Origin of the sequence: Paraburkholderia edwinii, from assembly GCF_019428685.1 — a bacterium.
Classification (GTDB): Bacteria; Pseudomonadota; Gammaproteobacteria; order Burkholderiales; family Burkholderiaceae; genus Paraburkholderia; species Paraburkholderia edwinii.
In genome coordinates, this window is record NZ_CP080095.1 from 1,611,037 (window position 1) to 1,665,509 (window position 54,473).

General features: G+C 58.1%; 64 protein-coding genes and 3 pseudogenes (1 of these 67 running past the window's edge). 37 read left to right on the plus strand and 30 right to left on the minus strand.

The genetic code is table 11. The annotated features are described in order from the left end of the window. The first annotated feature begins 373 nt into the window (after positions 1-373). Positions 374-1,153: a replication initiation protein gene (locus KZJ38_RS07115; RefSeq protein ID WP_219799400.1), complete on the plus strand. Its 780-nt coding sequence runs from the start codon at positions 374-376 to the stop codon at positions 1,151-1,153. Positions 1,154-1,970: 817 nt separating this feature from the next. Next, the gene (locus KZJ38_RS07120; protein WP_219799401.1) at positions 1,971-2,216 is read left to right on the plus strand and encodes a hypothetical protein; all 246 of its coding nucleotides are present in this window, start codon (positions 1,971-1,973) and stop codon (positions 2,214-2,216) included. A 36-nt stretch (positions 2,217-2,252) separates the two neighbouring features. Here the strand turns inward: KZJ38_RS07120 and KZJ38_RS07125 are convergent, their stop codons facing one another. From KZJ38_RS07125 to KZJ38_RS07135, 3 genes are all read right to left on the minus strand, one after another. Next, positions 2,253-4,445, minus strand: coding sequence for a DotA/TraY family protein (locus tag KZJ38_RS07125; RefSeq protein WP_219799402.1), 2,193 nt, complete (start codon positions 4,443-4,445; stop codon positions 2,253-2,255). Positions 4,446-4,492: 47 nt separating this feature from the next. Next, on the minus strand, positions 4,493-4,807 hold the full coding sequence (locus KZJ38_RS07130; RefSeq protein WP_219799403.1) for a hypothetical protein: 315 nt from the start codon (positions 4,805-4,807) through the stop codon (positions 4,493-4,495). Positions 4,808-4,929: 122 nt separating this feature from the next. Then, positions 4,930-5,262: a hypothetical protein gene (locus KZJ38_RS07135; protein WP_219799404.1), complete on the minus strand. Its 333-nt coding sequence runs from the start codon at positions 5,260-5,262 to the stop codon at positions 4,930-4,932. A 342-nt stretch (positions 5,263-5,604) separates the two neighbouring features. Between KZJ38_RS07135 and KZJ38_RS07140 the strand changes: the two genes are divergently transcribed. Next, positions 5,605-5,970, plus strand: a complete 366-nt coding sequence (locus KZJ38_RS07140; protein WP_219799405.1) for a plasmid mobilization protein — start codon at positions 5,605-5,607, stop codon at positions 5,968-5,970. Beyond that, on the plus strand, positions 5,960-8,554 hold the full coding sequence (gene traI, locus KZJ38_RS07145; RefSeq protein ID WP_219799406.1) for a TraI/MobA(P) family conjugative relaxase: 2,595 nt from the start codon (positions 5,960-5,962) through the stop codon (positions 8,552-8,554). Before KZJ38_RS07140 ends, traI begins: the two co-directional genes overlap by 11 nt. 71 nt (positions 8,555-8,625) lie before the next feature. Here traI and KZJ38_RS07150 read toward each other — a convergent pair whose 3' ends face one another. From KZJ38_RS07150 to KZJ38_RS07175, 6 genes are all read right to left on the minus strand, one after another. Continuing rightward, positions 8,626-10,080: a DUF2971 domain-containing protein gene (locus KZJ38_RS07150; RefSeq protein WP_219799407.1), complete on the minus strand. Its 1,455-nt coding sequence runs from the start codon at positions 10,078-10,080 to the stop codon at positions 8,626-8,628. A 672-nt stretch (positions 10,081-10,752) separates the two neighbouring features. After that, complete coding sequence (locus tag KZJ38_RS07155; protein ID WP_219799408.1) at positions 10,753-11,133, minus strand: hypothetical protein; 381 nt, start codon at positions 11,131-11,133, stop codon at positions 10,753-10,755. After that, positions 11,130-12,089: a hypothetical protein gene (locus KZJ38_RS07160; protein ID WP_219799409.1), complete on the minus strand. Its 960-nt coding sequence runs from the start codon at positions 12,087-12,089 to the stop codon at positions 11,130-11,132. Before KZJ38_RS07160 ends, KZJ38_RS07155 begins: the two co-directional genes overlap by 4 nt. A 620-nt stretch (positions 12,090-12,709) precedes the next feature. Continuing rightward, entirely contained in the window at positions 12,710-13,414 is a 705-nt protein-coding gene (locus KZJ38_RS07165; RefSeq protein WP_219799410.1) for a hypothetical protein, read from the minus strand. A 105-nt stretch (positions 13,415-13,519) separates the two neighbouring features. Continuing rightward, positions 13,520-14,104 (minus strand): DUF6036 family nucleotidyltransferase, encoded by a 585-nt coding sequence (locus KZJ38_RS07170; protein ID WP_219799411.1) that lies wholly within the window; start codon positions 14,102-14,104, stop codon positions 13,520-13,522. Continuing rightward, complete coding sequence (locus KZJ38_RS07175; protein ID WP_219799412.1) at positions 14,077-14,412, minus strand: hypothetical protein; 336 nt, start codon at positions 14,410-14,412, stop codon at positions 14,077-14,079. Before KZJ38_RS07175 ends, KZJ38_RS07170 begins: the two co-directional genes overlap by 28 nt. Positions 14,413-15,898: 1,486 nt before the next feature. On the opposite strand from KZJ38_RS07175, the gene KZJ38_RS07180 reads away from it, so the two are divergent. Beyond that, the gene (locus tag KZJ38_RS07180; RefSeq protein ID WP_219799413.1) at positions 15,899-18,367 is read left to right on the plus strand and encodes a PAS domain S-box protein; all 2,469 of its coding nucleotides are present in this window, start codon (positions 15,899-15,901) and stop codon (positions 18,365-18,367) included. Between the two features lie 253 nt (positions 18,368-18,620). Here the strand turns inward: KZJ38_RS07180 and KZJ38_RS07185 are convergent, their stop codons facing one another. Further along, positions 18,621-18,932 carry a hypothetical protein gene (locus KZJ38_RS07185; protein ID WP_219799414.1) on the minus strand — a complete coding sequence of 104 codons (312 nt, stop codon included), beginning with the start codon at positions 18,930-18,932 and terminating at the stop codon, positions 18,621-18,623. A gap of 226 nt (positions 18,933-19,158) precedes the next feature. Here KZJ38_RS07185 and KZJ38_RS37085 point away from each other — a divergent pair, with 226 nt between their 5' ends. After that, positions 19,159-19,233, plus strand: a complete 75-nt coding sequence (locus tag KZJ38_RS37085) for a hypothetical protein (RefSeq protein ID WP_425518347.1) — start codon at positions 19,159-19,161, stop codon at positions 19,231-19,233. A 54-nt stretch (positions 19,234-19,287) separates the two neighbouring features. Here the strand turns inward: KZJ38_RS37085 and KZJ38_RS07190 are convergent, their stop codons facing one another. Beyond that, positions 19,288-19,533 (minus strand): hypothetical protein, encoded by a 246-nt coding sequence (locus tag KZJ38_RS07190; RefSeq protein WP_219799415.1) that lies wholly within the window; start codon positions 19,531-19,533, stop codon positions 19,288-19,290. Between the two features lie 158 nt (positions 19,534-19,691). After that, positions 19,692-20,810 (minus strand): sensor histidine kinase, encoded by a 1,119-nt coding sequence (locus KZJ38_RS07195; RefSeq protein WP_219799416.1) that lies wholly within the window; start codon positions 20,808-20,810, stop codon positions 19,692-19,694. 91 nt (positions 20,811-20,901) lie between these two features. On the opposite strand from KZJ38_RS07195, the gene KZJ38_RS07200 reads away from it, so the two are divergent. After that, entirely contained in the window at positions 20,902-21,381 is a 480-nt protein-coding gene (locus KZJ38_RS07200) for a response regulator (protein ID WP_219799417.1), read from the plus strand. A gap of 117 nt (positions 21,382-21,498) precedes the next feature. Here the strand turns inward: KZJ38_RS07200 and KZJ38_RS07205 are convergent, their stop codons facing one another. Then, positions 21,499-21,837, minus strand: coding sequence for a hypothetical protein (locus tag KZJ38_RS07205; protein ID WP_219799418.1), 339 nt, complete (start codon positions 21,835-21,837; stop codon positions 21,499-21,501). 654 nt (positions 21,838-22,491) lie between these two features. After that, positions 22,492-23,490 carry a chemotaxis protein CheB gene (locus KZJ38_RS07210; RefSeq protein WP_219799419.1) on the minus strand — a complete coding sequence of 333 codons (999 nt, stop codon included), beginning with the start codon at positions 23,488-23,490 and terminating at the stop codon, positions 22,492-22,494. A gap of 100 nt (positions 23,491-23,590) precedes the next feature. On the opposite strand from KZJ38_RS07210, the gene KZJ38_RS07215 reads away from it, so the two are divergent. The 4 genes and pseudogenes from KZJ38_RS07215 to KZJ38_RS07235 all read left to right on the plus strand — a co-directional run bounded on the left by KZJ38_RS07215 (position 23,591) and on the right by KZJ38_RS07235 (position 25,331). Further along, on the plus strand, positions 23,591-24,022 hold the full coding sequence (locus tag KZJ38_RS07215; protein ID WP_219799420.1) for a low affinity iron permease family protein: 432 nt from the start codon (positions 23,591-23,593) through the stop codon (positions 24,020-24,022). A gap of 88 nt (positions 24,023-24,110) precedes the next feature. Further along, positions 24,111-24,362 (plus strand): DUF6723 family protein, encoded by a 252-nt coding sequence (locus tag KZJ38_RS07220; RefSeq protein WP_246641670.1) that lies wholly within the window; start codon positions 24,111-24,113, stop codon positions 24,360-24,362. A gap of 284 nt (positions 24,363-24,646) precedes the next feature. Beyond that, positions 24,647-25,025, plus strand: a pseudogene (locus KZJ38_RS36425) (MgtC/SapB family protein); the annotation flags it as partial. A gap of 12 nt (positions 25,026-25,037) precedes the next feature. Beyond that, positions 25,038-25,331 carry a hypothetical protein gene (locus KZJ38_RS07235; RefSeq protein ID WP_219799424.1) on the plus strand — a complete coding sequence of 98 codons (294 nt, stop codon included), beginning with the start codon at positions 25,038-25,040 and terminating at the stop codon, positions 25,329-25,331. Positions 25,332-25,788: 457 nt separating this feature from the next. Here KZJ38_RS07235 and KZJ38_RS07240 read toward each other — a convergent pair whose 3' ends face one another. The 4 genes from KZJ38_RS07240 to KZJ38_RS07255 all read right to left on the minus strand — a co-directional run bounded on the left by KZJ38_RS07240 (position 25,789) and on the right by KZJ38_RS07255 (position 29,626). Beyond that, the gene (locus KZJ38_RS07240; RefSeq protein ID WP_219799425.1) at positions 25,789-26,241 is read right to left on the minus strand and encodes a class I SAM-dependent methyltransferase; all 453 of its coding nucleotides are present in this window, start codon (positions 26,239-26,241) and stop codon (positions 25,789-25,791) included. Positions 26,242-26,353: 112 nt separating this feature from the next. Next, positions 26,354-27,556 (minus strand): O-succinylhomoserine sulfhydrylase, encoded by a 1,203-nt coding sequence (locus tag KZJ38_RS07245; RefSeq protein WP_219799426.1) that lies wholly within the window; start codon positions 27,554-27,556, stop codon positions 26,354-26,356. A 629-nt stretch (positions 27,557-28,185) separates the two neighbouring features. Beyond that, the gene (locus tag KZJ38_RS07250; protein WP_219799427.1) at positions 28,186-28,644 is read right to left on the minus strand and encodes a cupin domain-containing protein; all 459 of its coding nucleotides are present in this window, start codon (positions 28,642-28,644) and stop codon (positions 28,186-28,188) included. A 199-nt stretch (positions 28,645-28,843) separates the two neighbouring features. Then, entirely contained in the window at positions 28,844-29,626 is a 783-nt protein-coding gene (locus KZJ38_RS07255; protein WP_219799428.1) for an SDR family NAD(P)-dependent oxidoreductase, read from the minus strand. A 138-nt stretch (positions 29,627-29,764) separates the two neighbouring features. Here KZJ38_RS07255 and KZJ38_RS07260 point away from each other — a divergent pair, with 138 nt between their 5' ends. After that, on the plus strand, positions 29,765-30,691 hold the full coding sequence (locus KZJ38_RS07260) for a LysR family transcriptional regulator (RefSeq protein ID WP_219799429.1): 927 nt from the start codon (positions 29,765-29,767) through the stop codon (positions 30,689-30,691). Positions 30,692-31,414: 723 nt separating this feature from the next. Here the strand turns inward: KZJ38_RS07260 and KZJ38_RS07265 are convergent. Further along, positions 31,415-32,119: a hypothetical protein gene (locus KZJ38_RS07265; RefSeq protein ID WP_219799430.1), complete on the minus strand. Its 705-nt coding sequence runs from the start codon at positions 32,117-32,119 to the stop codon at positions 31,415-31,417. 227 nt (positions 32,120-32,346) lie between these two features. Here KZJ38_RS07265 and KZJ38_RS36430 point away from each other — a divergent pair, with 227 nt between their 5' ends. The 5 genes and pseudogenes from KZJ38_RS36430 (at position 32,347) to ligD (KZJ38_RS07275) (ending at position 35,591) form a co-directional block, all read left to right on the plus strand. Next, on the plus strand, positions 32,347-32,556 hold the full coding sequence (locus tag KZJ38_RS36430; protein WP_246641671.1) for a hypothetical protein: 210 nt from the start codon (positions 32,347-32,349) through the stop codon (positions 32,554-32,556). 3 nt (positions 32,557-32,559) lie between these two features. Continuing rightward, positions 32,560-32,990: pseudogene (locus KZJ38_RS36985) on the plus strand (DNA polymerase ligase N-terminal domain-containing protein); the annotation flags it as partial. 279 nt (positions 32,991-33,269) lie between these two features. Then, positions 33,270-34,073, plus strand: a complete 804-nt coding sequence (ligD, locus tag KZJ38_RS36990) for a non-homologous end-joining DNA ligase (protein ID WP_343223854.1) — start codon at positions 33,270-33,272, stop codon at positions 34,071-34,073. Positions 34,074-34,081: 8 nt separating this feature from the next. Next, complete coding sequence (gene ligD, locus KZJ38_RS36995) at positions 34,082-35,092, plus strand: non-homologous end-joining DNA ligase (RefSeq protein WP_343223855.1); 1,011 nt, start codon at positions 34,082-34,084, stop codon at positions 35,090-35,092. A gap of 4 nt (positions 35,093-35,096) precedes the next feature. Next, positions 35,097-35,591, plus strand: a pseudogene (gene ligD, locus KZJ38_RS07275) (non-homologous end-joining DNA ligase LigD). A 16-nt stretch (positions 35,592-35,607) separates the two neighbouring features. On the opposite strand, the gene KZJ38_RS07280 reads toward ligD (KZJ38_RS07275), so the two are convergent. Both KZJ38_RS07280 and KZJ38_RS07285 read right to left on the minus strand, forming a co-directional pair. After that, entirely contained in the window at positions 35,608-36,051 is a 444-nt protein-coding gene (locus KZJ38_RS07280) for a DUF6884 domain-containing protein (RefSeq protein WP_219799431.1), read from the minus strand. 187 nt (positions 36,052-36,238) lie between these two features. Then, positions 36,239-37,255: an AbiJ-NTD4 domain-containing protein gene (locus KZJ38_RS07285; protein WP_219799432.1), complete on the minus strand. Its 1,017-nt coding sequence runs from the start codon at positions 37,253-37,255 to the stop codon at positions 36,239-36,241. 134 nt (positions 37,256-37,389) lie between these two features. Between KZJ38_RS07285 and KZJ38_RS07290 the strand changes: the two genes are divergently transcribed. The 4 genes from KZJ38_RS07290 to KZJ38_RS07305 all read left to right on the plus strand — a co-directional run bounded on the left by KZJ38_RS07290 (position 37,390) and on the right by KZJ38_RS07305 (position 40,271). Continuing rightward, entirely contained in the window at positions 37,390-37,845 is a 456-nt protein-coding gene (locus KZJ38_RS07290; protein ID WP_219799433.1) for a hypothetical protein, read from the plus strand. A gap of 115 nt (positions 37,846-37,960) precedes the next feature. After that, complete coding sequence (locus KZJ38_RS07295; protein ID WP_246641672.1) at positions 37,961-39,415, plus strand: AlbA family DNA-binding domain-containing protein; 1,455 nt, start codon at positions 37,961-37,963, stop codon at positions 39,413-39,415. Positions 39,416-39,530: 115 nt separating this feature from the next. Next, entirely contained in the window at positions 39,531-39,950 is a 420-nt protein-coding gene (locus tag KZJ38_RS07300) for a DUF29 family protein (protein WP_219799434.1), read from the plus strand. Positions 39,951-40,031: 81 nt separating this feature from the next. Next, on the plus strand, positions 40,032-40,271 hold the full coding sequence (locus tag KZJ38_RS07305) for a hypothetical protein (RefSeq protein WP_219799435.1): 240 nt from the start codon (positions 40,032-40,034) through the stop codon (positions 40,269-40,271). Between the two features lie 278 nt (positions 40,272-40,549). On the opposite strand, the gene KZJ38_RS07310 is transcribed toward KZJ38_RS07305, so the two are convergent. The 9 genes from KZJ38_RS07310 to KZJ38_RS07350 all read right to left on the minus strand — a co-directional run bounded on the left by KZJ38_RS07310 (position 40,550) and on the right by KZJ38_RS07350 (position 47,477). After that, the gene (locus KZJ38_RS07310) at positions 40,550-40,981 is read right to left on the minus strand and encodes a hypothetical protein (RefSeq protein ID WP_219800566.1); all 432 of its coding nucleotides are present in this window, start codon (positions 40,979-40,981) and stop codon (positions 40,550-40,552) included. Next, the gene (locus KZJ38_RS07315) at positions 40,974-41,483 is read right to left on the minus strand and encodes a 3'-5' exonuclease family protein (RefSeq protein WP_246641673.1); all 510 of its coding nucleotides are present in this window, start codon (positions 41,481-41,483) and stop codon (positions 40,974-40,976) included. Before KZJ38_RS07315 ends, KZJ38_RS07310 begins: the two co-directional genes overlap by 8 nt. Before the next feature lie 190 nt (positions 41,484-41,673). After that, positions 41,674-43,068, minus strand: coding sequence for a shufflon system plasmid conjugative transfer pilus tip adhesin PilV (gene pilV, locus KZJ38_RS07320; RefSeq protein WP_219799436.1), 1,395 nt, complete (start codon positions 43,066-43,068; stop codon positions 41,674-41,676). Next, entirely contained in the window at positions 43,061-43,639 is a 579-nt protein-coding gene (locus tag KZJ38_RS07325) for a hypothetical protein (protein ID WP_219799437.1), read from the minus strand. The genes pilV and KZJ38_RS07325 overlap by 8 nt, the downstream gene beginning before the upstream one ends. A 190-nt stretch (positions 43,640-43,829) precedes the next feature. Then, on the minus strand, positions 43,830-44,045 hold the full coding sequence (locus KZJ38_RS07330) for a hypothetical protein (RefSeq protein WP_219799438.1): 216 nt from the start codon (positions 44,043-44,045) through the stop codon (positions 43,830-43,832). A gap of 309 nt (positions 44,046-44,354) precedes the next feature. Beyond that, positions 44,355-44,615 (minus strand): hypothetical protein, encoded by a 261-nt coding sequence (locus KZJ38_RS07335; protein ID WP_219799439.1) that lies wholly within the window; start codon positions 44,613-44,615, stop codon positions 44,355-44,357. 10 nt (positions 44,616-44,625) lie between these two features. After that, complete coding sequence (locus KZJ38_RS07340) at positions 44,626-45,264, minus strand: division plane positioning ATPase MipZ (RefSeq protein ID WP_219799440.1); 639 nt, start codon at positions 45,262-45,264, stop codon at positions 44,626-44,628. Between the two features lie 107 nt (positions 45,265-45,371). Then, on the minus strand, positions 45,372-46,280 hold the full coding sequence (locus tag KZJ38_RS07345; RefSeq protein ID WP_246641674.1) for a site-specific integrase: 909 nt from the start codon (positions 46,278-46,280) through the stop codon (positions 45,372-45,374). A 459-nt stretch (positions 46,281-46,739) separates the two neighbouring features. Next, entirely contained in the window at positions 46,740-47,477 is a 738-nt protein-coding gene (locus KZJ38_RS07350) for a hypothetical protein (protein WP_219799442.1), read from the minus strand. A 1,534-nt stretch (positions 47,478-49,011) separates the two neighbouring features. Between KZJ38_RS07350 and KZJ38_RS07355 the strand changes: the two genes are divergently transcribed. The 16 genes from KZJ38_RS07355 to KZJ38_RS07425 form a co-directional block, all read left to right on the plus strand. Next, on the plus strand, positions 49,012-49,170 hold the full coding sequence (locus KZJ38_RS07355; protein WP_219799443.1) for a hypothetical protein: 159 nt from the start codon (positions 49,012-49,014) through the stop codon (positions 49,168-49,170). Between the two features lie 8 nt (positions 49,171-49,178). Next, entirely contained in the window at positions 49,179-49,616 is a 438-nt protein-coding gene (locus KZJ38_RS07360; protein ID WP_219799444.1) for a DUF7249 family protein, read from the plus strand. Between the two features lie 328 nt (positions 49,617-49,944). Continuing rightward, entirely contained in the window at positions 49,945-50,187 is a 243-nt protein-coding gene (locus KZJ38_RS07365) for a DUF8033 domain-containing protein (protein ID WP_219799445.1), read from the plus strand. A gap of 353 nt (positions 50,188-50,540) precedes the next feature. Beyond that, positions 50,541-50,894: a hypothetical protein gene (locus KZJ38_RS07370; RefSeq protein WP_219799446.1), complete on the plus strand. Its 354-nt coding sequence runs from the start codon at positions 50,541-50,543 to the stop codon at positions 50,892-50,894. 12 nt (positions 50,895-50,906) lie between these two features. After that, entirely contained in the window at positions 50,907-51,305 is a 399-nt protein-coding gene (locus KZJ38_RS07375) for a hypothetical protein (protein WP_219799447.1), read from the plus strand. Positions 51,306-51,386: 81 nt separating this feature from the next. Then, positions 51,387-51,509 carry a hypothetical protein gene (locus tag KZJ38_RS36870; protein WP_281425815.1) on the plus strand — a complete coding sequence of 41 codons (123 nt, stop codon included), beginning with the start codon at positions 51,387-51,389 and terminating at the stop codon, positions 51,507-51,509. Beyond that, positions 51,506-51,766, plus strand: coding sequence for a hypothetical protein (locus KZJ38_RS07380; protein WP_219799448.1), 261 nt, complete (start codon positions 51,506-51,508; stop codon positions 51,764-51,766). Before KZJ38_RS36870 ends, KZJ38_RS07380 begins: the two co-directional genes overlap by 4 nt. Then, a complete protein-coding gene (locus tag KZJ38_RS07385; RefSeq protein WP_219799449.1) occupies positions 51,766-51,939 on the plus strand; it encodes a hypothetical protein in 174 nt (57 codons plus the stop codon). The genes KZJ38_RS07380 and KZJ38_RS07385 overlap by 1 nt, the downstream gene beginning before the upstream one ends. A 100-nt stretch (positions 51,940-52,039) precedes the next feature. Next, complete coding sequence (locus KZJ38_RS07390) at positions 52,040-52,342, plus strand: hypothetical protein (RefSeq protein WP_219799450.1); 303 nt, start codon at positions 52,040-52,042, stop codon at positions 52,340-52,342. Then, a complete protein-coding gene (locus tag KZJ38_RS07395; protein ID WP_219799451.1) occupies positions 52,342-52,539 on the plus strand; it encodes a hypothetical protein in 198 nt (65 codons plus the stop codon). The genes KZJ38_RS07390 and KZJ38_RS07395 overlap by 1 nt, the downstream gene beginning before the upstream one ends. Continuing rightward, positions 52,536-53,072 carry an HD domain-containing protein gene (locus KZJ38_RS07400; RefSeq protein ID WP_219799452.1) on the plus strand — a complete coding sequence of 179 codons (537 nt, stop codon included), beginning with the start codon at positions 52,536-52,538 and terminating at the stop codon, positions 53,070-53,072. The genes KZJ38_RS07395 and KZJ38_RS07400 overlap by 4 nt, the downstream gene beginning before the upstream one ends. Beyond that, positions 53,072-53,404 (plus strand): hypothetical protein, encoded by a 333-nt coding sequence (locus tag KZJ38_RS07405; RefSeq protein ID WP_219799453.1) that lies wholly within the window; start codon positions 53,072-53,074, stop codon positions 53,402-53,404. The genes KZJ38_RS07400 and KZJ38_RS07405 overlap by 1 nt, the downstream gene beginning before the upstream one ends. Beyond that, complete coding sequence (locus KZJ38_RS07410) at positions 53,401-53,739, plus strand: hypothetical protein (RefSeq protein ID WP_219799454.1); 339 nt, start codon at positions 53,401-53,403, stop codon at positions 53,737-53,739. Before KZJ38_RS07405 ends, KZJ38_RS07410 begins: the two co-directional genes overlap by 4 nt. A 9-nt stretch (positions 53,740-53,748) precedes the next feature. After that, positions 53,749-53,922 carry a hypothetical protein gene (locus tag KZJ38_RS07415; RefSeq protein ID WP_219799455.1) on the plus strand — a complete coding sequence of 58 codons (174 nt, stop codon included), beginning with the start codon at positions 53,749-53,751 and terminating at the stop codon, positions 53,920-53,922. Between the two features lie 11 nt (positions 53,923-53,933). Next, complete coding sequence (locus KZJ38_RS07420; protein ID WP_246641675.1) at positions 53,934-54,149, plus strand: hypothetical protein; 216 nt, start codon at positions 53,934-53,936, stop codon at positions 54,147-54,149. A gap of 98 nt (positions 54,150-54,247) precedes the next feature. Then, on the plus strand, positions 54,248-54,473 hold the 5' portion of the coding sequence (locus KZJ38_RS07425; RefSeq protein WP_219799457.1) for a hypothetical protein. The gene runs 41 nt beyond the window's last position; 226 of the gene's 267 nt are visible here — the first part of the coding sequence; the start codon lies at positions 54,248-54,250; its stop codon lies off the right edge, out of view.

Genomic DNA, 54,473 nt, shown 5'->3' on the forward strand with positions numbered 1-54,473 from the left:
CCATGCGCGGTGAGCACACCGTGCCGAATCATACGAATGAGATTACATGATTCATATGGGGTTGCACAAATGGCCGGTGTGGAAAATTACGTTACTGAGGATTTCAGGGTGACGTTTGCGCGGTTGGATCCGAGCGCACTGATTTCGCCCAAGGAATTTGCCTGCTTGTTGGGCATTAAGCAGGGGGCCTTCTACGAGCGAAACTCGAAAGGCAAGCTCCCGCGGCCAGCCATGACCGAGCACCGGTGCGTACGCTGGCGTGCAGGGGATGTGCGGGAGTGGCTGAACAGCCTCAATTCCGTTACACAACGCCGTGGACGGCGTCGTGCTGAAACGCATTAATCGACCATAGCGGGCGTTGCACGAGCACGACATGGCGAGCGAATCGCAGTTCTATTTGAGAAAGACGCTATCCTCCCGGCCGCACAGCCAGACCAGCATAGCGGAGCGCCATGTGACGATGGCGAACGCCATTACCCGGTCTGCGCACGGACTGACTCTTCCCGAAAAGCGCCTAATAGCCGCGGCACTTGCAAAAACAGACAGCGCGGATACACGCGGGTTGATGGATGCGCGCATCCAGACCGTGAAGTTGTCTGCGATGGAGTATGCGGAGACATTCGAGGTAACGCTCGACACAGCCTATGAACAACTGCAGACGGGCGCTGAAGCTTTGCAACAGCCGAAGGTGATCTTAGAAAAACCGGGCCGCCGAGGGACGGTGCGGGAGGTTCGGAGCTGGATCATCACCGGTAAGTACGCGAAAGGTGAAGGCACCGTAGAAATTCGCTGGCATCCTGATCTTGTGCCGTTTTTGTTTGGGTTGCGGAAGGAGTTCACCACGTACAAGCTCAAACACGCAGCAACCTTCCGATCGATTTATTCGTGGCGTTTGTTTGAATGCTTGAAGTCATGGCAAGGCGCGGGTCGATGGACTCCAACCATCGCCGAATTTCACCAGGCGGTGGGCGCTACGCCGACCGCCCGAGCGAACTTTAAGGAGTTGCGGTTGCGTGTGATCGAGCCTGCTGTAAAGGAGTTGCATCATAAGAACGGTTTGCTTGTCGTGTGGAGTGTGGTGAAGTCTGGCCGTAAGGTCATATCCTTAAAGTTCGAGTTCACTGCCGATCCCCAAGGCAGTTTCGCATTCTGATGCGGGCAGTCCAGTCCTGCAGTTGTGACCGGGTAGCTCCACCAATAACCGGGCCGTTACACCAATAGGCTTACTCAGCATGTTGTGGATAGAACCGGGCCGTTACACCATAGACCGGGCTGTTCCACCAGCTAACCGGGCCGTTACACCATTTGACCGGGCGGTTCCACCAATAGCGCTCCGCAAAGCCATGTCCAGTAAGACCCCGACCTCGGCTAAAACGGTGTAAAACGATAAAACGTATATAAAACGAGCTCGGCCCGTGGATTTGTGGACAGCCTCGCTACCGCGAGGTGCCGGCCTGAGCGCGGCGCGCTCCCCCATTGACAAGGTGGGACAACCGTTCAGGTTGCCCCGCCTTGCCAACAGGTCGGCTGCTGCCCACAAGCTCCACCGGCTGCCACTACAAATGAGATATAAAACCTTACCCCGCCTCCCAAGTATCCAGAGACCTATCTGACGCGTTTATGGATTCATGACGGGACCAAGGCGTTGGCAATAGACGGGGGGCGTATATCAAAGCGGCAAGCCGCCCATAGGGCGCGTCCGGCAGAAGGCGAGGCCGGGAAACTGTGGGGGTCGCGGAGTGTGTAGCAGCCGTCCACGCCTGTGTGCGGGCGACTTGTCCACTGTGGGGGCGGAAGATGCCGCAGACTTCTGACGCTTGACTAATTAATTCATGTATATAGTCGGTGAGCCTAAAGCGGCGATCTCCCTTCGCCTACCGGTACAAGTCCGGAGCACTGGAAAGCCACCGGGCCGGCGTGGCAAACTCCCATAGTTGAATTGCTGGCTCGCGGGAAATAAGGAGCTGATTATGGTCGATGGATACACCTTGGGGCTTGCCAAGCGCAACGGCGATGCGGCCGACAGCTGGATGAAATATGCGCGTGAACTGGAGCAAAAGCTCGTCAGTGCGCAGGCTGGCGTGGAAGCGATGCGCGCGGTGAAAGATGGGGCGATAGCCGAGCTTGGAAAGCTTGACCCAAAAAATCCGATGCTTGACAAAGCGAACCAGCAGAAGGTCTTCGATAAGGCCTATTACGGCTATAGAAAGCCATGAGCAATGCCCGCTTAGCGGGCATTGCTCGTTTCGGCATCAGAGCTTCGGTTTATCCTGTTCGCCGGGGACGATTGCGTTGCCGCTCGCAGTTGGATTCCCGTTCGGCTTGCCACCGCCGATGACTCGCTGAACGTGCTGGCTGCTTGTGTTGCTTGCCCCAGCTAGCACTGTGTGGCCTTTATCGTGCATCTCGTGACCGAACTGGTTATGCATCGATGTGCCGAGCCACGAACCCATTACGTTGGGAATGTGATGGACCAGGCCGAACATGGTTTGGCAGAGCGTCTGGCACATGCCGACGTACAGCACGATATACGCGATGATGCTCACCACGCCAGTCACACTGTTGAACTGAGCATTGGCCATCGCTTGAGCAAACATTGTGTTGAGCAATTGACCGAAGGCGACAACCCCAACGCTCGCGAGCAGAAACCCGATAACCATAAACGCTGGCCGCAGCATCAGGTTTACCAAGAAGATGTAGCCGTAGCTCGTACGAGGACCCATGCCCTCACCTTCTCCATCGAGGTGTGAAAGGGCCCATAAAGGCGCGGCCACGACACCCTCGCATACGCAGGCGAACCAGCTCAGCACGCCTCCGAACCAGATCATGAACGGCAGCATCGGGAGATACACAGACAGAACCGCACCGAAGAAAAACAGGCTGACGATCATCATGATGATGATCGGCGAGAGATTCGACGCCACTCGGCTAAGTCCGCTGATTGCGCCGCCAGAGAACATGTCGCCCACGGCACTCACGACCCTGCCTGGCACCGAGTCTGCCGCACCTTGACCGTATGAAACGATGGAATACGCAGCTAAAGCCCCGTCGCCGGCGTCGAGGATGTAATCCCCCATGGTTTTCATGCCCATGAGAGGGTTCGTTCCCGTCCCGCTCGAGCTGTTTGATGTGATCAGCGTCGTCACCATGGAAACCAGCCGTTGGCCGGGGAAAATGCTACCGATCACGTGGGCCGGGTCGGGCGAGTTCGAGTACAGACCGATGACCGGCGTCGTGCTCGAACTAATGGACGCGCTACTCGCTGTCGTAGAGGCATCCTGTTCGATCTGTTGGTTATACGACGCCATCACCTCGTTGTAGAGATCCGGGTACGGCAGGTTACTTATGTCCGTCGACGGAATCGCCGTCGCTGCGGCCGCCGCAGCGGCCGTAAGCTGAGAGTTTGCCATCGCGAATGCCTGATACCAGGCTCCGAGCATGACCCACCCGCTCGTCGAAAGGCTAGATTGGATCGTGCTTGAAATGCTGCTGATCGAACTCGACGCGCTGCTGATCGCACCCTGGATCGTCGATTGGTAGGCGGTTGCAGCACTGTTGATCGTCGTCTGCGGGTCGGTCGGTTGCTTACCTGCGTTCACTGCCGACACATACGTGATCGCCGCACTCTGAAGCGTCGATTGCATCGTCGTGAGCGCCGATTGTTGCTTCGCGCTGATCGTCGACGTGATTTGGCTGGTGTTCGGTACGATCGACGACAGGCCGGTCGTCGATGTGGCCGTTGTGATCGAGCTCGCGGCCGAGTTTGATGCAACCGATGCGCCGCCGCACGACAACCCGTTGCCGTTCATAAGGACGATTTGCCCCGTCGTCGGCTTCGCGCTGAACTGCTCGCCGCCATCTGTCGACACGCCCCCGGTATCGGTGGACACGTTCGTGGCCGCCGTGTTCGCTGCCTGGGCGCACAGGTTCGCCTCGAACAGTGCTTTCGCGAGCGTGACAACCTGCGGTGGAGGCGGCGTCGAAACGAGCGTTCCCCCGTTCGCCAGCACACTTGTTGCAGCGGACATACCGAGGTTCGCAATACCGATACCCATCGTAGTGACCCAGAGCATGATGAGCTGCGCACCGGAGTAACCACCAGTGAAGGGCACGAGAAGCGTAAAGCCAACTCCATTGCGAATGGTGAACCAGATCGACGAGCGCTTCTGGCCGAGGAATTCACCTTCGGCTCCGGTCGCGATCATCGCTGCAAAAAAGAGATAGCAGGCCCACAATGCTCCAATGACGAGCACGCACGCGTTGATCGTGCCGAGTATGGACGCGATCGTCGATCCTGAGCCACTGCTTCCGGTGAGTGGACTTGACATGACGCTGCCGAATACCTGCGTCAGCGCCGCCATCGACTGGTCGGTGCCCGTATTGGCCGCGCTCGCAATCGAGCTGATCGATTCGGTTTGAGCGTTGGCAAACGCGGCGGGCAGCATTAGGGCTACGGCCGGTGCGGCGGTCGTGCAAGAGCGGGAGCTCACAGTCATTTGGGGTCCCTGATTGCAGCGATACGATCCGCGTCGCTGAAAATGTCACGCAAAATCGACGCGATTCCGGCGACGATCAGAACCAAAGATCCGCCCAACCCTATGACCACCGGCAGGAGATTAGTGAGGACCGTCCGGGGTCTCCAATCGAGCATGTGCCCTTTCCACAGCACCCACGCGAAGGCGGCAACGACAACCAGACTGACCATTACGCCCTCGTTGACGATGCTCTTTTCGGTCTCTGACCGGTGCTTTACGTACTGCTGGGTAGCTCGGCGCAGATAGCGCAGACGACGGTTAATTTTCGGCATTGCTATTACTCCCACATTGTTGTCGCGACACTGTTCCGAAAATCTGGGCCGCGACGCGGGCAATTATTTTGCTTGGACAGCGCACGCAGATAGACGATTAGCAGCAAGTCGGGCTTTCCTGGTTATTGAGCATCCTGAGCGGGCGGGTTTTCGCGGCGCGTGCTCCCGTCAACGCGAGGGCGCTCAACGGTCGCTTTCTTCCTCGGTGTTTGTCGAGACTGCTGAAGGTAGCTTTTTAGTGTGCTCCCGCTGATTGCCAAACCAGATGCAGTAAGTCTCTCCGCGATCTCAGCCAAGCTGTAGCCGTTGCGTTGTGCCGCCCTGATGGAGTTTGCGAGAGCACGAATAGATTCGACTTTCGTCAGATCCCTTGGCTTTGCCTCGACTTTCGGTAATAGCCGCAACTGTCCTTCGAGCTGTGAGATCAGGGTGAGACTGAAAGTGTGTTTTGCCATTGAATTTCTCCAGAGAGAATTCATCCTGAACTTGTGATCTTCTTGTCGTCAACGACTTATGAGGGTTACAAAGCATGTAGATTTCGAAGGCGTATGAGGGTCCAAAATACAGGATGGGGTTTGTCTTACACATGGCTTCGCTCATGTTGCAGACAAACCACGCCAGCCCGTTCGGCGCTTCGCTTCTCACATGCCGGCTCATCATCCTGGAAGCATTCAAATGAAGGTGATCGGGTGTTCTGACGTGGGTGTACCAACTCGAAACCCATGTATATGCGCCATGGCGTGAGTCCCTCACGTCGTTAGTAATGGAGGGATCGGAACCTGATTGGAGTTGCAGTCATGCCGTTTGAGCAGAGGGGAGGAGAACCACTGGATGCGAGCATCACCATCAGGCTGAGTAGCAGTGAACGGGACCGCCTCAAAGAGGACGCAGATCTCGCTGGCCTGACTGTCAGCGAACTGGTGCGACGTCGCTACTTCAACCGCCCGATAGCAGCGAACGTCGATCGAGCCTATTTCAGGGGGTTGCTGCGCATCCGGTCTGAGCTTGGTCGAGTCGGCGGGCTGCTGAAGCACGTACACGTTGAGAGCGGCGGCAGCTACAGTGTCCAAACAGCCGAGGCATTGCGAACCGTCAAGGCAACGGTCGAATCTGTACGCTCCTACATGGAAGCAGTCCATAGGGAGACTGCTGGTGATCGGTAAGAAAATCTCAAATCCGCGTCGGTCAGCGAGCAAAGCTGAGCGCATCAGCGCGCTTGCGGAGTATGTCCGTTCGCCGGAAGGGGCCGACATCAAGGAAAAGTGCGTCTATTCAGGTACTCGAGGTTTCATTTCGGATCTCCCAGATGTGCAGGCACTGGAAATGATTGCGTTGGCAGAGGAAGCAACCCGTAGCCGTGATCCAGTTCAGCACTATGTGTTGAGTTGGCGTGAAGGCGAGCAGCCGGCGGCAGCTCAGGTCGAGGATGCCGTTACGATACTGCTTCATGAGCTTGGATTGGAAGAACATCAGGTTATCTATGGGCTTCATGCCGACAGTCACAACCAACATGTGCATGTGTTGGTAAATCGCGTTCACCCCGAAACCTTGAAGTGCATCGAGATCAACCGAGGATTCGATATCGAAGTGATCCATCGTGCGGTCGCCCGGATCGAGCACACGCAAGGTTGGCAACGCGAACGGAATGGCCGCTATGTCGTCTTAGCTGACGGACAACTGGCACGTTCTGCCTCGGAACAGAAGCAGTCTAGTGAGCCAAATCAGCAACGTCGGGATATGGAAAATCGCACTGGTGAAAAATCCGTCGTGCGCGTCGCGAAAGAGAATGCGGGAGATGTTTTCCGTACGGCCACAAGCTGGGATGAGCTTCACTCCCGGCTTGCGACCGGCAACATGCGATATGAGCGCACTGGTAGCGGTGCGGTCATCTTTGTTGGTGACGTAGCGGTGAAAGCATCGTCCGTTGATCGCGCTGCCAGCCTAGCGAAGTTAGAAAAAAAATTTGGAGCATTCCAACCTTCTAACGAAGCGACGCAACGCGCTTCATTAGGCAATGCGAAACGCGTGACACAGCAGCCGGTTGTAGGGGGCTTGCCCGGTTGGGACAAGTACACAGCTGAGAGGCAAGCCCATATCGAGGAGCGTTTCGCCGCGCGTCTAGAATTGCGCTGCCGACATGACGCAGAGCGGAAGGCAATGCAGAAGCGGAACCGGGAAGCTCGGCAAGAACTTTTCGCGTCGCGCGACTGGGCCGGACGTGGCATAGGTCTGAATGCATTACGTAGTGTTCTGGCGGCAGAGCAAGCCGCCGAACGAGCTTCATTGATTGATAGGCAGTCCGCAGAGCGGAAGCAACTTACCGCTCGGTTGCCCGCTTTCCCAAGTCTGGAAGAATGGCTACGTCAGCGTCAAATGTCGGCCGTCGCCGCATTGTGGCGTTATCGCGCAGATATTCCGCAGGAGATCGCCGGGGACAAACCGGCGGAAGACGCTTCTGCAGTTCCAGCCGATGATATCCGGGCATTCCGGCCACGCGTCAGCGGGAAGCAAGTCGAGTACATCCGGCGCGATGCTCTGGACGACCTGCTGTTCAGTCACCGGGCATCGTTTGTGGATTGTGGGAGCACTATCCAAGTTTACGATTGGAGGGACGAGCGAAGCGCGCTGGCGGCTCTTCAACTCGCGGCGCAAAAGTGGGGCTCCTTCTCGCTGCGAGGAAGTTCCGATTACAAGGCTTTATGTGTTCGTCTCGCGGCAGAGCACGGATTACGAATCAAGAATCCGGAGCTTCAGGATGCCATTGAGCGGGAACGGGAACGGGTCGCATGCGAGCGTGAGTACGCTCGGAAATCAGACCGGCAGCGTCAGTTTGAACGGTACGCCGCCGCGGTCCAGGCGGATAGATATCGAATCACGTACGTGCGCACCTGGCCGGATGGAGGCCGGCAGCCGGTAGTCATGGGCGGTCGGGTTGATGGCTATACGGTCCAAGAAGTTGCCCGACGAGCACGACACATCGACGGACTTCGCGAGCTCGAGTACACGCCGATATCCGATGGGTGTCACCATGTCGTGATCCGCGCCATGACGCGTGAGCAGGCCCGGAAATTTCTCGTCGACGGCTACAAGCCTGCGGTACTTGTTGAAAGCGGTACGGACTCGTTCGAGGCTGTTGTCAACATCGGGGAGCACTCTGGGAATTCCACCGTTACGAAGATCGGCCGGATATTGAATGAGCGGTATGGCAATGCGACTCCAGCCGACGGGATTCTGTCACATCGAGCGCCAGAGATTTCCGGCAGCTCGCCGAGCGATTGGCCCGGAATTCGACTGCGGTATGCCGAACATCACATCTGCTCCAGGAGCGGCGAGCTTATGCAAGAACTTCGAGCGCGATCGGCTCCGGTTCGTGAGGAAGATCCGCAAATCCAGTTTCTGCGCACGGTGGGGACGGCGGCCGACGCGTATCGAGTACATCGTGCGGACCTGATGGTGAGGCAGATCCGCGATGCACTCGATGTCTCAAGTATCGACGCCGCAGTTGCCGTGCGCCTGCGCGTCACCGGGCACAGCCGTGCAGAGGTTGAGCACGCGCTGAAATCGGCACGGGTAGGTGAGGAGGTGCGTGATTGGGACGCTTACGTTCGGCGAGCTGCCGATTTTGCGTTTGGAGAGGTGGGTAACCGGGAAGCGGTACGCCTTGCTCGTTACCGGGAAAGATGGCTCGAGCTTGAGGGCCGATTCAGTGAACCGGTGTCGAGGCCAACCATTCCCATACAGAAATGACAAACATGGAATACAAAGTGACGCCACATGACGCCTGCAGCGTCACAACAGATTCAGCCCATTCCGATCGCCTAAGCATGGCGAATCTTTATTAGATCAAGCGAGCACAATTGAAATTTTGATTCAGTGTGAAGATAGCGAATCTCGTAAAACCGAAAATTTTCGCGCTTCGTTATTGCACATTTCTCATCAATGATTCGCATAATTTCAAGCTTGTCTTTCATCTCGGTTCGCGCTCCGAATACAATTCCGGTTAGGTCTTCAAATCGATATTTCAATCTTCTTGAACCACTTTCCTTCAAGTCGAAGCCCGAATGAACTATCAATCGATATTCTTCTTCGTGAGCCCATTCCGGTGTCTTGTAGAGAGCGCTTTCATTGAAAGTTTGCCAGTACCCGTTGCGCCATGATTCGGCATCAGCATACACCGCGTCCTTGCATTTACTGAACGAACCATCATCGCCCTTATACCAAAAATCGTTCATATGTTGCTGTGATATTGAACCAAGTGAGCGAAAGAAGTCGATGGCAGGATAATTCCCCGTATACTGAACCGCTTGAAATTCGTGCAGCACATTTCCTTTCGAATAGCCGGTCGGACCGTTTTTCGAACCGTGCGCGCCTACGATACGTTCAAGCGTGAGCGCTTGGTGTCCATTCGAATTGATCTCGGCCTTAAACATCAGGCACACGCCGCGATGCCCATCGGCATACGTACTCCACATTGAGTGATTTTTTGCAGTTTTTGTAAAGCAAGCGACATACCAATCTCGATGAACCAACCTATCAAGCGCGGCAACGTACGCGGCCGGAAACTTACTGGCCCAAAACATGAACGGCGCTTTCTTTTCACGATCAGGGGTATTGTATTCATTTATAAGCGCAGCTTGTGCGAGAGTTGCTTCGCTTATAGAGAATATCGTTTCGGCGACATTTTCGGACGGATGTTTTGAATTTCCAACGTCGGAAACACCTTTCATCATCTTTAAAAAATTACGAGTTAGTGAATCATTTTTCCATGATTTTTTGATATTCGACTGAAACGGAAATAAGCCACGAATACGAAATTCTTTTATCGCAATCTCAACCGCAAAACCATGCAAAGATCGCAGATAACTGGTTAGCTCGTTACGTCGAATCGGCGCATCTTTATTCGAGACAAATGAAAGGAATTTTTTTGTTATCGGTTCTCCGAGAAACTTATTTGACACATTTTTATATATATCGCGTATCGGCGCATCCGGAAGCGTGTTCGGAACCCAAAATACTATATTGTTAATGGCGCCGGGATCGAATTTATCGCCAGCGACGAAGCAATACGTAGCCGACTGCAGGAGGCATAAAATATAGTGACGTAGCAGATTTTTCCATACGATTATATCGCCAACCCAAAATAGATCCTTGAATCCCTCCATGGGATCATTAAGTTTTTCTGTTTCACTGAAAAATATCTCTTGATTTTCGAGTTCACGAAAGTCAGATAAAATCGCCTTCGTCGATCGATATCGATAAAAATGTTCGGTCATGACGCTATAGTATGATAGTTAGCTAACTCGCCATGCGATGTCTCAAATGCGCTGGTGAAGTTTCCAAGGGTTCCACGACGAGCAGGCGCAAGTCGTCGTGATACGGAAGCACTTGTGTCTCTATCGCCAAATTGACTTGCCAACCGGTAGCACCGGCAATATCGAATTGGTAATATGCCCACACGCCACCGCCGACGAGGGCTAAACACGATAACGCCTTCAAAACGAGATCCGCTATGTCGATGGCTCTTTTCACGGCAGCGGTCCAATCCGGAGTTTCGCTATGATAGCCGACAAAACACGGAAGGCCGCCTTACCAGCTATACCTATCCGCCGAGCTGACACGTGTGTGGTGGTGTAGACGCGAGCTACGTCTGCAAATCCGCTATCGAATACGTAATCGAGACGGGCCGCTTACACAGCTCGCCGGCGAGCGTCGACGTTTTCATTGCTTCATGCATAGAATACTGACGCTGGCATGCATGGACCGCCCAAAGCCGCAGAGGGGTGGAGAGCGGCCGGTCGAGGACCTATTCCAAACGGTATGGGAATGATGCGAAATGATGCACACTCGAAAGAGTGTTGCCGGGCCGATGCGGTTAATCCGGTACCTAAAAGTGGATTCTCGATATCTAACCATAGCGATACCGTCATAAGCGAGGGTTTTGGAAATTATGGTTGCCGTTTTAGTTTTTTAAATAAGGCTGCAATTGCGTCAGGCACATCAGCGTCAGCGTTACTTTGACAAAATTGAGTCGTCCAATCAGAGATTGTTTCAAGATCCAATCCGACCAAAAGGTCACGACTATTTGTCGTTATCTGATTTATTCCGGTCAAATACCCTGCCATCCAGCTCTGATCGGATAACCAGGCAATACCCAAATTATCCTTACCCGAACCTTTTTCACTTCCGGCCTTCAACCAACTGGTGCACGTACGAGTACCGATAGCGGTGAACGTTCGCTTTGCTGCCAGCGCCTCGGTGGATATTATAGAAATAAGAACCATAAAAATTAATTGCCGTAAGAATCTCTTGTTCATTTCATATTTCACGCTGTGAAGTCCTTTCCCCATAGAAGCCACCACTCTTGGACCACAAGCATAGTAACTTGCGCGACCAAAATGATGCCCAGTATTAGCGCAACGATACCCACCCAAATACTTGGATTATTCTTGACAAACAAAAGACCGACAACCGAATATGCGAGGGTAGACAGCATAGGGGTGGTAAATATTAAAATCAATAACGTTCGAAGTAAGCTATAAAATGTTCTGTTGAATGCACGGCTACGATTTTTCCTCTTAATATTTACCAACCGCAATTCCGCAACATAATTAAGGCTTATAGGGATAACTGGCAATATATTAAGTATGTGCGGAAAAGCTGCTTTGTAGTCGGCTAATTTTCGAATAAGAAAGAGTTCACGCTGGCGAGTGAAGTAAAGTGACCCGAGCCACCCAATACAAAGTGGAATCAACGCAATGAAAAGCAGATTCGCAACCACCCAATTCGGCACCTGATATTGAGCGGCGCCATATTGAAACGGCAAAGTTACAGGAGCCTCTATACCCCACACTACGACCGGACGCTTCTCGAGCTCCCTTTGACGATATCGCAAAGCTTGAATTAGGTCCAAAGGGGGTTTCTTGTTATCCACACTTGCAGATAGAACGGTCGACCGCATCCCGGTCTGTAATGCGGTTTCCGAAACTAACCGACTCAGAGCAGAGGAATATGTTTCGTTCGGAACAGGTTCGGCGGCGTGGATCTCTGGAGGAAGCCCGAGGTGCTTACGGGTCACTTCGACTTCTGAACTTTGGATAGTTAACGCAGGTCGTCGGGGCGCTGTGGCAGCGTCGAACATTTCTTGCAGTTTTTCTTGACTACGCTCAATTTTGTCTGAAAGAACAGAAAATCCCGCTGGATTGTCAGTTCCTATGTAATCGACGGTAGCTACCATATAGATTTGCAGTGCACAGGCAACCAAAAGTAAGGCACCAAAATACATTAGTCGCTCAATGCGACGCCCAAGATCTGAAAGCATAAAGCCTATACGCAGTTTAGATAAATCGGAACGGACTCCATCGATCCCGGCAGCAACCTATCGGAACGCATTTCTCCGGAGGGTTCTTCTTCGTGCACCCGAGCAGTCTGTACAATTGTCGACGATCTATCCCTTTTTGTCGATTGATAGAAACTGGCCTACCTCTTTCTCAGGCACACCTGTCGGATGTCGGGCTAGATTCCGATTGTGAATGTGGCGTCTCGCAAGATCTTGAAACGGGCATGTCAGCTAATGCTAGGTAGCTTGGCACGACGCGCCTGTATTATCAGCCGGCCTTGAGCCGACGACCACGACACTCGCTATGCGCTAGTTAGTGAGGCAGGAATGCGAGAGTTGCGCACCGGCCTGCAAGCCGTACACAAGACGCGGTCGTCATCTCCGTCATTCCACTTTCATCCTGATCCGGTCGGAAGACAGACCAAAGGACGGAAAGTCTCGAAAAATAATTGCCTGATAATAAACATTATCAGGCAATCAACGTAACCCAAAAGCGGGCGAGGGCGGGCCTGCGCTCACGCAAGACGGTGCCATCCAGCGCATCCGGGCGCACCGGCCGCCAATGCTCAGCCTGCGGCCCGTTTCACGCTGGCCAGCGCAATCTCCTGCTGCCGGGCGAAGTACTCGAGGCAGGCGCGGGGGAGCGTCCCAGGTGAGAACGTCTCGAACAGGAACAGCGTGGCGGCTTCCTTGGATTCATCGACAGCCCGCCCGAACCGCACGCAGGCCTCGCCCAGCCCGCGCTGGTCGACACGCGCCTGTGCGGTGTCAGCCAGGAGATCGTCTCCAAGGACCCGATGAACGAATGTCCACACCACGAGGACACCGTCATCGGAGAGCCGGGGATCCCCGAGCAGGGCGTGGAGCCGTCCTGCCCAGTAGCGTCGCGCACCACGGTAGCGCGCGAGCTCGTGCGGCACGATGAACAGGTGCTCGATCTGGTTGTCCAGACGTTCAAACAGCTGGGGGAGCCGCGCGTCGGCGTCGCTTTCGAATTCGTGTGCGTCGTCGCAGTAGACCAGCTTCGGTATGTCATCGACAAAATACCGCTTCAGGTGCAGCAGCTCGTGATAGACCGACGCGCTGTCGCGCGGCGGCCCGCCGTCAGGCACCTGGATCACTGCGCGGTGACGGCCGAAATCGCACGCCATCCTTTCCCCGTGCGGCGTCGCGTCGATGGACAGGCCGGCGCGGTCCTCGATCGCGCCAACCAGCCTGCGCAAGGGGCGCGGCAGTCCTGGAAGCAGCTGTTCGAAGACGGCGGTTGGCATGGCCTGCGACCCGGTTGGCCGGACGACACAAATTCAGTGGGATTCGCGCGGTGCCTGTCAGCTCTGGATGACTTCGCCGGCCGGTAGGCGCATCGGCTGCACGGTTTACGGCTTGAAGCGCTCGGGCGCGGCGGCAGCCTGCGGCGGTGCCGCCTCGGCCACCGTCTTTTCGTCGCGGTCGATCGCCGACAGGATCAGTGTCTTGCGCTCGTCCCCGACCGGCAGCAGATCCACCCGCTTCCTGAGCTTCACGGGATCCACCATGCCGTGGCGGATCAGTTCCCGGTTGAACGCGCGGTCCTTGGGTCGGTCGGCCACATATTTGGACAGCGCGAGATCGTGCACGTCGATGCAGTAACCGACGCCGCCACCCGTGGCAGGCGTCGCCACCTGGGTGAGCCGACCTTCCCAGCCTACGGGCAGCACCGCGGTGCGGGGATCAACGCCCTGTGCGTAGTAGCCGTAGGTCTGGTTGAAAGGCGACCCCTCGCCGATCGAGCCGTCGATCAGGTCCGACAGCCTTTCCCAGTTCACGCGCGGGTAGATGTCGAGTTCATTGGACTGCAGCAGTGACTCCGGCGCATCCGGAAATGCGCCGAGAATCGACTGGCTGCCGACGATCACGAATTCGGTTTCCTGCGTGATGGCCGACGCGGCGCGGATCACGTGTTCGAGTTGGTCGCGTTCCATTGCCTGAGAAAACTCCAGCGTTCCCGGGGGGAGAGTACGCCCGCGAACGGGGTGGACTGGCGCAACTCCCTGGCCCGCTCGCTGTCCTCGGTCGCCACAGCGAGAGCGGCCGGGATGCCCTGTTCCAACAGTCTCGACCAGGCCGCGAGCAGCGCGGCGTTACGTCCGGGCATATGCGACCAGCGCTCAATGTTCTGAGACGCGATCTCGAACAGCTTCGGCTCGGCGCGAATCTTGTCGGCGATCAGGCGATGCATCGCCAGACTGCGCCGGTCAAGCCGTTCATGCGAACTCGACACGACTTCCATCTGAAATCTCCCGGATTGCACAGTCCTCGTATTGATCGTAAGGCATCTTGCCGACCCTGTCACGACCGGTTGCTGCACCCGCACGCGCTGGCGCGGTCGGTTTCAGGCAGATCGGCAGCAGCCTTGATTTCCTGCCGCAACGATGCCCAGTTCGTTCTGGATGTTCGACCCGTCACCGACGATGCTGGCGTTGGTCGATTGTCCGTCGCGTGAAGATTGCCGCGTGCGTTGGGGCCGCTCAGGTTGTAGCGGTTGCCTTTGCATGGCGGTCCGCCGGCAGGAACAAAATTCTGCAAACCAACGGGTCCAGGCGGCCTCGAAACGGTCGTTCCCGTTTTTGCTGGACGCCAGCGCTTCGGCTTGCACACAAACCTGCCGACAACATGGAGAACTGCCCCGACGTCGGGCAGCCCGACGTTCATGAAAGGAACAGCTCAATGAAGAAAGCGAACCTGTCGGCGGCCGTCACCGCCGCGGCGATCGCCCTGTCCGCGTTGCCGGCGCATGCTGTGGTCTCGTGCGCTGTCGCCGGACAATACGACGGCAAGTACGACGGCGCAGACGATCACGGCCTTGTCCGTGTGGTCGTCGCGCCGGACGGCGCCCTGACCGGCGAGGCCCAGTCTCAGGTCAACGGGGCGACGCTTGCCGTGGGCGGTGTTCGCCGGCGATGGCACCCTGTCCACGGATGGCGCCGTGCAGTCCGGTGCGCGATTCGACGGCCGATTCTCCGGCAATCAGGCGGGAGGCATGTGGGGAAAGGCGGTGATGATCGAGGGTACACAGTACATCCCGGCCGGCACGTGGGGCGTCCAAAAAACGGCCCCGGCTGCCGGCTGCCAATAGGTGCCATTTGCGTCGCGTAGAGCGCAATAAAACTGTCACCACCCCTGCATCGCAACGGCGCGGCTGAGCACGAGCGAGTTGACACTTTTATATCCCGTTGAATCGTAGTAAAAACGTCAACTCGCGTATGTCCGTAATAAGTTTGTCAATTCGCATCGCGAAGGTCTGATCGCGCGCCATGCTGCTGATCGGGCAGGAAAAATCGCTGGCTGGCGGTCGAGCCGTCAGCAAAGCTCAAGCGCGAAATTGCGGGAAGCCGGTTACGGCTGAAAACGCCTCTGTTGCGATAAGAAGAGTTATCTTGCCAGCCTTGTTTCTGTGCAACGTCTGTGGCAGCTCGCGACTCTGAATGGCCGGTGTCGAGCGCCTCGAAAGGCCCAGTACGACCACCCTTCCCAGACGTTCCAAACAAACACATCGATGTTCCGTGCGGGTTACTCGCATGAGGGCCAGGCGGTCGACAGGCGATAGTGAGTAGTAAGCGCGCCCAGATGTGCGCGGCGCTTCGCGATCGATCCATTGGACGGGCGCTCAGGCAATTCTGTTCGTGAGACCAACGACAATCGTCAGGCACGAGTATTGCCCGCACAACGGAATTATCACCCGCATCCGTGCGGGCAGCATTCGCAAACCACAAAAAATGAACGACGACACTGCATCGGCCGCCGGATTCAGTTCCACCTGGCTTCGGCTCTGGGCCGAGTCGACCGACGAATACTCCATCTTCGCGCTTTCGCCCGACGGCACTGTGATGACCTGGAACCCCGGCGGCGAACGCATTCAGGGTCACAAGGCGGATGAAATTATAGGACAGCGATTCTCCGTGTTTTACACGGAGACAGAACGGGCCTCGGGCGGGCCCGACGCCGCCCTAAGGGCCGCCGCCAGCTCCGGGCGCCATGTCACTGAAGGGTGGCGCCTTAAAAAGGATGGCACCATGTTCTGGGCCCATGTCGTCATGACGGCACTTCGTGACAGCAATAGCCAGCTTCTCGGCTTTGGCAAGGTCATTCAGGACGTCAGCGACAAAAAGGCGGCTCATGACGCGGTGCTCGAGAGCGAGCGCAGCTTCCGCCTCCTGGTTCAGGGAGTTATCGACTACGCCATCTTCATGCTCTCGCCCGAAGGGCGCGTGACGAGCTGGAACCCGGGCGCGCGGCGGATCAAGGGATACAGTGAAAGCGAGATCGTCGGCTCGCATTTCTCCAGGTTTTACACCCCCGAGGACGTCGAGGCCGGCGTGCCGTTCCGCGCGCTCGAGACGGCGAGGCGCGAGGGCCGTTTCGAGGCGGAGGGCTGGCGGGTGCGGCAGGACGGAAGCCGCTTCTGGGCGCACGTCGTCATTGACGCGATCCGCGAGAATGGTGAGATCGTCGGATTTGCGAAGGTCACCCGGGACATTACCGAGCGCCGGGGTGCAGCCGAAATGCTGGAGCAGACGCAGCGGGCTCTTTTCCAGGCGCAGAAAATGGAGGCGTTGGGAAAGCTGACCGGGGGGGTAGCGCACGATTTCAACAACGTACTGCAGGTGCTGCGGGGAAACCTGGAACTGCTGGAAAGCAGACACGGTCGTGACACCTGGAGCGCCGAGCGCCTGGGCAATGCGATCGATGCCGTGGATCGTGGCGCGAAACTCGCCTCGCAGCTGCTCGCCTTCGGCCGTCAGCAACCCCTTATGCCGGTCGTCGTTAATCCCGCACGCCAGCTTCGCGCGCTGGACGACCTGTTGCGCCGGGCACTGGGCGAAACGATTCAAATCGAGTCCATTGTCGCGGGCGGTCTCTGGAACGTCCTCGTCGACCCGCACCAGTTGGAAAACGTAATCCTGAATCTGGCCATCAATGCACGCGACGCCATGCCGGATGGCGGGAAGCTCACGCTCGAACTGGCCAACGCCACGCTGGACGACGACTATGTGTCGTCTGTGCCTGATGTCAGTGCCGGACAGTACGTCATGCTGGCCGTGACGGACACGGGAACCGGCATGACCCCGGAAGTGATGGAGCGTGCCTTTGATCCCTTCTTCAGCACCAAACCGGAGGGCCGCGGCACCGGCCTCGGGCTGAGCATGGCGTATGGGTTTGTCAAACAGAGTGGTGGGCACATCAAGCTCTACAGCGAGGTTGGCGAGGGAACCACTGTGAGGATCTATCTGCCCCGCTCCACCGGTACGGCAGTCGAAGCCGAACCGCGCACCGCGCGCAGCCTGAAGCATGGCGAAGAAACAATCCTCGTCGTGGAAGATGATCTGCAGGTCCAGTCGACGGTTGTCGAACTCCTGACCGGTCTCGGCTACGCGGTGCTAAAAGCAAATGACGCGGAGCAGGCACTGGCTGTCGTCGCGAGCGGCGTGCATATCGATCTGCTGTTCACGGACGTCGTGATGCCGGGAGCGCTGCGCAGCCCCGACATGGCGCGGCAAGCCGTCCAGATGTTGCCGGGACTGAGAGTCCTTTTTACTTCCGGCTACACCCAGAACGCGATCGTGCATGGTGGACGGCTCGACCCGGGGGTGGAACTGCTAAGCAAACCGTACAGCCGCCAGCAGCTGTCCGTGAAGGTGCGGCGCGTGCTCGGTGACAATGAGAGCGAGAACAAGGCGATAGAATGGAGGGCAGCCGAATCCGGCGACGACGCTGATGGCCGGGTCTGGCGACCCGAAGAATTGCGCATTCTCGCGGTAGACGACGACAGCGCATCGCTCGATGCGCTATGTGAGCTTCTTCTGCTGCTGGGAATCAGTGCACAGCGTGCTCGAGACGCAGCGGCGGCCCTCCAGGCGCTGCAGGAAAGCGACTTTGACATTCTTCTCACAGACCTCGTGATGCCCGACATGTCGGGGCTGGAACTCGCGCGCCGCGCAACATCGATCCATCCACAGCTCCAGGTCATCTTTGCTTCCGGAAACGACCTGCCGGATCAGGAGCCCCTGACATCCGGGTGGTCGGCGCTGCGAAAGCCGTACACGCTTGCGCAGTTACAGGGTGCCCTGCAATCCGCCAGCAATCGTCAGGCGAAGCGGCAAGCCGGCAGCGGCGAGTCGGACAGAGGCCGCGAGGCACGCGACAAACCGGACTCCGCTAATGCAACATCGTCAGGCGAACAATAACCGCGAGTCCAGTTGCGAAACACGTGCATGCCATGCAGTACGACCGCAGCGATTCGTCCTGATCGTCGGCGCGGCACTTTTTCGCAGCCTGCTTTCAGGGTAGCTGGCCATGCGCGGCATCCAGCCTTGCAAGATCTTGCCCCTGCAATTCCGCCTCGAATGCTGCGAGGAGTCAGGAAGGCGCGAACCGGACAACCCGCAAAGTATCCACGGGTCGAACGCGGCTCCACTAACGGACGCTGCGTCTTGCTGATCAAGCGTGCTGATGCGTTTTCCGGGCGTGCGGTTCATCGCCCTGCTGCATACCATCGATGTGCGCCGGCGCGTGCGAGAGACTGCCCGTGTATGCGTTGAATAACGTCGCCGCTGTGCTGCGCCGGGCCGCGCGAAACTTGTCCAGCTTGATGGCCAGTGCGGATGCCCAGTCGGCACCGTACGGTCTGCGGTCTTCCGGCAACTTCATCAGCCACTGCATGACTTCCATCAGTTCCTGGTGACAATCTGCAATCTCCGCGTCGAGATTCAGCAACGTGACCAGGAGATCTAAATGGTGTCTTTCTTTCACGCCTCGCCTCATGTCGGATGCGCTTTGACCATCGACGCCGCATTTCCTGTTCCCGCTCGGATCAGCGACAGATGGGCTCGGCCTCACGTGCAACGTGTCCGCGTTGCGGGCAGTCCGCGATTAATCATCTATAAGCGAGCCCGTCCATCGGGCGACGGCCGCCGCAATTGCGCAAAACGCCCGGCTAACAGGTCGTGCCGTAAGCATTGGACCGTTCCAGTCGGTTATCCAAGCCCGGGCCGCGGCGACGACGCATGCCGAAAAGCTCATCGATGCGGACATCGTCAGCCCGGAGCCGTGAGCCGGCGTGTCGCCGCGATCATGTAGCTGCGCTCAGACGCTGGTCAGCCCGGACCTAGTCGGCGCACGACGGATCGGGCCGCCTCCTGGCCATTCGTGCGCCCCACGCGAGGCGCAGCGCACGCCACCGATCGGCTTCGCGCTCGAGCATGTCCGCATTGGTGCCGTCGATGAACTGCTGTACATCATCGACCGAACGCAGTCGCTGGATGAGCCGGTGCCACGTCACTTGAGCGTTCAGCGAGGCGATATGTCTATCCGCCTCGCACGCGCGCCTCGCTGCCTCTTCGTCCGGATCCATGAAGCTTTCTCCTCGCCACGGTTACATGGTCCAGGTAATGTAGCGCATTCCCGGTTTTCACTGGTTGCGCAGGTGTAAACACAGGCGCAGTCGATAGCCCGCGGACAAACGCCTTGCGGACCATTCGCATTCTTTTGAATACCGTCGGTATAGACCGGTCATTCCGGCCCGTTCAGGCCACGAGAGGCCCAGACCCGCGGTAGTCGCACCGTAAAGCTGGTGGCGGTGGCATCCGAGGCGACGGAAATGTTTCCGCCATGCGACAGGACGATCTGGCGCGCGATGAACAGGCCCAGCCCCAGCCCTGCGCCGGCGCGGCGCGGCCCGGTCTGCCTGCTGCGGCGTGTCAGCGGATCGAACAGCCGGTCCAGTTCGCTGTCCGGAATCGGTTCTCCCTCGTTGCTGACGACGATGTACACATCGTCACCGTCTGCGCGGGTGGACAATCCGATCGCCGCGCCACGTCGCCCGTGTTCGATGGCATTTTCGAGCAGGTTCGTGATCAGCTGGGCAAGACGTGCGGCGTCCCACTCGCCTGCCAGATCGCCGTCAGAGGTCCAGCGGATTTCCTCGTCCATGTGAAGCGCAGACAGCTCCGCGAGCGCCTGCTGGCAGATGTTGCCGAGATTGACCGGTTCCGGATTCACCGGAAGTGCTCCGCCGATGCGGGTACGGGTGAAATCGAGCAGATCATCGAGCATCCGCTGGATGCGCGAGCAGCTGCGCTGCACCATCGCAATGGAGCGCAATGAGGAGGCTGGTTGCTCTTCGAGCCGCATCAGGTATTCGGCCGACATCGAGATGGCGCCGAGTGGCGTTCTCAGGTCATGCGCCAGTATCCCGATGAACTGGTCTCGCGTGCGGACCATGCCCGACCAGTAGCGTGCGACTGCCTCTGTCAGTGCCTCGTCGACCGCGTGGTTGAAGCGCACGAGTTCACGCAGCGCCGCCGGGTCCATCTGCGCATCAGCGGGCAGCCAGCGTTGTACGACACTGGCACGCAGCACCCGGTAATCCTCCGTCAGATCGTTCAGCGAATAGCCGTTCGCCGACGACGTCACCGGTTCCACCTGGAAACCGGACTCGCTAGCCGCTGCCACGTCGTGTCCAGCCTGTGGACGACGCATGCGCTCGACGATGTAGAGCAGGGTGCGGCGCGTGGTTTGCTGAATTTGTGACTGGGCATTGCCGCCGACGGCTCCAGTCGCGCGCGCAGCCGAGAGCCGGTCCTCGATCAGGGCCTCGAGATTTTCGCTAATGAACTCGCAGAGATCCACAGACCCTCCAGAGGGGGCGACTGACTGGCAGACGCGGAACTGTAGGGCGGCAATTGCACGAGAAACACGCCTACAGTCAGGGAGAGAACAGATGTCAACAGCGATGTGCCTGCGTCTTTCGCAGCGGCGCGCAACAATTTCAGATGGAGCAGCCAGGATAATGGTTATTGACGATGATACGCGCAGCGGCCCGGCGCTCGAGGCGCTGCTCAGCGCAAACGGCTGGGACGCGCGTCATGTCAACGGCGCCCAACAGGCGCTCGCACAGCTTCGATCCTGGACGCCGCATCTGTTCATCGTTGATGTGACCATGCCGGAAAAAGATGGTTTCGCGGTCGCGCAGCTTCTACGCTCCATGCACGCGTCCAGGAACGCACCGCTGATCGCCTACACATCGCTTTCGACCGACGACCTGCGCGAAAGAGCGTCGCTTGAGGACTTCGATGGCTATTGCCAGAAAGGGTCGCCGCCCGATGGGTTACTTGAACTGATCGCGGGGTTTTTCCTGGAGTCGGGAGAAGCCGGGAACGGCGTCGCTGGAAACCAGGCTGCTCCGGCAGGCGAGAAATGAATGCCGCAAAACGTAGCGCCGTGCCTTGTCGTGCACCGGCCACCCGTGTATTGACGGCTGCCCCTGTCGGCACGCGGCGTTCGCGTTGCAGCGCGACGCCTGATGCGTTTGGCCCTCTCAGCCGCGTCCCGGGGTCCGTCGGGTAATTGACGGGCCGGGCTCGATGCCTTTCATACGGAAGCCGTCTGATCCGGTCAGTTGCGCCCAGTGTCCCTCGTCCGTTTCGAATCTGACGGCTTCGAGATTTCCGCGACGCTCGTACGCCACATAGGTGACGACGAACATTGCGCGCATGACGGCAGCTTCACGCTCGAAGTCTTCGCCAGTTAACCCGTCAGCATCCAGATCGTTGGCGATCGCCTCTTCGGTAAGAGGCTCGGTCACTTCCTCGATGAAAATTTTTTCACCGGCGCGGTTTTCCCAAACTGAATAAAGCGGCGGGCGATCAGTAGCCATGTCTCAATCCCTTTTACCGAATTCAGTGTCCCCGTGCATGCCACGGCGTGCGGCGGTGGCGCTGCGACTTCCCATGCTCTGTGGCGGCGAAAGAAAATTATAGAGCGGGTGCCGAAGGCGGGAGTGCGCGATGAAAGCATTATTACATTAGTAAAGGAGGCCACCTCATGCTGAGTGCATCGCAGACGTCGCAGAGCATGACAGCGGTCTCGGCCTGGGCCCGAAAACGGTCATTTGCTCGCAACAAGTCAATGACCGCTCATGGCCGCCTGCTGCCCGATGCGGTCTGCATGCGCCGCAATGAGGCTCACGTTCAGGAGCGTAGTGACGATTTTATTTCGCTTGCGTCAGGCCCATGCTGAGTCTGGAATGTGACGCTACCGACGGGACACGAGTCTCGAGTTGACAGTAATGGGATGGTCCCTCCGCCCTCGCCGAGTGCGTTACGCTTGCGGCGTCAATTCCGGATTGGAGACTGTCATGCAAGACGTCATGACCGTCACGCTGTAGCGCCCGGGCAAACCGCTCCTGCCACTCGATTCTCTCGTCAGCGAGCCGGAGATGTCGTTCTGCCATCGACTGCGATCCGATTTCCTTCTCGAGGTCCACGGCATCTCCGTGCTGCGAAGCAGCCTTCGGCGACATCGATCGGCTTCACGCGGAACTCGACGCGAGCCCCTTTAGTACCTGTGCGATTCTGACGCCCTCGTCGATGCGCGCCTGCTCTATGGCAGCCTGCTGCTGCCCGTCGCCTGTTTGTGTGGCCCAGTCCCTCCGTTCGCGCGCCAGTATCACGCGTTCGTTCACGGCGCGTACTGCCGCCCAGATGGCGTTCTCGGCAGCTCTGTCCCCGCCATCCTCGAGCGACAAGGCACTGAACGCATGTCCGGTGTGACACCGGAAGCGCAATGGGGCACCGGATCGCATGCGCCACATCGCGCCGCCGCACTCCGGGCAGGTGAGCGGCGAGCGCTGCCCGATCCTGTCGAGGTCTTCCGGCTGCACAAGCCCCTGTTGCGACAGGCGCGCTTCAAGGTCGAAATCATCTGCAACCATGGTTTCGCTCTCCACCAATTTTTCACGCGATGCCCCGTTCACGGCCGCAACGATATCCTGCACCAGGCTTTGCGAGTTCGTGATGTGGTTGGCGCCGGCGGAGCCGAGCGCCGCCCGGGGCATCGACGGCGCTTCGCTGTCGGCCGGATCCTGGATGATGCAATAGCCGCCGTGCGCCCGTACGACCGCCAGGCCTGCAGCGCCGTCATCCAGATCACCGCTCAGCACGGCGGCCACGACGCGCGCTCCGTAGGCGAGCGCCGCGGACCGGAAGAGCGGGTCGATAGCAGGGCGTGCAAAGTTTTCGGGTGCGCCCTCATCGAGCCGCACCCGCTGATCAACAAGCCGCATGTGATGTCCCGGCGGCGCGACATAAATCCTTCCGCTGGAAACGGGCTCGCCATCGACCGGATGGCATGCAGGGAGTTTGCCCCATTTTGACAGCAGCTCCGGCAGCACGCTGTCGTGCCTGCCAACGTGCAGAACGATGAAGGCCGCGGCCGGCAAACCGGCCGGCAACGCTTCGGCAAGATTGCGCAGCACACTGAACGCGCCACGCGAGCCGCCGATCACAACAATGTCGCGCTTATCGTTCACACATCCTCCGTTGGGAAGCAGGGCCAGCGACGAGCCCCGGCACGCAGGTGAAGGCACAAACCTTGCTGGGGCTGACTATACGCCTGAAAAGGAAGCAACGATGAAGCGCCGTACGCCCTGGTTCGCCCGTTTTTCAAACAGGCTCTCGCAAGTCGCGGGCCGTGCGTCGACCTTTGCGATCGCGGCCTTCCTGGTGGTGGTATGGGGGGTTTCCGGGCCGCTCTTTCACTTCAGCGACACCTGGCAACTCGTAATCAACACGTCCACGACGATCGTTACGTTCCTGATGGTGTTCCTGATCCAGAATACGCAGAACCGGGACACCGCGGCGATGCAGATCAAGCTCGACGAACTCATACGGGCGATCGACGGGACACATCGCGCGCTGCTCGATCTCGAGGAACTCGACGAAAAGCACCTGGAAAAATTCCGTGCGGAGTACGAGCGACTGGCGCGGGAAGCCCGGGATGCGGCTTCCCCGGATTTCGATGACGTGCACCTTCCGGCCACGGAGAACGAGGGGGCGCACTGAGGCTGACTGATGCTGGAAAGTCGGGCCTTCCCGTGACGGGGCGCCGTGAAGGACGAGGGAGAAGCAGACCGTGGTCCGAAGGAAGACCTTGACCCGTCCCAACGGAAAACTGAAACCGGATACGCCCGAGGACTATTCCGTATATGTGACCACCACGCGCGCATCCATTGGCGGATATGTCGCAAGACTCCTCGTTGTTCGCAAGACCGACTGCAAGAAGATCTTTCCGTTCGATGGGGCACCGGAAATCGGACCGCTTCCCACTGTGGAGGAAGCGCGGCAGAGCGCGTTCGCGCTTGGCGGCACAATAGTCGAAGCAGACCTGAAGAATCCGGAGTAGCGTAATGATGTATCACGCGACCAGGGTCGGCCGCAGTTCCCGTTGATTTACAGCTGGACGGCCGGGTGCGACAAGCACGTATCCGGTGAATTTTGTGATTTTGCTTCTGAGAAGCTGCCTGCGCCTGTCGCAACGGCTGGCGCAGCCCGCGGGTGAGACCGGAAGGATAATGATCGTCGACGACGATACGCGCAACGGGCTGGCAGTCGAAGCATTGTTAACCGCCAACGGATGGCACGCGCGCCACGTGAACGGCGGAATCGGCGCCATCTCCCAGCTGCCGGGCTGCCAGCCTGTGGTCGGTAGCCGGGATCGGACTGGCTGTCGGCGGGGGATGTACACGGCGTCCGTTGGAGCCACCGTCATTATCCTGGTGATTCTCGTCGGGATAAAGCCAATTGAACGCCGGTTCATCGCGGTCAGACAACAGCGCAACGTACAGCTGCTCGTTGAGCGGGATGCGTATCGCTGGAGACATTGCACCTTGTGCTGGGAAGCGGCAGTGTGCGCGTGAAGCAGTTTGTGGTGCAGCAATCGGACGATGATCCGGAGCTTGACGATGTACAGATCGTATTGTCCCCCATCAGCAATACCGAATTCGCCACTGTCTGCCAGAAGCTCGAACGCATGTCAGGGGTTCGGGAATGCCGCTACCGCAAGTGATGGGGACGACAGATGCGCCGCGAATACGATTACCGTCAGTTCATCATAGAAGTGGATGTCGAAGCACAGTCCCGGCTACCAGCGGACGAGCGGATGGCCTCGCTGCCCGGCTTTGTGGCAATCGTGCAGGTGCTGTCGAAAGGCAGCTGCGTACCGCTCATGGCACCGATGAAGCTGGGCGATGTGACCGGAAGTGCCTTCCCGACGCAGGCCGACGCACTCATGAGTGGATGCGCCGCAGGACAGCGGCTTGTTGACGATCTGCTAGCAGGCGATGGTGCGATATCTGGACAGGAGAAGCGATGAAGAAAACGGGTGGTTTCCGTCGTACACGAAGCCGCTAAGGGTTGGCTGATACGGGAGCCATTGGTTGATTGGCGCATGGTCAAAACTGCGCTTTTGGGACGAAGAAAAGTGGCTGCTCGGTGGCAAGCCGTGCGATCGGCAGGATTATGCCTGGCGCGGCCTCACCGAACCTGCGACCTGGACGTCCGGCCCAGCGGATAGAAGGTTTTCAAGACAAGGATTCGCACGACTGCATACGCGAAGCAGCGTCCCTTGCATTACCGCGTCCGGTCGACGTGAGACTTCCTGATCGAGCCGTGTTTCCGGACCCTATGGCAATGCGCCCGTGTCGGCCGCGTGAGTAACCTCCTGCGCTGACATGCCCTCTGTATGCGAGGCGCAGAATGTCCGAACGCATTCGTCAGACCCCGAATCGCAAGTGTCAACGACCCCAAGCCAGACGTCGATGAGCGCCGGATCAGCGGGCAGCGCAACCCCGCCAGTCCCCGTGGAACAGCACGAGTTTTTGACCCGGCCGCAGCGTGCGCCGCGCCTCTGCCAGCACAAGTGCTGGATCGACATCATTGCTCAGCAGCGTGTGAACCACGACGACGTCGAACGTCCCTGATGGATGCCCCAGCCGATGCAGCTGCGCGGCGGAAAAATTGATAAGTCCGTCAACCCCCTCTTTATACGCCAGTTGACGCGCCATTCTGATCAGTTCGACGCTGTTGTCGATCGCGGTGATCGATCCTTTGAATCCCGGCCGCATGGCGAGTGCCCGCGCAAAGCCGCCGGTGCCGCACGCGAGGTCCAGGACAGTCTCTGTTCCACTGAGTGCCAGGGCATCGATGTACTGACTGACGAACCTCCTGTACTTTTCACGCCCTTCGCGAGCGACTGCTCTGTTCAGAATCGCAGCAAATTCCATTGTCCCACGTCGTATAGTCCACGCCGTCACCATCGGGCGCTTTGCAGTGTTTGGTCAATCATGCTTGTCCGGGCGCAGGATTGAAAATCGCTCGGCCCCTGATATTGCTTAGTTACGCGCTCAAGCCCCTGTTCAGGTCTTCGCAGATATCCCGTGCGTCCTCGAGCCCCACGGCGATGCGAAGTAGCGCTTCAGTAACGCCTGCCTGTGCGCGCGCTTCGGGCGTCATTCGCCCGTGTGTTGTGGTTGCGGGATGGGTAATGGTCGTGCGGGTGTCTCCCACGTTTGCGGTAATCGAGCACAGCTTCGTGGCATCAATAACTCGCCAGGCGTTTTCACGCTGCTGATCGGGTGTATTGCCAAAGACTTCGAATGCCAGTACAGAACCGCCAGAATGTTGCTGACGGCGTGCAAGCTCGTATTGCGGGTGCGACTCAAGTCCCGGATAGAAGACGCGTTTAACCGCGGCATTTCCCTCAAGCCATCGCGCAACCTGCAATGCGTTCTGTGAATGACGTTCCGCTCGCAAGGCCAGCGTTTCCAGTCCTTTCAGGAAGATCCAGGCGTTAAACGCAGACAGCGAGGGGCCCGCCGTACGTACAAACGGGAAGACCTTCTCCATGATGAATTCCCGTTTGCCAACAAGTGCGCCGCCGAGGACACGTCCCTGCCCGTCGACCAGCTTCGTGGCGGAATGCATCACGACGTCGGCGCCTAGCTTCAGCGGTTGCTGGACGGCCGGGCTGCAAAAAGTGTTGTCGACGACGTACAGGGCGCCCGCCGCTTTGGCAATTGCCGCAATGGTTTCGATATCGCAAAGCTCTGTCAGCGGATTCGATGGAGTTTCGACAAAAAACATCTTTGTCTCCGGACGCACGGCCTGTCTCCAGGCGTCAGGATTGACCGGGTCGACAAACGTTGTAGCAATCCCGAAACGCGAAAAAATCTGCGTGAACATGCCAACCGTCGACCCGAATATCGCGCGCGAGCTGATGATGTGGTCGCCCGCCTGCATGCTCGCCATGACGACGGAAAGTATGGCACTCATGCCGGAAGCAGTCGCGATGCATGCTTCCCCGCCCTCGAGTGCGGCAAGTCGATCCTGGAACATCGAGACCGTCGGGTTGGTGAAGCGGGAGTAGGTATAGTGGCGCTCAGCATTGCTGAAACGTTCGGCCATTTCTGCCGCACTTGCGAAGCAGAAACTTGACGTGAGGAATAGCGCCTCCGAATGTTCATTGAACTGCGACCGGCCTGTTCCTGCGCGCACAGCGGTCGTATCAAAACCGTATTCCAGCTTGAGAGTATTGTCCATGTGTTCAGGTATTGAGAACATCAGTTGATCTGCAAGACGAAGGATTTTTACGCAAAATTGACACGCCGAACGCGCTTGAACCGCCGGCGTCGCAAACCGCGGTCCCCGTCAGATGCGGTCGGGTCCACCTGAGCAGACCACGGCTCAATGGCGAACCTTGAACCATATTTGACATTCAAGTCAAACATCATTTGATCAGTTCGAGATCGAATCATTTGGAGAGCATCGGAAAGTGGGTATTTGAAAGCGAAGTCAGTACCGTTCCCGTTTGACACCGCCTGGCCCCGCTCCCGCAAACGCAGCTGCCCGCTTTGTCGGCCCCTAGTCAGCACAAGGGAGGCTGGCTGCTGGCTCGCGACATCAATGTCGGATGTGCGATGAGATGGTCGCAGCGCCGCGCAGGCGTCGCTACCTGGCAAGCGAGCACCTAGCTGTCGGCGACACAGGCTCTGTATGCGGCGCCGGACATAAAAGCTTTTGGCGAGAGTCGGACGCTGGCTGAGGAGGCGCCGCGGAACCGCAATAAATTACGCGGCCAGGTGCACGCCGCGTGTTTTCCTGAGCGCAGCCGACCCGGTCGACGTGCTTTCAGCATTAAGGAAGGCCCGCAGGGTGGGCGCCGGTGTGGCTTATTTCCTGGCATCGTCCGGGTTATACGTGACATACATCTTCGTATAACCCTTTGTGTCGAATGTGCCGGTCCAGCCGCGTGGCATCGTGACCGCTTCGCCTGCATTGACATGCATGATCGATCCATCCGACGAGGTCAGCGTGACGCCGCCTGAAACAAGATACATGAACTCATTATATGGATAGCCGCCTGGCATGTTGACGACCGCATGGAGCGGCCCTGATTTGTACATCCCTGTCTGAAATGCATTGTCTTTTGACGTGAGCGTGACCACATCGGTAGTCGCGTTGCCATCCTTTTGGTCATGCACCGCCTCTCTGCGCTGAAAGATCGTTCCGGCGATCTCAGGACGTGTTTCCTTGATTGGCTTGATCACTTCTGCGCAAGCAACGCTGGACAATGCGCTGAAAGCGACCACGATGGATATTGCGTAACGGTATAAACGTTTATTCTTCATGTTTCTCCGATCCTTCCGTTGAGGGAGACTGGTTAGCTACGCTCGCCGTTGTCCTGTGCAGACACGGAAGCCGTTAAAGTGGCGCATGCCCGCGGGGGTGCAAGTCGGGTTCGGCCGCGCCATTGGAAGGCTAAAACCGCAAGCATCTGAAGTCTGAGGACATATCTAACGTCGGCGGGACGTGCGCGGCCAGGCTGGATCAGAGACGGTATCCGCCGCTCGCGTCGATAACCTGGCCCGTGGTCCACTGTGATTCGGCGCTCACCAAAAAACCGACTACTCGCGCGATGTCCTCCGGCGTGCCGACGCGGCGAAGCGGACTTGCCGCAATCATCGTCGCGTGCCCCTTGTCGGTTCGCAGCCACCCTGCATTCATGTCTGTATCCACCGGGCCCGGCGCAACCGCATTCACGATGATGCCCCGCGGCCCCAGCTCGACCGCCCATTGGCGCGTGAGCGCATCAATGGCCGCCTTCGACGCGGCGTAGGCGGAAAGCGCGTTGAATTTGCCGTCAAGCTCCAGGGCGCGACTTGACAGTACGCTCGACAGGTTGACAATGCGTCCGCCGGTCGACATGCGCTTGATGGCGCATTGCGTTGAGAAGAACACCGCTTTTACATTCAGGGCAAATTGCCTTTCGAACAGCGCAGGCGAAGTCTCTTCGAGCGTGCCGCCCTCCGCGATGCCGGCGTTGTTGACGAGCACATCGAGGCTTACCGGCTGACGACGCTGGCTTAAGGTACGATCGAATTCCCCGAAGAGCTTTTCTATGCCATCTTGCACAAAAAGGTCTGCTTGTAGCGTGAAGCCATCGGAGCCGCGCTCGCGCACGCCAGCGAGAGTCTGCTCGGCCGCTGTGGCGTCCGCCCGGTAGTGGACGGCGACTACATAGCCGAGCCGGGCGAGTTCGTATGATGTGGCCCGACCGATGCCACGCGAGCCCCCCGTTACGAGTGCGACCTTCGATACTTGCGCGTTCATTGTATGCTCCTGAAAACCCAGCACCGCCTGTCAAATCGTGCGACGCTGGCGACGCTCTAGAATGATCAACATCGTAGTTGCGGCTGAACTGTTGATAAACGACAGTGCGTACATCATGCTTGTGCAGATTTTTCATCAATGAAACACGACCATCTTCGTATCCTTCTGGAGGTCGCCCGCCACGGTACGTTCTCCACGGTAGCCAGGCAACGCAACGTCGACCCTTCATCAATCTCGCGAGTTGTGCAAAGTGCTGAACGCGAACTGGGCGTCAGACTATTCCAACGATCCACACGCCAGGTTGTCCTGACGGAAGCGGGCGACGCATATCTGTCGCACGTATCGCGATTACTTGAAGAGCTGGACGCTGCGAGCAATTCTGTCCGGGAGTTCGCACAGCGCCCCAAGGGGACACTGCGGGTGACCGCGTCAGTTGCGTTCGGTCAGGCGTGCGTGGTGCCACTGCTGCCTGAGTTTCTCGCGCGATATCCGGAAATACGGATCGAACTGATACTGGCCGACGGCAATCTGGACATGCTCACGGAACGCATTGACCTCGCCGTGAGGCTAAGTCCCCACATGGGAAACGATGTCGTGCGGGTCAAGTGGTTTGACGCGAGTTACCGGATTTGCGCCAGTCCCGATTATTTGCGCCGGCACGGAGCGATCCAATGCCCTGAAGACCTGCGCTCGCATAAGTGCGTACTGTTCGGGCTGCCGAACCATCAGTCCGAATGGTGGATAACCGGGCAGTCGAGCCGAGCTCAGCATATTGAAGTGGTCGGCGCCGCAATAGTGTCGAACGGTCTTGCACAGCGCGCGTTGACGCTCGCCGGAGTCGGTCCTGCGTTGATGCCAATCTGGCTGATTAACGACGATCTTGCCGCTGGCCGTCTGGTGGACGTATTACCCGATTGCGCAGCGGTGCCCGCGGATTTCGACGGAGGGGCGTGGTTGCTTTATCCAGGCCGCACATTTCTGCCGGCAAAAACTCGAACCATCGTCGACTTCCTCCTGAGCAAAGCGAAGCAGCAGGGGAGTCCGCAGGAAGGCAAAGGCGCGTGAATACCTTAAGCTGCGTTGCCATATGGACGCAGGTTTTTTAGCTATGCAACGAGTGCTCGGAGTTCATCCGGCTGGCACCCCAGTCATCGCGGCGCTCGAGCTTACGCATCCGCTTTGATTCACCGATGTGAGGTTGCGGCGCCCCTCCGTGCACAAACTGTGGCAGCACTTTTTTGTGGCACGGACACTGATAGTGTCGCCAGCGCTATTTCTTGTCGGCACGCACCCGAACTCCTCGCGCGCTGTAGTACTGCCTCAAGCACGGCGTCGTAGGCTTCCGTCTTTAATCTTTGGCGCGACTTGGCCGCAACCATGCTACGGGCGATGATTGCCCTTCGGCGTCGTATCCTTGGTGTTGGACGCAGTAGGCGCTGAGCCCCGGGTAGTCGACGACGCGGTCGGAACGACGCTTTTCTTTAGCTGTGCGTTCGCCTGTTGGATTTTCTCTCGGATTATGTCGGGACGCAGATTCTTTATGCCTTCCATGCTATCGCCGACCGGTACCATACTTGGCGTTTTATTAGACTTCTTGCTGTGGTCTGTCATGTCATTTTCCCTTCGAAGCCTGGTTGTTCAGTGGCGTCCCCGCTGACGTCAAAGCCGATGTTTTCGACGCGGCTGGCCCTAGCCGTGATACCGCTGCGATTCCGTTTTCACTTGGGCTCAGCACCGCGGAGCCCAGTGAGGATTTGAAGATCTACATCCGGTTTATTTTTAGCGATTTCACTTTTCCTTCGATGTCGGCCCGCTGCCCGGGGCCGCGGGTGCGGCGCCGGATGCCTGCGGCGTCGACGCAGCAGGTCTGCCAGCAACCGGCGTAGAAGCACCGGTACTCGATGGAGGACGAAGCTTACCGGCGTCGACGAAAGATTTCTGCAGCACGTCCGGGCGCAGATTCTTGATGCCCTGTACGCTATCTTGGCGAACAATGGGAGCGCCGGGCTTTTTCGCGTCTGTCATAGTCTTGACCTTCGTAGTGTAAGAGTCCATCGCGGCAAGCCCGCCCACAACCGCAGCGCACAGGATTCCCACGCCGAAAACAAACATGGAGATGGTTTCTATAATTCTGAGTTGTCGAGTGCTGAGCTCATCGTCTCCTGCAACTACCGCAATGATATGCGCTTTGTTTAGCCGGAAAACGCATAGCAACAGGACCAGCGTAACGGTAAAAGACGCGATTCCCATGAGGTACGCGGCCAACTCAAGTCGTGAGTTTAGACCGACAGTTGTCAGCAGGGTCACCAACAGACCAAGGCCACCCGCGGCAAGGGTGAAGATCCCCTTGTCGTACTCAAGCGCCGTTGTGTAAAACGCATCGAGCGCGGACGCATAAAACGCTACCTCTCGTTCGTTCTGAAGATCTTCGGCTTTCCGTTGACGCTGTTCTGCTCGATCCTGCCGCCGCGTGTTTGGTGTCGCTGTCCGCAAACTGGCCTCGCGTTCTGAAGCGTTTTCCGATGGTTACCCGGCTGTTGCCGCGCGCGCTGCAAGCTCGGCCAGATGCTGGATCACCTTCGCGTGTGACCGACCTACGAAGATCACGTCTTGCGGGGACACACGCTGACCGGAAAAATCGGCAAAGAGCCGTATCGCCCACCCCTAGTATGCATTTTGCGCTTGGAATTGTAATCTACGCGAGGCAATAGGAGGACGGAATGGCAGAACTGCATGCTCCCGGGGAGATCGTGAAGACCTCCGGAATTTACCGGGTGGTCCGCGAAGGCGGTAACGGAAACAACTTTGAAGTTACATGCGTAGAGGGCGAGCACTTCCCTCCGACGCGAAGTGGCAAGGGAGCCCAGTACGAGCTCTTGCACGCTGCAACCCATTCACACAAGCACAGCGAGCTTGGTTCGGGTGACTGAGCCATGGCAGCCGAACGGCGTCGACGACGGACGCAGCCGGCGTCGTGCAGAGCTGTCGAAACGTCGGCAGGCCGACTAGCGCTGTATCAGCGCAAGCGAAACTGCGGGGCGACGCCAGAGCCACCGATCGATGCTGATTCACGCTCGCGCAGGGCGGGCAGGTTGTCGTTTGTTATCCAGAAGCATCGGGCGAGGCGACTTCACTATGATTTCCGGCTAGAGCTGGACGGCGTGCTTGTGTCCTGGGCCGTACCGAAGGGCCCTGCTACGACCCAACGGTGAAGCGATCGGCCGTCCATGTCGAAGACCATCCAGTCGATTACGCCGCGTTCGAGGGCGCGATACCTGCCGGCAATTACGGTGCGGGCGACGTACTTGTGTGGGACAAAGGGACGTGGGAGCCGGTTGACGATGCGCGAAAGGGGCTCGAAAAAGGGAAACTTGTCTTCCGGCTGCACGGGCAGAAGCTTGCCGGGCTTTGGGAGCTGATCCGCATCACGCGTCCCGACTCGCGTCAGGACGACTGGCTTCTGTTCAAGAAGCGCGACGAGTGGGCGAAACCGCTGGCCGAGTTTGACGTTGTCAGAGCGTTTCCAGACAGCGTGGTCGAGAAACCGTTAGGTCTACTGGAAGACGGTACCCTCGAAACTGCCGCAAACGGCGACCTCGTTCCGGACCTGTCCAAGGCGCAGCGCGCGCCCTTGCCTTCGCATATGGAGCCGCAGCTGGCGACGCTCGCGACCACGTTGCCAATCGGCAGCAAATGGCTGATCGAAAACAAGTACGACGGGTACAGACTGCTAACCCGGATCGACCGTGGAAGAGTCACGCTTTTCACGCGCGGCGGGCAGGACTGGACGACGAAGTTCGCCGAGATAGCGGCCGAATCTTCCTCGCTATCCGTCGATACCGCATGGCTCGATGGTGAGATCGTTGTTCTCGTCAACGACAAGCCGGACTTCGGCGCCTTGCAGGAGGCAATCAGCCAGAGACGCAGCGCCCGGATTGTCTACTTTGTTTTTGATCTGCTCTACCTGGATGGCCTCGACCTGCGGAAAATCCCTCTGTGGACCAGGCGCATGCGCCTGCGAGACGTCATCGGGGACGGCGACGATCACGTGCGATTCAGCGAGGACTTCGACGCGCCCGCTGTACAACTCCTGAAGGCCGCATGTGAAATCGGGCTTGAGGGCATTCTCATAAAAGACCGCAACGCCCCATACGAGTCCGGACGTACGCAGTCGTGGCTAAAAGGCAAGTGCCGCTTGCGGCAGGAATTCGTTGTCTGCGGTTTCACGACGCCACCAGCGTCGCACGAGTTGAGCGGGCTGATCCTCGGCTATTACTCGGGCACCGCGCTTCGTCATGCCGGACATGTCGGCACCGGATGGGACGTCAAGATGGCCGATGACCTGCATAAGCGTCTGGCGAAGATTGAAGTCCCGGCAAGCCCTTTCGATGGCCCTATGGTGAAGGAGCGTCGCTGGGGGGAGGACCGCGAGAGGAGCACTGGGTAAAGCCGCAACTGGTTGCAGAGGTTGCATTCGCTGAATGGACGGCCGGGGGAATCATCCGCCACTCGTCATTCCAGGGACTGCGGTCCGACAAACCTGCGAAATACGTCACGCGTGAAGCAGGTGTCACAGCGATCCCGGAACGGCCTGCATCGGCGATCAGTCATGCGGACAGGGTTGTGGACGCCTCCACGGGGCTCACGAAGCTCGATCTCGTGCGCTATTACGAAAGCATCGCCGATCGGCTGCTGCCGCATCTGAAGGACCGTCCGGTCTCGCTGGTGCGCGCCCCGGAGGGCGTGGATGGCCAGCTCTTTTTCCAGAAGCACGCCGAGAAAGCCGCGATGCCCGGGCTAACCAGACACGATCGCAAGCTGTGGCCCGGCCACGATTCACTGCTCACGATCGATACGGCGGATGCGCTCTTTACAGCGGCGCAGATGAATGCCGTCGAGCTACACACATGGAACTCGACGGTACAGGCGCTGATGGAGCCGGACAGAGTGATCTTCGACCTCGACCCCGGTGAGGGGCTTCCATGGCAACGAATGAAGGAAGCCGCTGTGCTGGTGCAGACGCTGCTGACCGAGCTTGGGCTGAAGGCATGGCTGAAAACCAGCGGCGGGAAAGGCCTTCACGTGGTTGTACCATTGATACTCGAGATCGGTTACTCCGACGTCAAGTCGTTTTCGCGGGCGTTCGTGTATCACATGGCGTCAACCTTGCCAGAGCGGTTTTCATCGAAGTCCGGACCGTCAAATCGCGTGGGTAAGGTCTTTGTTGACTATTTGCGCAATGGCATGGCCCAGACGACGGCGAGCGTCTTCTCGGCACGAGCGCGGCATGGCCTCGGCGTTTCGATGCCGATCTCGTGGGACCAGCTCGCTGACCTGAAAAGCGCCGCCCAATGGTCTATTGCCACGGCGCGGGAGTACCTGAGCTTTGTGTCCGAAGATCCGTGGAAAGACTTCACCACGACAAGGCAGTCACTACGCACGGCCTCCGAACGTCTACGGAACTGATCAAATGGGCCGTCATTCGCCGCTGCACTGTTGGCCATTGTGCGTATTTCTAGACGAACTCGGATTGCAGTCGTTTCCGAAGACAAGCGGCGGCGGCAAGGGCTTTCACGTCGTTGTGCCGCTCGATCGCCGGCACTCATGGGACGAAGCGAAGGGCTTTGCACAGGCCGTGGCGTAACATATGGCGCGCATCGTTCCCGAGCGGTTCTCGGCCGTCCTCGGGCCAAAGAACCGCGTGCGCAAGATCTTCATCGACTATCTGCGAAACGGTCGTGGTGCAAGCACGGTCGCACCGTTCTCGGTCCGCGCACGTCCGGGCATGGCGGTGTTCATGCCAGTGTCATGGGTCGAACTCGCCGATGTCAAACGCGGCGACCAATGGTCGATGGCGGCAGCGATCTACCACCAACGATCGTCTCATGGTGACGCATGGGAGGGTTATTGGCGCACCCGGCAGCGAATCACCGCCGCGATGCGCCGGGCCGTGGGGATGCGTTAGCGCGCCTCCGAGCCCTTCAGTTCGCCGTGCCTGCGGGCGTGAGTCGTGGTCCGAGCCACTGCAACTGTTTGCCGATCGCAAGGCCCTGCATTGGCACGCTCGTCTCGAATCTGGACATCAAATACGGCATCAAGAATTCGCGGTAGCGCGCGCCGGCCAGCATCAGGCACCGCGACGCCGCCGGCAACATCGTTTCCATCTGGGCCTGCGTGCTCTTGGCCCACTTGCGCCGCGAGTGCACATCCATCGTATTCAGCGTCTGCTCGTATGGATCGACGATCATGTCGGGTGCGAGCAGGCCGTGTTGAGCCGACAGGATGAACCACGGCTTGCCGGCCCGCTCGACATAGGAGCGGGCGCGCTGAAACCACTCGGACAGGTACAGGTCTTTGGCCGGAACAGCGTGCGACCGCTTCCCGGCAACACAAGACACCAGATAAAACTCTGCCGCTGTGTTCAATGAGTGGTCTCCGATCAAGCGTTGTTGCCGTATGTGTCGCGCGTGTTGAGTGCTTCGCATGCCTGCGCAACCTCCTCAGCACACGCGAAGGACTTCTGATGTTCGTACCTGGTCAAGCCGCAACGGTCGTACCAAGCGCAACCAGAAGGCGTGGATATCCCGCGAACGCGGCATCGAACTCGTTCGCCTACAGTCGCTTAATCAAGCTCTTGACCCACGACATGCAGAATTCGATGGTTTGATCTATCTGCTGCGAAGTGAGATTTGGCATGTCCTTGGGGCCGGGGCCATGCCCCAAGTCGTTTCGAACGTCGCTGTAAAACCGCTGCATTGATTGCCGTTCCCAGCTCTCGATGAATGCGCCGTTAGCCTTGCTCTCAAGATGATTCAGGAAGTCGGACACACTTTTTTCATTGCCGCTAGACCAGTTCTTGAGTTCGCAAATAATCTTGATTGTGCTTTCAAGTGCTTTGGCGGCATAGAACGATGGATCGCGGCCGCCGGTGTCTCGACGATCGATCGCCTCGGCCATGTCAATGCTGACGTTCTTCCATGGAGCGTCTTTTACCAGCAGCCAGAATGGTTGCTCGACTTGTTCTTGAAGCTGCTCGTCCTGTGTAATCTGCAAGTACCCGTTATGGTAGTGCAGTGGCATACCGGCTTGCTTCAGGCGCTCGTTCAACTCCTGCACGTTCGATGCGAACGTGCTATTCAGGCCTTCGTTAATGGCTCGTATGCTGTCGGCATAGTTGCCGGGGAGAGTCATCGGTCTCTGGGATATTCTGTTTCGCATTTCGGCCGCGGCCAACTGCGCTGGCAACTCAGCGTTCGCCTTAGCTACTTGCTCCTCTCGCGTGCGGAAGGCCAACTCGACGAAGCTAAGGCGACGCTTGACGAACATGTCGGGGTCAAGGGTGTCAGTGAATTTGAAGTTCAACCAGTTCTCGACCACGATGTTCATGTCGTACCAACCCGAGTTCATTTGAGGCTTTCCCATCCACTCGGTCTGGTAGGAGTAGAATTTCGGTGAAAGCTCCTTGATCCCGATCTCCATTGTCAGGCGGTCATGGATACCAGTCCAGATCGTCTTAACGCTCTCATTGACCTTATCGTCGTGCCCGTAGTATTTCCAAATCTGCTCGTTGACGATTCTATATGCCTGAACAAAAAGTGCAGATTCCTTCTGTCCGACGCTTTCGAACATTTGGCGATTCTCGTATCTGCGAAAGAAGACATCAGTAAGCATGGTCAAATTCTCTCATTCCACCAGTTGTTGGTGACTTTCGGCCAAGCGGGGTTGCCTTCAGTCTATCCGAAGCGGTTATTCGCAAGTCGCGGATGACCGATTTAGTTCATGCGTTCAGCATGAGCCGACCTTTTGACCATGCACTAAAATCACCCGCGATAAATGCAAACGAGGGAAGCCGCGAGGAGGTGATCAGCCGCTTCGTGGCCTTGAAATGTGAAGCGCTGATGTTCGCGAAGCCGTCCGAATACATCGACAAGCTCGCGAAAGTGCTTGCCAAACCGCTCGACGTGGGCCTAGTGTCGGCCTTCATTGAGATCAAGGCGTCACGCGACATCATCATTCACAACAACGGGCGGATCAACAAACTGTTTGTCGAAAAGGCCGGCGACAAGGCGAGGGGCAAGATCGGGGATGAACTGAAGGTTGAAGCACGCAATCGTTCAAGGCATTCGTACCGTCGAAGATCGCTGGCACCGCTCCTTCACAGATTTTGTGACCGAATGGAATCGGCTGCTATCAGTCTTGCAGCCTTACGCTCATGCTAACAATGTCTTCGAGAACGGTAGTAGCCATCTCTCGTCCGGGCATTACTCCATATGCAATCCGTCGGATCGTTACGTGCAAATTTTGCTCAAAGCACGTTAGACGGGCGCACCGAACGTGATTTGTGACGGCGCAACCGCATTCAGCGCCGAGCCTTTCGAAAAGGAGATTATGGTGGCGGAAATGGGCAACCCCCGGATCAAGGCACTCGTCGAGCGCCCGACTGAAAGTCTCGCGGTCGAAATCAAGACATGGATTGAGCCTGACTCGGTCGAAGGGAAGGTGAAGCTTGTCCGTGCCATGCTGGCATTGCGCAACGCGAACGGCGGCTACCTGTTGATCGGCTTTGATGATAAGACATTGGCGCCGGACTTGGACCGCCTTCCCGCAGATGTGAAAAGTGCGTTCCATCCTGACAAGATTTATGCATTGGTCGCACGGTTTGCATCGGAGATCTTCGACGTCACGGTCGAGTTTGCCGAGAGAGACGCCGTGTTATTTCCGGTGATCGTGATACCGGCAGGTGTCCGGACGCCGGTTGTGGCGAAGTCTGACCTAATGATGCCGGACGGGAGCAAGGCGGTGACAGAGGGCGACATCTATGTCCGGACGTTGAATGCGAATCGACGGCCTAGCAGCGCTAGAGCGCACTGGAAAGATTGGCCAGCGCTTATGGACATCTGCTTTGATAATCGCGAAGCTGACATTGGCCGCTTTGTACGGCGCCACTTGAGCGGTCTCACCAAAGATGGCGTAAAGCTGTTCTTGGGCGCGATGGGCGAAGACAATGCTGGAACGCCGGCCCAGCAGGGTCGCTTGCAGGAGCTGCTAGACGACGGAAAGTCGAGATTTTTGAAGAACGTTGCAGAACGGTCTCTAAGTCTGCCGAAGACTGGGTACTGGGAGGTCGCCCTGTACCTAGACGGCTCGGTGCCGGACCAAAAAATCGGTATCTTTCTGGATCTGTTGAGATCAAGCAATCCCGAGTACAACGGCTGGCCGGTTTGGCTCGTGAGCAATGATTTCGGCAACGAGGCCGATCGCCCGCGTATAACTGATGAGGCTTGGGAAGCACTGATCGCACTTCCGAACGGTCGTCACACAGACTTCGAGCGGTTCGACCCGAAGGGCAATTTCTACCATTTGCGTGCGTTGTTCGATGACCTGCAACTGACGGACTACAGCCCGACGCCGGGCGTTGCCTTCGATTACGCGTTACCTATCTACGACTGCGCGGAAGCCATCGCCGTGGGGCTAGCCTTCGCCAAGGCGATGGGATGTCAAGAGGACGACTGCACGCTCGAATTCGCCTTTCGTTGGTCCGGCCTTCGCGGTCGTGAGTTGATCTCCTGGTACAGCCGCAGTGGAATTATCTCACCGGGCAGAACGGCTCATCAGGATACCATCACGCTTTATCAGTCTGTGCCCTTGAGTACGCCGCTCTCGGCAATTGGTGGGCTACTGGCTAAAACTTTACCGCCCCTGTATGCGCTCTTCAAAGGTTTCGAACTGAGCTCGAAGGTCATCGAAGACAAGTCGACTCAACTTGTGGAGCGCAAAGCGAACTTTTGATCCGACTTCTTTTGTCGGGTCGACTGTGCGATGCGACAAATCGCCCCAACTGCTCGGCGCACCTGCGTGCGGATACAGAGCTCGACTTTCTCCATATGGCACCGAGGGCTATATTATGACCAGTTACGATGACGACGTGATCGCATGGGCAGATGAACAGGCCGGGCTGCTTCGCGCCGGCAAGTTCGCCGACATTGATATGGAACGTATCATCCGGCTCATTGAAGGCGAAGGCACTAAAGCAGTAGGTAGCTTTTACGGAGACCTATTGCTCGTGCTGCGGCACCTCCTGAAATGGAAATATTGTCCGGAAGAGCGTACCCGGAAGCTGCGGTCGTTGATCGTCACACGCCGCAGGGAGGCTCTTGAAGCACTAACTCGCACCCCGAGCCTCTCGAAATGGCTGACCGACGAATCGTTTTGGCATGAGATATGGGAAGGCGAGCATCTGCGGCACAAGGACCGTATCACCGCGAGCCGCGCGCCCACATGGTCTCCCAAAGCCATACTAGACGAAGCTTTCTTCCCAGACTAATGGTTTGTTGTGCCTCGGACGGCACAGGTGTTTGGCAGACGTGAAGCTCTTGTTAGTGCTATTCATTTTCTCAGGTAATTCATGAGCACCAAGGCGTCCATACGACATCAGGAAAAGGACGGCGAGTTGCCAGCATGGCACCTCTACACAGAGGCCTTCGAGAAGGCCGATGTCGTCTATCTTGAACTCGAAGGCGTCAAGGCCGACCTCACGATGATTGACAGCAGCTGGGGCGCCGCGCCGGGCACGGTACTATTGCGTCTGCCAACAGCCACGGCTAAACAACTGGGCTTGGTGCCGGCGGGCTGGGAAAAAGACTGATCGTGCTCATGTTCCGGAAGAAAGCGATCCGCGAGGTTGCGGTGTGTCTGCGATTGCTGCGGCGGCCTCCCGGAATCGACGGACGTTGGTTTGCGCGACCATTTCACCCACTTGCTGCCCTATGGAAATAAGCCAGTCGGGTAGAACACCGCAGCACGAGACTTTTCCACGGCCCTCGCGTGTGTGAAACCTGCCTGCGGCTCTGCCGCACGCAAGAGGCAGGTTTTGCACACGTCGCGCGCAGCGCGAGGCGGTGGGAAAGTCGGATCAGCACTCGCCTAGTTGCCTTTGCGCTCACGCACGATATAAGCGGGCTTGATCCCCTTGGCCTCGAGCCTGGCGATCGCCCTCTGGACAGCCGCGTTGGCCCACTCCAAAAATTCCGGGCTCGCGATGTACTTCTCCAAACTGGCTGATTTTTCGGAGCGTGGCCGCTTGCTGCGCGCCTCGGCGCGCGACCTGATTTCGGCGTCGTGGATCAAGCGCAGCATGTAGTTGATGTTCATCCGGTCGCCGGCGGACTCGATCAGTTCCCGAGGCATCAAGACATGGCCCGGCTCGACCCCGGATACGGCCAGCCAGGCGGCGATCTCGTCGCTGTCGGCGGCCTCGTAGGTTGCGCCGGTTGCGAGTACCGTCGCAATGAACACGTTGCGCGGTTCGTCGCGGATCACGCGCGCTTGGGTCTCCAGCTCAAGCTCATCATCCATTTGCTTCCCCTCTGAATGCAAAGGCGTTGGCCCGCGCGTCGTACAGCGCATGGTGTCGGCCGCCGTACTCGCGAAAGTACGCTTCTTGCCGCTCGTAGTCGAGCCGTGCGCGGATGTTCTCGTGCGCCCAGCCATCCAGCAGCGGTCCATCGATCAGATCACACAGTAGCGCGAAATCGTCGGCATAGTCGTAGCAAAGGATCGGGCCGGACTCGACCGGAATTCGAGATAACCAGGTCACGACTTCGCGGCTGAGTTGCGCGAAGGCCATTGCCCGCCCTGGGAATTGCCCGAGCTGGGGGAGTACAGCTGCGCGCACGAACTCCGAACATGCAGCGCGATTGTAGTCGCTCAGTTCGCCGTAAAAATCGGATCCGTCTTCGCCCACGATTCCGATACTGATGAGCTGAAGGTCGATGAAGTGGGTGAACTCGGTGTCCAGGAAGAATCGCACCGTCATATCTCCATGCCTTAGTTTTGTTGCCTCGACCAATTCACCCATAGCACGACCAAGCTCCTGGAATGGATGCCCTTCACGGCCGCGTGATCTCAGTTCGCACGGCGACAAACGCCTGAATCTACGCCGCTGTTTCACATTCGATGTGCTGTTTCGAAATTCTTCAAGCACGTTGCGCGTGGCCGACTTGGGTGAAATCAGATCGAGGAACAGCGCCGCGAACGATGTGATAACGTCATTGATAGACGAAGGCAGTAAAACTTCCAGGGGGTGCGTCCCAAGGAGCCGACGTGACTTGCCAACTTGCTCCAGGGGGAACCGGGAAAGAGATGAAACACGCCTTTGCAAGACTGGTGTTGTTGTCCGAGTGATTTGCGACCCCGCCGACCCCACTAACATTCCCTGACAACTGGCAGGAGTTGTTGCCTCCGTCGCCCCCGGAGGCCATAACCCATTGCGTTTTGCCGGAACCATTCGGTATGAAACCGCTGTCGCCGACGAAGCCAAAAGCGTTCACATATGCTCCGCCTCCGTTGACTGCCGTCCACACACCGGATTGGCAAAATAGCGGACCCGCACCGGAATTGCCGATAAGTCCATTGGGAGCGCAACCGGCACCTTGTACAGCAAAGCCATTAACCTGAACGAAACCGCCGGCGGTAATCTGTCCCCCGGCAGAGAAATTCTGTGTAACTGTGGCGTTTCCAGCCGTGAAGGTGTTGCCGCTGACATCGACGTCAGCTCCGGCGACAACCGTTCCGTTCACGGTCGTGTTACCGGTCACGGCAGCGTTTCCTTCTACTGTCGTCGCGCCAGCAACCAGCGGCGCGGCCGCGGTACCAAGCAAATTCTGGATAAAAAGTGTCCCGTTTGTCCGAACGGCGGCGTTATTCGGATCGCCGTAATACACCGCCGAGCCAACTTGAAGCGACTGCGCATTGCTTCCGCCCGCAGTGATGACCCCGTTCGCGTTACTAATAGCGTTGCCGCCCATGTTGAGGGCCGTGTTCATTTCGTTTAACTGAGGCTGACCGGGAACGGCGTTGCGGTACAGGTAGTTGCTCGACAGTGCCCCGTTCGTAAAGACCAGCAGCGATGCGGGTGCGCCGCCGGAGCCTACCGAGTAACCGGCCGTCGCGATCTTCCACGAGCCGAACGTGCCATACGCGGTCGCCGGCCCGCCTGAATACGCGCCTGAGTTGTTCGTCGGGATGAAACCACCCGAACCACCGGCCGCACGCGCGATCTGTCCGAGTTCCTGATCTTTGATCACGTTCCCGCCGCTACTGAATGCCAGTACCTGCAGCGTGCCGGCCGTCGGCTGCAGCACCTGCGCCGTCCACGTCTGGCTGAACGGATTCGTGACCGAAAAGTTCGTTGGCAGACCCGCGTTTGCGGCTTGCAGTGTCGCAACCGACAGCGTTACGGGCGTTGCGGCCGTCGCGCTCGCCTCGAGGGCCGTCATGTTCTGGCTCACGTAGTTCCCGACGGCCGACGCCCACTGCTGCTGCTGCTGAGCCGTAGTGACGTCGGTCTGCGTCTGACGGGCGTTCGCAATGCCGTGCATGATCGTCGGCAGATACATCATGGTGACGAGCATTGCGAAGAGTGCCCCGAGGATCTCATCCACGCGTCGCTCCCGCTGCGTTGTTCTCTATGAACTGCAGAAGGCTGGTGCGTCGCTGTGCAGCGTTCTTTCTTGCTACCCTACTCCTGCGCAGCAGGTAGGCACAGGAAGCAATGGCACTTCCCCACGCACAGGCCACGTAGGCGTACGCCGTCGCCTCCGGACTGACCGACATCGTTGCGGCCACATATGCGATCCACGGGAAAATCGCATCGGAAAATTTGCCTATTCCCAGGACAGCGAGCGGGGCTAGCCAGAAAACGCGGGGCTTCGCGCCGGGCAGGCAGGCTGATCGCGACACGTCATGCACCTTGTGTGCCGAGTCGTCGGAAAACGCAACCAGTTGCCAGTTGTTCATTCCGCGAAGGCTCGCGTAATACGCCGTGACCTTATGGCCGACACGCAGCGGCACGCTGCCGGCCGGCGTCACGGATACCTGTTGCATCCGCTCGCCTGCTCGAATGGACGCGGTGTCCCGACGTGTCTCGCGCGCATGGCTGGCAAGCTCGCCGGTGATCGCACTGATATCGAGCTCGTAATTGCCAAAAGTAACTGTTCCAATGTTTGTATGCATGGTCTCTAGCGTTCTTAAATTCGAGTTAGTAACCCATATTGACGTTTTCTGTGTCGGGGCCGACCTGCAGTGCCTCGTAATAGCTGCTTCGGCTCATCGGTGTTCGCTCGATGTGAGCTCCGTCATTCACGACGCTCCATCCCAAGGCGCGACCAATTCACCCACGGCGGGTACGTGAAGCAAACGCTTGCTAGAACGGGATGCCCGTCACGGCCGCGATCTCGGTTCGCGCGTCGATAAACGCCTGCACATATGCCGCAGTTTCATCGTTCGGCGCGCTGTCTCGGAATTCCTCAAGCACATTGCGCGTGGCCGATAGAGGTGAAATCAGGTCGAGGAATTCGATATGCCAATCGGTTCCGATAGCGGTATTAAGCGGATGGGCGGCTAGAATCAGGTCAGCCATCAATTTCACCTCGTCATAGGTGGGTGGTGGTCAGGTCTCCCGACTGGCAGCAACCGGCCGGGAGACCGCTTTAAATCGAACAGCGCCCTTGCTTGTCCGATGGTGTGCTGCCAAGTCCCTGCTGCTCGGCTTGTGCGGCGACATCCAGCAATGCATAAGCGAGTACCCTGAGCGCGTCGCGTGTGATTTTCTGTCCGTTTCCGGCGGGTATCGAGCGTGCGGCGCGTTGCGTCTCCTATGCGGCGATCCAATCTCAACGTACAGGTACGTACCGCTACTTAACGTTACGTACCTGTACGTTGATTTCCGTTACTTGAGTATTCGGTCCTGAAGGTCCTTCAGGATCAGTGCTCGTATGTATTGCGAGCCAGTTAATCGCAGCTCGGCTGAACGCCGCTTCATGCGCTCATAGACGTCCGGCGTCAGATCAGTGCTCAGGCGCACGGGTTTGGGTGCGCGCTCTGACAGTTGCGATCGGACTAGGCTGGCACCGTTGACGAATTCGTCAGCACTGGCCGGTTGTGGCTCGGTCGTCGAGGAGGGTCGAGAAATCTGGAACTTGCTGGTCATGAGAGTCCTATTAGCTGAGATCGAAAAATTCGCCGGCCAATAGCTGGATCTCCGCTCGTGCCTGACCGTTGTCGAGTTCGGTCACACCCTTGCCGGCGAGCAGCGCATCGCGGTAGACCTTCCGGTCGCGGATCACTGTGTCTGCTAGTGAGAGTTGGTCGAATTGGGCGAGCAGCTCCTTGGCGTTCTCGACCTCCCGGATGACCGGGTTGGACGGTGCCATTGAGAGGACCGCGACGGCCTTCAGCTCCGGATTCAGGCCCCGTGCAAGGCCGATGAGCTCATTGACCTTGGGCAGGGTTTCGAGGTCCGCTTGGCTGGCCCGGGTGGGTACGAGCAGCAGGTTTGCCACTGACATTGCTGACCGCATTTCGCGCGAGTCGCGGCCGCCGGCATCCACGATGACAACCTGATAGCGTCGCACAAGGTCGCGCAGCGTGGAGCTGACCTCGCCTATGCGCTGGACGCAGGGAATCGTGGGTGTCATGCCGGCTTCATCGCGCCGCTCGATGAATCGAGCAGCGGTAGCTTGGCCGTCGGTGTCAAGCAGAACAACGTCAGCGCCACAATGGACTAGATGCACACCGAGATTGGTGGCAATCGTCGATTTGCCGACTCCGCCTTTTTCTGCTGCGACCAGCAGGATCATCGCTGCCTCCTTAATGTGCGTACCGTTAAGTACATGTACGTTGATCAGATCCTATGGGGTGGGGAAGGGCCCGTACATGGCGCATAAGACAGGGGTTTCTCGGCTTGCTAGCCGAGCTTCCGTGCGAGGTCGGTCGCGCGTGGGTGGTAGTAGCGCTTCAGCATCTGGACAGTTTTGTGTCCGGTCACGGCGGATAGCTCGAGAATGTTGCCGAGCCGAGTTGCGAGGCGCGAGGTGGCCTCATGACGCAGATCATGAAAATGTAAATTTTCAAGGTTGGCTCGTTCGCAGGCCCGCGTGAATGCCTTTTTGAGTGCTTCGCCGGTGATTGGGAACACTCGGCCGTCCAGGGCACGCGATAGCGTAGATAGCGTGGCCGCTGCCGTGGTCGATAGCGGTACGTCGCGCGGTTCCCCGTTCTTGCTGTCGTGCAGACGGACGTATCGGTCGTCAAGGAATACGTCGTCCCAGCGCAGAGCAAGGATTTCGCTACGGCGCATGGCTGTCTCAATCGCAATGATGACGACCGGTAGAACCCACTGGTTACGGCAGCCGCCAGGCTCGAAGCGTCCGCTTCCGTCGCGGGGGCTAGGGGCCAGCTCCGTCAGCAACCGCTTTTCTTCGTCCACGGAGAGGCGGCGGGAGCGGGCACGGTTTTCCTTTGGGCGGCGCATCTTCGAGACGGGATTTACCTCAACGGGTATGCCCCAGTCCTTGAGGGCAACGGTGAGCACGTGGCCGATCAGCGTAAGCTCTCGGTTGACTGTGGAACCTGTAACGGGCTTGCTCTTGGGGTCTCCAGCGAGCCGGCGATCGCGGTAGTCGGACATGACCTTGCTGGTCAGCTCCGATACCTTGTATGCGGCGAGCTTGTCTTTGCGTAGTTTGCGGATGCGGAGGATTTCGCCGTCACCGCCTTTCTTCTTGGGCGAGATTTCTTCGGCATATCGCTTGAGCAGATCGTCGAAGCTGGTCATCTCCGCGTCTTTGCGATCGACGAAGCCACCGCGATCCATTTCAGACTCGATACGGCGTGCCCATGCCTCGGCTTCGGCCCTAGTGTCGAAGGTGCACGTTTGCAGGGGATGAGGCTTGCGCCGCACCTCCGCTCGCCAATATTTTCCCCGTTTCCAGATTCCTGCCATTGTTGTCCCAGACGATTGAGGGTTATCGCGTTGGGACTATTTTCAACTCCGCCACTTGTCCGCCAAATGGCGCATAGACGGAGGTTTCGACGGCGGCCGAAAAAGCAAAAGGCCCTCGGCTTACGCCTGAGGGCCTTTATTCTTCGGGCTTCCAACGTACCCATAAATCTGGTGGGTAGTACTGGGATCGAACCAGTGACCCCTGCCGTGTGAAGGCACGGCAGGGCGTCGCAGGCCCTTCGGACCCGCTCCTGCACTGGTTCGCCGCTTCAACCGCACCCGATCCGCTGTGAGGAAATGTCCCGCAGATGTCCCGTGCTGGTGGGACAGTTACTTCGAACCGAGGAACAGGATGCCCTGCTTGCTCGGCGTCTGCACGAATGCGTGGATGACGCTGCCGCTCAACACACCAACACCCGTCGCGGTGGTGTTCGGGAACAGACACGAGCCTGCACCGAACGTCAGCGACACGTCGTACACGTTGCCCGATGCGTGCGGCTTGATCGAGCCGGTGAACGCACAGTTCGTCCCTTGGCCCGTGATGTTCCCGTTCGCGTCAGCCGTGATCGTCGCGACATCGCTCAGGAAGCCCGGCGACGCGCTGCTGCCAATGAACGTACCCGTCACAGCGGCCTGCGTCGGCGTCGTGTTGTAGGTCTGGTCGAACGAACCGTTGAGCGTGGACTGCACGGTCGGCGAGTAGGTCGTCGTGGCGTTGAGCGATTGCTTCGCCACGTACGTGCCCGAGACCGTCACCGGCTGCACACCTTGACCTTCGAGGTTGTAGTCCGATCCTGCGCCGTTAGAGAGTTTCCCATCGCTCGACGCGACTGTCCCGGCGACAACACCCGCTATGACGCCCGGCTGTCCCGCGACGCTGTACTGCGTGTAGAACCGCCCATCGTCCAACACGAGCGCTGTGGTCTGCCTGTTGTTCACTGTCCCGATGTACTGTCCCGCAGCGGACGGCGTAGGCGCTGCCGGTGCCGGTGCGGATGATCCACCGTCTCCTCCTCCACATGCTGCCAGCAGTATCGCCGCTGCCACGGCTGTAATTCTTTCTTTCATGGTCTCTCCGTTATGGGTCTGTTAGTTGGCCCGGTGCAGAGTGTAAGGTGTTCATGGGACGTTTACAACAGGGAACCGGACCGAAATTTGATCTGCTATTCCGTGCGCATAGTGCCGCCGCGCTCGCGCTGGCTTTCCCCATAGCCGCCCTCCGGGCGCGTGCCTGCCGAAAGGATGGGCATGCCATGCCGGGTGCATTGGGTGCGTGGCAGCGCTGGGCAGCAGGCAGGGACAGCACCGCCTAGGCTAGGCAGGCGACACAGGGCAGTAGTGTTCAATGAAATCAAGCACTTAACTGTTACACGGTGGAACAGATGATGCACGGCGGGACAGGTGCGGGACACTCGACGCGATTAGAGGGCCTACAACGGGCTGACGCTGGCTACCCTAGTGACACCATTCACCACGGGACAGTAGCGGTTCCTGAGCCTTTCTGACGCGTTACAGGGGCATTGCCGGGTATTGACCGTATGTCATCGGCCAAGTCTTCTGGCAAGGGCTACGGAATCGATGCACGTGCGTGGGCTATCTGTATGCACTTATTCGCCGTGAGATTGCCGTCAGACCGCAGCAGGACTGGCAGCAGCATTTACGGTTCCTTCACGACACACAGCACCGGTATCTGTGACGAGTCGAAGACTCAGGTACAGCCATGCAAGCATGGAACAGCAGCAGACATACAGCACGATAAGCAGCCAGTGAGCAGCAGGACAGCAGCGCACTAGGCAGCAGATAGCAGCATGAGCACAGCAGGCTGTCGAGCAGTAGACCGAGCAGACATACAGACGTAGCAACCCAGCTACACAAGCATCGTCGCATCCGCTCCGATGTACAGACACAGCAGATAGCAATGAGTACCCACGGACTCGCCACCGTATCTATTGCGTTGATCGAACACTGTCCCGTGAAGATAGTTGACACAATGCCAGAAGTTTGCTCTAATTCAATCCAACGCAGCGCCGAACAGACGAAAGGCTAGCTCTAGGGCACCAAGTAGACAAAGAGGTGTTGCGGGACATAAAGGGCAGTTGACACATAGCAGTATCTGTGATGTAATGCAGTCCATGCAGTAAGCGACTAGGCCGCTATAAGCTGGGTGCAGTCAAATACGGCTGGGTATGAAACAGGCCACGTTGTAACGCACTAGTCCGTTAGTCATGTGGGCGGATTTCTCGGGTTGACATCCGACTAGTGCACTAGCTGTACCTTCCGGCATGGCGTCCGGGTAAAGGGTCGATCTTTAACAACTAGGTGCGGAAAGCGCGAGCCACTAATGCGTGGCATTGCATCGCGTGAGTACCGTTGTGTTGTCCTGACACACGCGATAGAGGAATTGCAACCTCACAGGACTGTTGCCTTGTTTCGACAGGGCAGCATGTAAGGCGCACTGGTAGTAACGCGGGATACGCGGATGGTTACAGCCCGTGCTGGCGATACCTTTCGCGACTAGTGCGCCTCACTTGCTAACGTTTCTTCCCGAGCTACCGGCCATCACAGGCGGGAGCCTTAACAACCAGCCCTTATAGGTGGATGTATGACCAAGAAACACTTCGAAGCACTCGCTCGCGAGATAGCCAAGATTCATGACGCGAACGCTCGCCGTGAGGCAGCTATCGCGGTAGCTCGTGTCTGCCACGAGTTCAACCCTACGTTCAACATCGCCCGGTTCTACGCGGCGTGCCAATCTTTCTGAGGCTCGCCATGTACAACGGACACAAGGACTGGAACCACTGGAATGTATCCCTGTGGATCAACAACGACGAAGGGCTGTATGACATGGCCCGTCGCGCCGTGCGCCGTCACAACACGAAGATCGGTGCAGCTGTGGCGCTTCTGGAGGAACTAGAATTTCTCGGTATCACTCACACGCCGGATGGTGCGCCGTACAGCACCACGTCCATCCGCGCTGCGCTCGTCGATATGTGCGGTGATGACATGATCGACGTTCCGAACATAGACGTTATGGAGCAGGCAGAGCTTGCCGAGTTCCACCGCACTTTGAAAGCGCTTACGCGGTACGTAGAGGCGCGGTATAAGGCCAATAAGTACAGGTTGGAACGCCGTATAGAGGACGCGCTGCGTATGGATAGGCTCTGCGAGTCTTTCTATCGCGACCTGCCTTCGTGCGCGAGGTGGTGAATGAGTGACCGCGTTGTAGCCGTGCTTATGGCAAGCGGTGTGCTGTTGATCGGCGCATCGCTTGTCGTGCTGATCTATGTTTGGCACTGATCGGGTAGGAAGTACCGACCCGAGTCCACAGCAGATAATTAATTCTGGCCTGCGAACAGCGGGCCATCATACGGGTGTGTTCGGCACGTTGACAGTAGAGCACACCTGTATGATTCAGGCTTACCCGATAGCAGTCGTGCGCTTGCGCGACCTCAGTGCAGGTCGGGAACCTTTAACGCTATAAGAACAAGCTAGAGGCTTTGCTATGCGTCTCCGAACCATTGGAACGAATCAGGCCGTGCTCGAATTCAAGAGTGGCACGCGTATCCTGTTTTCGTATGAGTCGCCGGTTGCGGTGTTCGTACCGAACGAAGGGTATGAGCAGACCAACCAATTTATCAGCCGTACCACCCTCAAACACATACAGAAGTGGGTCGGTAAGGAACCCTGCCGGATCGTATCGCAAGAGGCTATCGCCCGGCGATTCAACGATCAAATCGGCAAACACACGCCGGAGGAGGACGATGATTCTGGCCGATGAAAAGGCGCGGTTATATCAGGTCGCGCTCGCTGTTTTACTAGTTACACTGATCGCCGGATTAACGGGCGTTTACTGATTCACTTCGCCCGTTCGGTTTTTCAGCAGCCTTTTAGAATCCTTTCCAAGCAGTTGCAGAGAGTCAGCTATAAGCCCGCATGGCGAGCTTATCACGGGTTCTCTGAGCCAAGTGGCGCAGTACAGGCCGCGCATGCAGTAGACAAGCGTTGGTTGTAAGGGCAACCAACATCGAGACTTGTTTGCTTTCGCCATAACTACAGCGACCTCACCTTAAGGTTCGCCGGTCTTGCGACGAGGCCAGTGTAGTGAATGGTGGAGCACTTTACTCCATTGCTATGAAAACCATTCTCAACATTGGTCTCGCTCGCAACGACGGCGAACCCGACAACGGCATCCTGCATGTTGTCGCAAAGATCAACCAGTACGGTTTCATCATTCGGGCAGGCGAGATTCACGAAGTCACGCATGCTCACGGCACCGAACGCACGCTTATCGCCGAAGTGAAGTACACGCGGAACGAAGCGTATCTGCCCACTGCGGTCTATCACCTGTCACAAGACTTGGCGCAAGACTGCATCGCTATCGCGAACCAGTCGGACAACGGCGTTATTTCCGGCGCGATCTACGGCCCGAAAGCTGCGGAGTGGGGCGAATTCGATCCGCGCTTCTTTGTCGGTTTGTCTTCGTGAGGAGTACTTCAAATGGAAGTGTTCCGCATCGAAGACGCTTCGGGTAAAGGTGCATACCAGTCCGACAAGATGCCGTATCACCCCGACGACGGCAATCAACCTGCGCCGTGGCTTGACCGCGTGCTTGGCCCTCACTGGCTGGCATTGATGGAAGACGGACTAGAGCAAGGCTACCAGTTCGGATTTGAATCTATGGACGCGCTGCGTGCATGGTTCCACGACCCCGATTGGATCAGGAGGGCCGTGCGTCGCGGCTTCAAGTTAGTGAGGTACGAAGTGCCCGACGGGTCGTTCTTCGACGAAGCCTTGGATCGCCCGGTCTCTGCTGTCCACAAGGGGCAGACGCAGCTTATCTTCTGGAAGTCTGCTGCGACCCGCGTACACGTCGATTCTCTTTCGACCATTCAATAAGGAGTGCGATATGAGATTGCACTACTGGCTCGCCGTGTACGTCGTCGTACTCGTGCTGATCTTTGTCCTGTGAGGGCGACCATGCAACCCAAGATTACCTACACCTACGGGCCTGATGGTCGCGTGGTGTCCGCTCATGTTTCCGGCCTCGTTGGTAAGGCCGACGTTCGTAACAACACCGCAACCAAGGAGAAGACCAAGTGACTCCCGCAGAACTGAAAGAAGTCGTGCAGGCAGTTCAACAGGCTAGTGCTGAAGCAGCGGTACGCGCCGAACGCAATGGCGACAAACACTGCAACGTGCGTTGGCGGCGTCGCGTGATCATTATGGCGTCCGTGTTCGGCGCGCTGTACCTGATCAAGCTGCTCACGCATCACGAGGTGGCGACTGACGCATTGCACCTTGGTGTCGAAGGTGCTGTCGCCGTGACCATCGACAAACTCACGTTCGGGGTGGCCTGATGAAAGCGTTCCACGTGGATGTGTACGAAGAAGGCGACAACGACGGACAGTTCTTCGAGGACGGCGACTTCGACACGAAGGCTGAAGCCGTGAAGTTCGCAGAGTTCGAAGCGTGCCGAGGGCTGGCCGCTGTTGTGAAGTGTCCCGATGGACACTGCGAGGAGTACACCTAACCCGCTGCGCCTGACAGCGTTACGTTCAGGCCCGCAAGTTATTGCGGCAGGTGCATTCAATGAGTGCATCGCCCGCAGTACCTTACTTAGGAGAACGATCATGTCTGCTGTATTCGCAGGTCTCGACCGTGGTACTGAGGGCGTTCGTCCTGAGTACACAGGTCACGGCTTGAACACTGGCGGGCTTCAGGCCCACAGCATCGGCGAGGAGTACCCGCTCATTACGTACATGCGCGGCGATTTCTGGCGAATCCTCGACTCGCGCACCGGCAACACGCACGAGTTGGAGTACGAGTCTGCGCGTGAGGCCCACGCAGACGCGTTGACGTTCCATCGGGTCTACGGCAGCGAAAGCCGCATCGGCAAGAAAGGTTTCTTCACCCACATCAAGGAGCAATGGTAATGCGACAACCCGGTCAACATGCAGTACCCGAACACGATCACCTGTACCCGCTCGCGGTGCAACTGAAGGGCGACTCGTGGCACGTCTTCGACGCACGCACTGGTGGTTTCGGCGAGCGCGGTTTCTCCACCTACGCCGAGGCAGAGACCCACGCCAAGGAACTGAAGGCGCAGGACACGCGGGTCGCCATCGCATGAACCCGACGATCCTGACCGCATCGGGCAGGTACTTCGACTTCATCAACCCTGACCCGAAAAGCATCCGTGTCTTCGACATCGGACGTGCCCTGTCCCGTATCTGTCGCTTCACAGGGCACACGACAAAGTTCTACAGCGTGGCCCAGCACAGCGTGCTCGTGTCGAAGGTGGTCCCGCCTGAGTTCGCGTTGCAAGGTCTGTTTCATGACGGTAGCGAGGCATATCTCGGCGACGTGTCCAGTCCGCTGAAGCAGTTGCTCCCTGACTACAAGGCTATCGAGCAACGCGTCGAGCATGCGATTGCTACGGCCTTCGACCTACCCGAGCAGCTTCACCCGTCGATCAAGCAAGCGGACCTGCGACTGCTCGTCACGGAGAAGCGCGACCTCATGCCAAAGGCTCGCATCGGCGACGTGGATACCGAGGCATGGGCGTGGACACGACAGTTCGAGCCGTTGCCTGAAGTCATCGTACCGATGTCACCTGACGAGGCGTACGACGCATTCATGATCCGTTACTTGGAGGTTATCTAATGGCCCTTCGCCATCGCAATGCACGTCTCACGAATTACAACGCCCGCGAAATCGACGAGTTCGGCAAAGACGGTGCGCTGTTCAACGAGAAGCACCTGTCCGATCACCCGACCGGCAGCGCTGATCGTTACGCCATCGTCGTGCGCTCGCTCGCACCGGTCGGCGGCAGTCGTCCCGGCAAGCGCTTCATCCGCCGCCTCAATCGCGTTGCACGCGAGAAGGGATACCCGACGTGGGCCGCGTTCATGCACGCGCTTAGCGTCAATCGTCAACTGTTCTCCGCGATTCAGAAGATCGCGACGAACATCGGCCAACGCAAGGAGGTGGCGTGAGTCTGCTCCAAAAGTTCGACCGCATCATGAGTCACATCGAGATTCACGACGGTGAGCAGTGGGGCTATGACTCGCAAGAGCGTGTCGGCATGGTGCGCTTTCGTGTGTCGTGTTGGTTGCCCGATACGGTGAAGACGGCAGCGGGCGAGGAGCACGACAAGCAGCGACAGTACGGGCGTTGGTGGTACGTCGATCAGGAAACGCTCAACGACACCGAGGCCGTTATCCGTTTAGTGTGGATGGCATACGAGACGTTCATGATGCACGAGTTGCGCGAGCGATTCCGGTATCAAGGCGCACTTGTGTTCGACCCACATCGCAGCATCCTAACGTAAGGAGACGCAATGCAACTTCTGAACTCTTTGCTGTTGCTCGTTGTATCGGCGTTGTTTCTGGTCGGCGTCGCTCGCACCATCGAGAAGCGAGGCCGCACGAAGTTGGACGTAGGCTTAGCCGTGTTCTTCGCAATCGACGTAGCAGCAGGAATCGCGGGCGCAGTGCTCGCACTGGTGGCTTGATGGATATCTTCATGGGTATGAAGGTCGTGGTCAACGGTGCGCTCGACGGCAAACCTCGTATGACGGTCAATGAGAAGTTCGCAGAGCTTATGCCTGCCGACTTCGTGACAGACCTCAACGCATGGATGCTTCGCCGCTTCGGCAGGACCGACGATCAGATCATCATGTACGGCGACACTGTGGTTATGGGTCGCATGGCTTACGCCAAGCTTAAGTTCATGCAGTAACCAGTAGTCACGCAGCCATTGTGAGGCGCGTGTAAAGCGAAACTCACGGACCAATAAACGCGTTGCTGAAGGGCACGCGATCAAACAAAGGAAATGCTATGCAATCGATTCTCTCCCTCACCCGGAAAGTGCACAACATCGCCGTCAATCTGCATGTGAAGGCGTTGCAAGCGCAGGTCCGCGTCATTCGTGCCGAGGCAGCATTCATGCGTGAAGAAGCAGCAGTTGCTTCCGCAGCCGCCGACCGCGCACGTCAGATCGCCAACTATGCAGTCGTCGATGCCGATGCGTACGAACAGCACGCAACGCTCGTCGAGCAAGCCG

Excerpts from the sequence above, each read along its gene's own strand:
- KZJ38_RS07115 (WP_219799400.1), top strand. The coding sequence starts at position 374 with ATGGCGAGCGAATCGCAGTTCTATTTGAGAAAGACGCTATCCTCCCGG.
- KZJ38_RS07120 (WP_219799401.1), top strand. The coding sequence starts at position 1,971 with ATGGTCGATGGATACACCTTGGGGCTTGCCAAGCGCAACGGCGATGCG.
- KZJ38_RS07125 (WP_219799402.1), bottom strand. The coding sequence starts at position 4,445 with ATGCTGCCCGCCGCGTTTGCCAACGCTCAAACCGAATCGATCAGCTCG.
- KZJ38_RS07130 (WP_219799403.1), bottom strand. The coding sequence starts at position 4,807 with ATGCCGAAAATTAACCGTCGTCTGCGCTATCTGCGCCGAGCTACCCAG.
- KZJ38_RS07135 (WP_219799404.1), bottom strand. The coding sequence starts at position 5,262 with ATGGCAAAACACACTTTCAGTCTCACCCTGATCTCACAGCTCGAAGGA.
- KZJ38_RS07140 (WP_219799405.1), top strand. The coding sequence starts at position 5,605 with ATGCCGTTTGAGCAGAGGGGAGGAGAACCACTGGATGCGAGCATCACC.
- KZJ38_RS07150 (WP_219799407.1), bottom strand. The coding sequence starts at position 10,080 with ATGACCGAACATTTTTATCGATATCGATCGACGAAGGCGATTTTATCT.
- KZJ38_RS07160 (WP_219799409.1), bottom strand. The coding sequence starts at position 12,089 with ATGTATTTTGGTGCCTTACTTTTGGTTGCCTGTGCACTGCAAATCTAT.
- KZJ38_RS07165 (WP_219799410.1), bottom strand. The coding sequence starts at position 13,414 with ATGCCAACCGCCGTCTTCGAACAGCTGCTTCCAGGACTGCCGCGCCCC.
- KZJ38_RS07170 (WP_219799411.1), bottom strand. The coding sequence starts at position 14,104 with ATGGAACGCGACCAACTCGAACACGTGATCCGCGCCGCGTCGGCCATC.
- KZJ38_RS07175 (WP_219799412.1), bottom strand. The coding sequence starts at position 14,412 with ATGGAAGTCGTGTCGAGTTCGCATGAACGGCTTGACCGGCGCAGTCTG.
- KZJ38_RS07180 (WP_219799413.1), top strand. The coding sequence starts at position 15,899 with ATGAACGACGACACTGCATCGGCCGCCGGATTCAGTTCCACCTGGCTT.
- KZJ38_RS07190 (WP_219799415.1), bottom strand. The coding sequence starts at position 19,533 with ATGGATCCGGACGAAGAGGCAGCGAGGCGCGCGTGCGAGGCGGATAGA.
- KZJ38_RS07200 (WP_219799417.1), top strand. The coding sequence starts at position 20,902 with ATGTCAACAGCGATGTGCCTGCGTCTTTCGCAGCGGCGCGCAACAATT.
- KZJ38_RS07205 (WP_219799418.1), bottom strand. The coding sequence starts at position 21,837 with ATGGCTACTGATCGCCCGCCGCTTTATTCAGTTTGGGAAAACCGCGCC.
- KZJ38_RS07215 (WP_219799420.1), top strand. The coding sequence starts at position 23,591 with ATGAAGCGCCGTACGCCCTGGTTCGCCCGTTTTTCAAACAGGCTCTCG.
- KZJ38_RS07235 (WP_219799424.1), top strand. The coding sequence starts at position 25,038 with ATGCGCCGCGAATACGATTACCGTCAGTTCATCATAGAAGTGGATGTC.
- KZJ38_RS07240 (WP_219799425.1), bottom strand. The coding sequence starts at position 26,241 with ATGGAATTTGCTGCGATTCTGAACAGAGCAGTCGCTCGCGAAGGGCGT.
- KZJ38_RS07245 (WP_219799426.1), bottom strand. The coding sequence starts at position 27,556 with ATGGACAATACTCTCAAGCTGGAATACGGTTTTGATACGACCGCTGTG.
- KZJ38_RS07250 (WP_219799427.1), bottom strand. The coding sequence starts at position 28,644 with ATGAAGAATAAACGTTTATACCGTTACGCAATATCCATCGTGGTCGCT.
- KZJ38_RS07255 (WP_219799428.1), bottom strand. The coding sequence starts at position 29,626 with ATGAACGCGCAAGTATCGAAGGTCGCACTCGTAACGGGGGGCTCGCGT.
- KZJ38_RS07260 (WP_219799429.1), top strand. The coding sequence starts at position 29,765 with ATGAAACACGACCATCTTCGTATCCTTCTGGAGGTCGCCCGCCACGGT.
- KZJ38_RS36430 (WP_246641671.1), top strand. The coding sequence starts at position 32,347 with ATGGCAGAACTGCATGCTCCCGGGGAGATCGTGAAGACCTCCGGAATT.
- ligD (WP_343223854.1), top strand. The coding sequence starts at position 33,270 with ATGGAGCCGCAGCTGGCGACGCTCGCGACCACGTTGCCAATCGGCAGC.
- KZJ38_RS07285 (WP_219799432.1), bottom strand. The coding sequence starts at position 37,255 with ATGTTCGAAAGCGTCGGACAGAAGGAATCTGCACTTTTTGTTCAGGCA.
- KZJ38_RS07290 (WP_219799433.1), top strand. The coding sequence starts at position 37,390 with ATGACCGATTTAGTTCATGCGTTCAGCATGAGCCGACCTTTTGACCAT.
- KZJ38_RS07300 (WP_219799434.1), top strand. The coding sequence starts at position 39,531 with ATGACCAGTTACGATGACGACGTGATCGCATGGGCAGATGAACAGGCC.
- KZJ38_RS07305 (WP_219799435.1), top strand. The coding sequence starts at position 40,032 with ATGAGCACCAAGGCGTCCATACGACATCAGGAAAAGGACGGCGAGTTG.
- KZJ38_RS07310 (WP_219800566.1), bottom strand. The coding sequence starts at position 40,981 with ATGGATGATGAGCTTGAGCTGGAGACCCAAGCGCGCGTGATCCGCGAC.
- KZJ38_RS07315 (WP_246641673.1), bottom strand. The coding sequence starts at position 41,483 with ATGGGTGAATTGGTCGAGGCAACAAAACTAAGGCATGGAGATATGACG.
- KZJ38_RS07325 (WP_219799437.1), bottom strand. The coding sequence starts at position 43,639 with ATGCATACAAACATTGGAACAGTTACTTTTGGCAATTACGAGCTCGAT.
- KZJ38_RS07330 (WP_219799438.1), bottom strand. The coding sequence starts at position 44,045 with ATGGCTGACCTGATTCTAGCCGCCCATCCGCTTAATACCGCTATCGGA.
- KZJ38_RS07335 (WP_219799439.1), bottom strand. The coding sequence starts at position 44,615 with ATGACCAGCAAGTTCCAGATTTCTCGACCCTCCTCGACGACCGAGCCA.
- KZJ38_RS07340 (WP_219799440.1), bottom strand. The coding sequence starts at position 45,264 with ATGATCCTGCTGGTCGCAGCAGAAAAAGGCGGAGTCGGCAAATCGACG.
- KZJ38_RS07345 (WP_246641674.1), bottom strand. The coding sequence starts at position 46,280 with ATGGATCGCGGTGGCTTCGTCGATCGCAAAGACGCGGAGATGACCAGC.
- KZJ38_RS07350 (WP_219799442.1), bottom strand. The coding sequence starts at position 47,477 with ATGAAAGAAAGAATTACAGCCGTGGCAGCGGCGATACTGCTGGCAGCA.
- KZJ38_RS07355 (WP_219799443.1), top strand. The coding sequence starts at position 49,012 with ATGACCAAGAAACACTTCGAAGCACTCGCTCGCGAGATAGCCAAGATT.
- KZJ38_RS07360 (WP_219799444.1), top strand. The coding sequence starts at position 49,179 with ATGTACAACGGACACAAGGACTGGAACCACTGGAATGTATCCCTGTGG.
- KZJ38_RS07370 (WP_219799446.1), top strand. The coding sequence starts at position 50,541 with ATGAAAACCATTCTCAACATTGGTCTCGCTCGCAACGACGGCGAACCC.
- KZJ38_RS07375 (WP_219799447.1), top strand. The coding sequence starts at position 50,907 with ATGGAAGTGTTCCGCATCGAAGACGCTTCGGGTAAAGGTGCATACCAG.
- KZJ38_RS36870 (WP_281425815.1), top strand. The coding sequence starts at position 51,387 with ATGCAACCCAAGATTACCTACACCTACGGGCCTGATGGTCGCGTGGTG.
- KZJ38_RS07385 (WP_219799449.1), top strand. The coding sequence starts at position 51,766 with ATGAAAGCGTTCCACGTGGATGTGTACGAAGAAGGCGACAACGACGGA.
- KZJ38_RS07390 (WP_219799450.1), top strand. The coding sequence starts at position 52,040 with ATGTCTGCTGTATTCGCAGGTCTCGACCGTGGTACTGAGGGCGTTCGT.
- KZJ38_RS07395 (WP_219799451.1), top strand. The coding sequence starts at position 52,342 with ATGCGACAACCCGGTCAACATGCAGTACCCGAACACGATCACCTGTAC.
- KZJ38_RS07400 (WP_219799452.1), top strand. The coding sequence starts at position 52,536 with ATGAACCCGACGATCCTGACCGCATCGGGCAGGTACTTCGACTTCATC.
- KZJ38_RS07405 (WP_219799453.1), top strand. The coding sequence starts at position 53,072 with ATGGCCCTTCGCCATCGCAATGCACGTCTCACGAATTACAACGCCCGC.
- KZJ38_RS07415 (WP_219799455.1), top strand. The coding sequence starts at position 53,749 with ATGCAACTTCTGAACTCTTTGCTGTTGCTCGTTGTATCGGCGTTGTTT.
- KZJ38_RS07420 (WP_246641675.1), top strand. The coding sequence starts at position 53,934 with ATGGGTATGAAGGTCGTGGTCAACGGTGCGCTCGACGGCAAACCTCGT.